Source organism: Streptomyces sp. NPDC059009 (genome assembly GCF_042740175.1).
GTDB lineage: Bacteria > Actinomycetota > Actinomycetes > Streptomycetales > Streptomycetaceae > Streptomyces.
Map to the genome: position 1 here is coordinate 113,251 of NZ_JBHYJB010000001.1, position 57,425 is coordinate 170,675.

At 72.5% G+C, this 57,425-nt stretch carries 50 protein-coding genes and 1 pseudogene (2 of these 51 only partly in view); 24 read left to right on the forward strand and 27 right to left on the reverse strand.

Translation table 11 applies throughout. From position 1 onward, the window contains the following. The 9 genes from ACFWYM_RS00510 to ACFWYM_RS00550 form a co-directional block, all read left to right on the forward strand. A protein-coding gene (locus ACFWYM_RS00510) for a WD40 repeat domain-containing protein (RefSeq protein ID WP_384828324.1) crosses the window boundary here: on the forward strand, positions 1–1,418 show its 3' portion. It extends 790 nt beyond the left edge of the window; only the last 1,418 of its 2,208 coding nucleotides appear in the window; its start codon lies off the left edge, out of view; it ends in the stop codon at positions 1,416–1,418. 92 nt (positions 1,419–1,510) lie between these two features. Continuing rightward, the gene (locus ACFWYM_RS00515; protein ID WP_384828326.1) at positions 1,511–1,939 is read left to right on the forward strand and encodes a DUF2089 domain-containing protein; all 429 of its coding nucleotides are present in this window, start codon (positions 1,511–1,513) and stop codon (positions 1,937–1,939) included. Beyond that, positions 1,936–2,196: a hypothetical protein gene (locus tag ACFWYM_RS00520; protein WP_384828328.1), complete on the forward strand. Its 261-nt coding sequence runs from the start codon at positions 1,936–1,938 to the stop codon at positions 2,194–2,196. The genes ACFWYM_RS00515 and ACFWYM_RS00520 overlap by 4 nt, the downstream gene beginning before the upstream one ends. 114 nt (positions 2,197–2,310) lie before the next feature. Further along, positions 2,311–2,742 carry a hypothetical protein gene (locus ACFWYM_RS00525; RefSeq protein WP_384828329.1) on the forward strand — a complete coding sequence of 144 codons (432 nt, stop codon included), beginning with the start codon at positions 2,311–2,313 and terminating at the stop codon, positions 2,740–2,742. Positions 2,743–3,254: 512 nt separating this feature from the next. Then, the gene (locus tag ACFWYM_RS00530; RefSeq protein WP_384828331.1) at positions 3,255–3,752 is read left to right on the forward strand and encodes a CU044_2847 family protein; all 498 of its coding nucleotides are present in this window, start codon (positions 3,255–3,257) and stop codon (positions 3,750–3,752) included. A 2-nt stretch (positions 3,753–3,754) separates the two neighbouring features. Then, complete coding sequence (locus tag ACFWYM_RS00535; RefSeq protein ID WP_384828333.1) at positions 3,755–6,151, forward strand: trypsin-like peptidase domain-containing protein; 2,397 nt, start codon at positions 3,755–3,757, stop codon at positions 6,149–6,151. Further along, complete coding sequence (locus ACFWYM_RS00540; RefSeq protein WP_384828335.1) at positions 6,148–7,212, forward strand: AAA family ATPase; 1,065 nt, start codon at positions 6,148–6,150, stop codon at positions 7,210–7,212. The genes ACFWYM_RS00535 and ACFWYM_RS00540 overlap by 4 nt, the downstream gene beginning before the upstream one ends. Before the next feature lie 515 nt (positions 7,213–7,727). Beyond that, positions 7,728–11,627 (forward strand): SAV_2336 N-terminal domain-related protein, encoded by a 3,900-nt coding sequence (locus tag ACFWYM_RS00545; protein WP_384828337.1) that lies wholly within the window; start codon positions 7,728–7,730, stop codon positions 11,625–11,627. Between the two features lie 34 nt (positions 11,628–11,661). Beyond that, the gene (locus ACFWYM_RS00550; protein ID WP_384828339.1) at positions 11,662–12,162 is read left to right on the forward strand and encodes an NUDIX domain-containing protein; all 501 of its coding nucleotides are present in this window, start codon (positions 11,662–11,664) and stop codon (positions 12,160–12,162) included. 183 nt (positions 12,163–12,345) lie between these two features. On the opposite strand, the gene ACFWYM_RS00555 is transcribed toward ACFWYM_RS00550, so the two are convergent. Next, entirely contained in the window at positions 12,346–13,281 is a 936-nt protein-coding gene (locus ACFWYM_RS00555) for an aldo/keto reductase (protein WP_384828341.1), read from the reverse strand. Positions 13,282–13,296: 15 nt separating this feature from the next. Beyond that, positions 13,297–14,313: an NAD-dependent epimerase/dehydratase family protein gene (locus ACFWYM_RS00560; protein ID WP_384828343.1), complete on the reverse strand. Its 1,017-nt coding sequence runs from the start codon at positions 14,311–14,313 to the stop codon at positions 13,297–13,299. Positions 14,314–14,384: 71 nt separating this feature from the next. Between ACFWYM_RS00560 and ACFWYM_RS00565 the strand changes: the two genes are divergently transcribed. Further along, complete coding sequence (locus ACFWYM_RS00565) at positions 14,385–15,296, forward strand: LysR family transcriptional regulator (RefSeq protein WP_384828345.1); 912 nt, start codon at positions 14,385–14,387, stop codon at positions 15,294–15,296. A gap of 23 nt (positions 15,297–15,319) precedes the next feature. Here ACFWYM_RS00565 and ACFWYM_RS00570 read toward each other — a convergent pair whose 3' ends face one another. From ACFWYM_RS00570 to ACFWYM_RS00605, 8 genes and pseudogenes are all read right to left on the reverse strand, one after another. Beyond that, the gene (locus ACFWYM_RS00570; RefSeq protein ID WP_384828347.1) at positions 15,320–16,096 is read right to left on the reverse strand and encodes a hypothetical protein; all 777 of its coding nucleotides are present in this window, start codon (positions 16,094–16,096) and stop codon (positions 15,320–15,322) included. A 141-nt stretch (positions 16,097–16,237) separates the two neighbouring features. Further along, on the reverse strand, positions 16,238–16,744 hold the full coding sequence (locus ACFWYM_RS00575; RefSeq protein ID WP_384828349.1) for a methylated-DNA--[protein]-cysteine S-methyltransferase: 507 nt from the start codon (positions 16,742–16,744) through the stop codon (positions 16,238–16,240). A gap of 14 nt (positions 16,745–16,758) precedes the next feature. Further along, on the reverse strand, positions 16,759–18,258 hold the full coding sequence (locus ACFWYM_RS00580; RefSeq protein ID WP_384828819.1) for an AlkA N-terminal domain-containing protein: 1,500 nt from the start codon (positions 18,256–18,258) through the stop codon (positions 16,759–16,761). Between the two features lie 279 nt (positions 18,259–18,537). Next, a pseudogene (locus ACFWYM_RS00585) lies at positions 18,538–18,751 on the reverse strand (hypothetical protein); the annotation flags it as partial. Further along, entirely contained in the window at positions 18,748–20,160 is a 1,413-nt protein-coding gene (locus tag ACFWYM_RS00590) for a phytoene desaturase family protein (protein ID WP_384828351.1), read from the reverse strand. The pseudogene ACFWYM_RS00585 and the gene ACFWYM_RS00590, both read right to left, overlap by 4 nt. Before the next feature lie 172 nt (positions 20,161–20,332). Next, complete coding sequence (locus ACFWYM_RS00595; protein WP_384828353.1) at positions 20,333–21,193, reverse strand: inositol monophosphatase family protein; 861 nt, start codon at positions 21,191–21,193, stop codon at positions 20,333–20,335. Positions 21,194–21,417: 224 nt separating this feature from the next. Further along, positions 21,418–23,268, reverse strand: a complete 1,851-nt coding sequence (locus ACFWYM_RS00600; protein WP_384828355.1) for a gamma-glutamyltransferase family protein — start codon at positions 23,266–23,268, stop codon at positions 21,418–21,420. A 21-nt stretch (positions 23,269–23,289) separates the two neighbouring features. After that, positions 23,290–24,348: an acyltransferase family protein gene (locus ACFWYM_RS00605; protein WP_384828357.1), complete on the reverse strand. Its 1,059-nt coding sequence runs from the start codon at positions 24,346–24,348 to the stop codon at positions 23,290–23,292. A 141-nt stretch (positions 24,349–24,489) separates the two neighbouring features. On the opposite strand from ACFWYM_RS00605, the gene ACFWYM_RS00610 reads away from it, so the two are divergent. Beyond that, complete coding sequence (locus ACFWYM_RS00610) at positions 24,490–25,449, forward strand: SGNH/GDSL hydrolase family protein (RefSeq protein ID WP_384828359.1); 960 nt, start codon at positions 24,490–24,492, stop codon at positions 25,447–25,449. A gap of 17 nt (positions 25,450–25,466) precedes the next feature. Here ACFWYM_RS00610 and ACFWYM_RS00615 read toward each other — a convergent pair whose 3' ends face one another. Further along, entirely contained in the window at positions 25,467–26,081 is a 615-nt protein-coding gene (locus ACFWYM_RS00615; protein ID WP_384828361.1) for a M15 family metallopeptidase, read from the reverse strand. A gap of 281 nt (positions 26,082–26,362) precedes the next feature. On the opposite strand from ACFWYM_RS00615, the gene ACFWYM_RS00620 reads away from it, so the two are divergent. Continuing rightward, the gene (locus ACFWYM_RS00620; protein ID WP_384828363.1) at positions 26,363–26,971 is read left to right on the forward strand and encodes a LuxR C-terminal-related transcriptional regulator; all 609 of its coding nucleotides are present in this window, start codon (positions 26,363–26,365) and stop codon (positions 26,969–26,971) included. Positions 26,972–27,041: 70 nt separating this feature from the next. On the opposite strand, the gene ACFWYM_RS00625 is transcribed toward ACFWYM_RS00620, so the two are convergent. After that, positions 27,042–28,427, reverse strand: a complete 1,386-nt coding sequence (locus ACFWYM_RS00625; RefSeq protein WP_384828365.1) for a cytochrome P450 — start codon at positions 28,425–28,427, stop codon at positions 27,042–27,044. A 240-nt stretch (positions 28,428–28,667) separates the two neighbouring features. On the opposite strand from ACFWYM_RS00625, the gene ACFWYM_RS00630 reads away from it, so the two are divergent. From ACFWYM_RS00630 to ACFWYM_RS00640, 3 genes are all read left to right on the forward strand, one after another. Continuing rightward, positions 28,668–29,693 (forward strand): terpene cyclase, encoded by a 1,026-nt coding sequence (locus tag ACFWYM_RS00630; RefSeq protein ID WP_384828367.1) that lies wholly within the window; start codon positions 28,668–28,670, stop codon positions 29,691–29,693. A gap of 153 nt (positions 29,694–29,846) precedes the next feature. Next, positions 29,847–30,866, forward strand: a complete 1,020-nt coding sequence (sph, locus tag ACFWYM_RS00635) for a sphingomyelin phosphodiesterase (protein ID WP_384828368.1) — start codon at positions 29,847–29,849, stop codon at positions 30,864–30,866. A 95-nt stretch (positions 30,867–30,961) separates the two neighbouring features. After that, positions 30,962–31,612 (forward strand): M23 family metallopeptidase, encoded by a 651-nt coding sequence (locus tag ACFWYM_RS00640; protein WP_384828370.1) that lies wholly within the window; start codon positions 30,962–30,964, stop codon positions 31,610–31,612. 12 nt (positions 31,613–31,624) lie between these two features. Here ACFWYM_RS00640 and ACFWYM_RS00645 read toward each other — a convergent pair whose 3' ends face one another. From ACFWYM_RS00645 to ACFWYM_RS00665, 5 genes are read right to left on the reverse strand one after another with little or no spacing between them, the layout of a single operon-like run. Next, positions 31,625–32,896 carry a cytochrome P450 gene (locus tag ACFWYM_RS00645; RefSeq protein ID WP_384828372.1) on the reverse strand — a complete coding sequence of 424 codons (1,272 nt, stop codon included), beginning with the start codon at positions 32,894–32,896 and terminating at the stop codon, positions 31,625–31,627. Continuing rightward, entirely contained in the window at positions 32,893–33,540 is a 648-nt protein-coding gene (locus ACFWYM_RS00650) for an ATP/GTP-binding protein (protein WP_384828374.1), read from the reverse strand. Before ACFWYM_RS00650 ends, ACFWYM_RS00645 begins: the two co-directional genes overlap by 4 nt. Continuing rightward, complete coding sequence (locus ACFWYM_RS00655) at positions 33,521–33,892, reverse strand: DUF742 domain-containing protein (protein ID WP_384828376.1); 372 nt, start codon at positions 33,890–33,892, stop codon at positions 33,521–33,523. The genes ACFWYM_RS00650 and ACFWYM_RS00655 overlap by 20 nt, the downstream gene beginning before the upstream one ends. After that, on the reverse strand, positions 33,889–34,299 hold the full coding sequence (locus tag ACFWYM_RS00660) for a roadblock/LC7 domain-containing protein (RefSeq protein ID WP_384828378.1): 411 nt from the start codon (positions 34,297–34,299) through the stop codon (positions 33,889–33,891). The genes ACFWYM_RS00655 and ACFWYM_RS00660 overlap by 4 nt, the downstream gene beginning before the upstream one ends. Before the next feature lie 4 nt (positions 34,300–34,303). Then, entirely contained in the window at positions 34,304–36,037 is a 1,734-nt protein-coding gene (locus tag ACFWYM_RS00665) for an ATP-binding protein (protein ID WP_384828380.1), read from the reverse strand. Positions 36,038–36,643: 606 nt separating this feature from the next. Here ACFWYM_RS00665 and ACFWYM_RS00670 point away from each other — a divergent pair. Further along, positions 36,644–37,708, forward strand: a complete 1,065-nt coding sequence (locus ACFWYM_RS00670; protein ID WP_384828382.1) for a lipoate--protein ligase family protein — start codon at positions 36,644–36,646, stop codon at positions 37,706–37,708. A 27-nt stretch (positions 37,709–37,735) separates the two neighbouring features. Here the strand turns inward: ACFWYM_RS00670 and ACFWYM_RS00675 are convergent, their stop codons facing one another. The 4 genes from ACFWYM_RS00675 to ACFWYM_RS00690 all read right to left on the reverse strand — a co-directional run bounded on the left by ACFWYM_RS00675 (position 37,736) and on the right by ACFWYM_RS00690 (position 41,057). After that, complete coding sequence (locus ACFWYM_RS00675) at positions 37,736–38,308, reverse strand: Uma2 family endonuclease (RefSeq protein WP_384828384.1); 573 nt, start codon at positions 38,306–38,308, stop codon at positions 37,736–37,738. A gap of 88 nt (positions 38,309–38,396) precedes the next feature. After that, positions 38,397–39,107, reverse strand: coding sequence for a DUF4232 domain-containing protein (locus ACFWYM_RS00680; protein ID WP_384828386.1), 711 nt, complete (start codon positions 39,105–39,107; stop codon positions 38,397–38,399). Between the two features lie 121 nt (positions 39,108–39,228). Further along, positions 39,229–39,897, reverse strand: coding sequence for a response regulator (locus ACFWYM_RS00685; RefSeq protein WP_384828388.1), 669 nt, complete (start codon positions 39,895–39,897; stop codon positions 39,229–39,231). Further along, positions 39,894–41,057: a sensor histidine kinase gene (locus tag ACFWYM_RS00690; RefSeq protein WP_384828390.1), complete on the reverse strand. Its 1,164-nt coding sequence runs from the start codon at positions 41,055–41,057 to the stop codon at positions 39,894–39,896. Before ACFWYM_RS00690 ends, ACFWYM_RS00685 begins: the two co-directional genes overlap by 4 nt. A 331-nt stretch (positions 41,058–41,388) precedes the next feature. Between ACFWYM_RS00690 and ACFWYM_RS00695 the strand changes: the two genes are divergently transcribed. Further along, a complete protein-coding gene (locus ACFWYM_RS00695; protein ID WP_384828392.1) occupies positions 41,389–42,297 on the forward strand; it encodes a class I SAM-dependent methyltransferase in 909 nt (302 codons plus the stop codon). 53 nt (positions 42,298–42,350) lie between these two features. Here ACFWYM_RS00695 and ACFWYM_RS00700 read toward each other — a convergent pair whose 3' ends face one another. Beyond that, a complete protein-coding gene (locus ACFWYM_RS00700) occupies positions 42,351–43,295 on the reverse strand; it encodes a LysR family transcriptional regulator (protein WP_384828394.1) in 945 nt (314 codons plus the stop codon). A gap of 81 nt (positions 43,296–43,376) precedes the next feature. On the opposite strand from ACFWYM_RS00700, the gene ACFWYM_RS00705 reads away from it, so the two are divergent. The 3 genes from ACFWYM_RS00705 to ACFWYM_RS00715 all read left to right on the forward strand — a co-directional run bounded on the left by ACFWYM_RS00705 (position 43,377) and on the right by ACFWYM_RS00715 (position 46,805). Further along, positions 43,377–44,663: an MFS transporter gene (locus ACFWYM_RS00705; protein WP_384828396.1), complete on the forward strand. Its 1,287-nt coding sequence runs from the start codon at positions 43,377–43,379 to the stop codon at positions 44,661–44,663. A 130-nt stretch (positions 44,664–44,793) separates the two neighbouring features. Further along, a complete protein-coding gene (locus tag ACFWYM_RS00710; RefSeq protein WP_384828398.1) occupies positions 44,794–45,435 on the forward strand; it encodes an NAD(P)-dependent oxidoreductase in 642 nt (213 codons plus the stop codon). A gap of 188 nt (positions 45,436–45,623) precedes the next feature. Continuing rightward, positions 45,624–46,805 (forward strand): glycosyltransferase, encoded by a 1,182-nt coding sequence (locus tag ACFWYM_RS00715; RefSeq protein WP_384828400.1) that lies wholly within the window; start codon positions 45,624–45,626, stop codon positions 46,803–46,805. Between the two features lie 32 nt (positions 46,806–46,837). Here the strand turns inward: ACFWYM_RS00715 and ACFWYM_RS00720 are convergent, their stop codons facing one another. Continuing rightward, positions 46,838–47,431 (reverse strand): hypothetical protein, encoded by a 594-nt coding sequence (locus tag ACFWYM_RS00720; RefSeq protein ID WP_384828402.1) that lies wholly within the window; start codon positions 47,429–47,431, stop codon positions 46,838–46,840. Between the two features lie 80 nt (positions 47,432–47,511). On the opposite strand from ACFWYM_RS00720, the gene ACFWYM_RS00725 reads away from it, so the two are divergent. Next, a complete protein-coding gene (locus ACFWYM_RS00725) occupies positions 47,512–48,390 on the forward strand; it encodes a nucleosidase (protein ID WP_384828404.1) in 879 nt (292 codons plus the stop codon). Between the two features lie 29 nt (positions 48,391–48,419). Here ACFWYM_RS00725 and ACFWYM_RS00730 read toward each other — a convergent pair whose 3' ends face one another. The 4 genes from ACFWYM_RS00730 to ACFWYM_RS00745 all read right to left on the reverse strand — a co-directional run bounded on the left by ACFWYM_RS00730 (position 48,420) and on the right by ACFWYM_RS00745 (position 54,024). Further along, entirely contained in the window at positions 48,420–49,598 is a 1,179-nt protein-coding gene (locus ACFWYM_RS00730; RefSeq protein WP_384828405.1) for a barstar family protein, read from the reverse strand. 136 nt (positions 49,599–49,734) lie between these two features. Continuing rightward, positions 49,735–49,965 (reverse strand): hypothetical protein, encoded by a 231-nt coding sequence (locus tag ACFWYM_RS00735; RefSeq protein WP_384828407.1) that lies wholly within the window; start codon positions 49,963–49,965, stop codon positions 49,735–49,737. Positions 49,966–49,991: 26 nt separating this feature from the next. Then, positions 49,992–50,489 carry a hypothetical protein gene (locus ACFWYM_RS00740; protein WP_384828409.1) on the reverse strand — a complete coding sequence of 166 codons (498 nt, stop codon included), beginning with the start codon at positions 50,487–50,489 and terminating at the stop codon, positions 49,992–49,994. Between the two features lie 7 nt (positions 50,490–50,496). Then, entirely contained in the window at positions 50,497–54,024 is a 3,528-nt protein-coding gene (locus ACFWYM_RS00745) for a chemotaxis protein (protein ID WP_384828411.1), read from the reverse strand. A 419-nt stretch (positions 54,025–54,443) separates the two neighbouring features. Between ACFWYM_RS00745 and ACFWYM_RS00750 the strand changes: the two genes are divergently transcribed. From ACFWYM_RS00750 to ACFWYM_RS00760, 3 genes are all read left to right on the forward strand, one after another. Then, on the forward strand, positions 54,444–54,995 hold the full coding sequence (locus ACFWYM_RS00750) for a hypothetical protein (protein WP_384828413.1): 552 nt from the start codon (positions 54,444–54,446) through the stop codon (positions 54,993–54,995). Positions 54,996–55,113: 118 nt separating this feature from the next. Continuing rightward, a complete protein-coding gene (locus ACFWYM_RS00755) occupies positions 55,114–56,676 on the forward strand; it encodes a S1 family peptidase (protein WP_384828415.1) in 1,563 nt (520 codons plus the stop codon). Between the two features lie 288 nt (positions 56,677–56,964). Then, positions 56,965–57,425, forward strand: the 5' portion of a protein-coding gene (locus ACFWYM_RS00760) for a trypsin-like peptidase domain-containing protein (RefSeq protein WP_384828417.1). Its footprint extends 1,312 nt past the window's final position; the window shows 461 of its 1,773 coding nt (coding positions 1–461); its start codon is at positions 56,965–56,967; its stop codon lies off the right edge, out of view.

A 57,425-nucleotide genomic window follows, 5' to 3' on the forward strand; every position in this document is an offset into this window, starting at 1 on the left:
GGGACCCCGCCACCGGTGAGCTGGTGCGCGCGTTCGACGGTGGTGCGGGGCTGACCTTCGGCGTGTGCCCGGTGGAGGCGGGTGGGCGCACGCTGCTGGCCGCCGTCGGGGGCGGCGACTACGGGCTGCGGCTGTGGGACGTGGGCAGCGGTGAGCCGGTGCGCACCTTGCGGGGGCACACCGGGCCGGTCTGGGGCGGCGTCTGTGCGCTGCCGCTGCCCGGCCGGACCCTGCTCGCCAGCGGGGGCGGGAAGTTCGACGGCATGGTGCGGCTGTGGGATCCGGCGGCGGAGCCGTCGCCCCGGTCCACCGACCTGCGCGAGTCGTTGGACACGGTGTGCGCGGTACCGCTCGGCGGCGACCGGACCCTGGTGGCGACGGGGAGCACCAATGGAGCGGTCCGCCTGTGGGACGCGGAACTCGGCACTCGTACGGACGTGGTGGACCGCAACGAAGTGGATTTCACCCAGCGTTGGGTCAGCGGGGTCTGCGCCGTGCCCGTCGGGGGCCGTCGGCTCCTCGCCGCCGTCAGCCACAACGGCACCATCCGCCTGCACGACCCCGCCACGGGCCAGGACACCCGGCTCATCGGGTACGCGCATACGGATGCGGTCGGGACGTACGCCGTGACGGCCGAAGGGGAGCTCGTCTCCGAGGAGTTCACCGCGGTGTGCCCGGTGCCGGCGGACGGGCGGCACCTGTTGGCCACCTGTGGTGAGCGGTTCGGTGAGCACGTCGCGAACGTACGGCTCTGGGACCCGGCGACCGGCGAACACGTGCGCACCGTCGCCCGGCACAAGGGCAAGCTCCGCACGCTGTGCGCGCTTCCCCTGCCGGGGGACGCACGGCCGGGCAGCGCTCCGCCGGACGGGACTTCGCCGGACGGGACTTCGCCGGGCCGCGCCCTGCTGGCCGGTGCCGGCTGGGACCCGTATGTCTGGCTGTGGGACACCGGGTCGGACGACCGGCCCCGTGAACTGCTGGGCCACCGCGGCTGGGTCAACGCGCTGTGCGCCGTGCCGCCGGGCGGCGACGGGCGGACCCTGCTGGCCAGCGGCAGCCACGATGGCACGGTGCGGCTGTGGGATCCCGGCACCGGAGCGGCCGAGCAGGTGCTGGGAGGCCATCAGGACTGGGTCACGGGGCTGTGCGTCCTCCCGCTCGGCGGCGGGCGCACGCTGCTGGCCAGCGGCAGCAAGGACCGTACGGTGCGCCTGTGGGGCAGAGGAGAACGGGCGACGGGGGCGGAACAGGATGCGCATGCGAATGCGGGCGCGGATGTGGGCGCGGAGACGGAGGCGTTCCGGTGCCTGGCGGTGATCCCCGTCCGCTCCCCCGTGAGCGCGCTCGCGGCCGCGGATCACCGCCTCTTCGTCACCACGTCGGCCGGGCTGCTCAGCCTCGCCCTCGACGACTGATGGAGCCATCATGGCGAGCGAAGAAGACTTTCAAGATCCAATTAATAATCTTGAAGTCTGCGCGTTGACGCCTCAAAAATCTCAAGCTACAAATGAATCGTGAGGGAGTCGCCGAGCGCAGGGAGCCAAGGGTGGAGTGGCAGGAGCTGACAGACCTGACCCAGGGGCAGCCGTTCGTGGTCGAGCGGGTCCGGCTCGTCGACAGCGGCATCGCGGTGGAGGGGCAGTTCGAGCCGCCGCAGCTGGCGCAGCTCGGCGTGGACGACCAGGTGTTCGTCGCCGCGTTCGTACGGTCGCACGGCTCGATCAAGGAGATGGAGCGGATCTTCGGGGTGAGCTACCCGACGATCAAGTCCCGGCTCAAGCGGATCGCCGAGCGCATCGACTTCGCCGACGCCGTCGAGACCATCGAGACCGTCGACACCGGTCCGGCGCCCACGAGCGCCGACGTCATCGACCGTCTGCAGCGCGGCGAGATCAGCGCCCAGGAGGCGCTCACCGAACTGGAGAAGTCCCGGTGATCCCACAGCTGGTGACGGTGCGTTATCGACGCACCGACGGGCGTCGGCGACGCGTGTTCGTCCCGGTCGTGCCGGTGCTGCTGGTGCTGTCGCCGCTGCTGCTGCTCGCCCTGCTGGCCGGACTGGTCGCGTGCGTCGTCTTCCGCATGAGCCCGGTGGGACCGCTGCGGGGTGTGTGGCTCCTGGCGTGGGCGCTGCCCGGCACGCGGTTCGAGATCGAGCAGGGGCCGTGGGCGCTGCTGGTCAGCGTCAGATGAGCCAGTGAGTGAGTCAGCCGGCCAGACGGACCGACGGACCGACGGGCCTACGGGCAGATGGGCCGGCAGCCGGACAGAGACATTCAAGGGAATCAGAAGGGCCAGGGAACATCCATGAGCGAGCAGCGTCGCCAGATCCTGAACATGCTGTCCGAGGGCAAGATCACCGCGGATGAGGCCGAGCGGCTCATCGACGCCGTCGAGCGTGACCAGCCCGGGCCCCAGCCCCCGGCCGGTGCCGCGCCCCGCCCGAAGGGGCGGCCCAAGTACCTGCGGGTGCTGGTGAGTTCGGACGACGATCCCGAAGGGCCGACCCGCATCAACGTCCAGGTGCCGCTGCAGCTGCTGCGCGCCGGTGTCCGCCTCACCACCCTCGTCCCGCCGCAGGCGCTCACCAAGGCCAACGCGGAGCTGAGCAGGTCGGGGATGCCGATCGACCTCACCGAGCTCAAGCCGCAGCACCTGGAGGAGCTCATCGACCACCTCGACGAGGTCACGATCGACGTCGACGACCCCACGAGCAAGGTCAAGATCTTCTGCGAGTGACAGGCGTGACCGGGCATCTCCACCGGCCGGGCGCCGCATCCGTTCCGCGTCGCACGCCACCTCGACCCACGCAACCGGTCCACGCACACGTGGCCCGGAGCCAGACGGGGGAACTGGCTCCGGGCCACAACTGTGAGCGTAGTTGGGGTGAGGGGAGCACGAACCTTCCGGGTGGCCGGTTTTCTTCCCCTGCCGCGGCGGCCGCTCGGCGACGCGCGTGCTGTGCCCGGCACGGGCGGTGACCGGCTCGTGCCCCGTGCTCCTGGGCCGGGGACGACGAACCGCCCCGGCCGCACCCCGGCGACCGCGACCAGGTGAGAGGCTGAATTCCCGTTCCGTGACCGCCTGTCCGGTGAGTGGAGGAAGCGGCGTGATTTCGATTCCGCCGGCGGCGGAGGGCTACCTGCCGTGTGTCCTGAGTGCCGCCGCCGCGGCTCGCGACGAGTGCGAGCGGCGTCGGAGTTGAGGGCAAACCTGTGCGCCCGACCGCATGTGATCGGCACAATGAGGTCATGCCGGAGTACATCGAACTCGACCTGGCCGGAGCCGCGTTGCGGGTGCGGCTCGCGGATGTCGGAGATGCCGCGGACGTCGGGGACACAGCCGTCGACACCGCGGTCGTCGACACCGCGTCCGACGCCGAGTGCGGCTCGGGGCTGCCCGGGGAGTTCGGCTCGCCGGAGCCCGTCTCCACCGGAGGCGGCCGCCGCACCGCCGCCCTCGCCGCGGGCGCCCTGCGCGCGACCCTCGCCCCGCTCGGCCCGCTCCTCGACGAGGTGCACGCGGCCGTCGCGGGCGCCGCGCACCCGCCCGAGGAGTTCACCGTCGGCTTCGGCATCGAGGTCGGCAAGGACCTGAAGCTCGGCATCGTCGGGCTCAAGGGGTCCGCGACGATGACGGTGTCCGCGACCTGGCGCGGTGACGGTACGGGGACCAGTACGGGGACCGGTACGGGCACCCGTACGAGCACAGGCACAGGGACCGGTTCGCAGCGGGGACCGCAGGAGTAGGCATGGGCTGGTTCCACCGGGGCGGCGGGGCGCCTCCGGTCGTCGCCGTCCTCGACCGGGGCGGCCAACAGGCCGTGGGCGCCGCCGCGTTGATCTCCCCGCGGCGCGTCCTCACCTGCGCCCACGTCGTCAACGACGCGCTGGGGTTACCCCTGTTGAGCGAGACACAGCCGGGCCCGGAGAGCGAACCGCTGCACGTCGGCTTCGCGCGGCGCACCGTATGCGTCGGCGCGCGCGTCGAGGTGTGGGTGCCGCCGCAGCGGACCGGGCCCGGGGCCTGGCAGGGCGATCTGTGCGTCCTCTCCCTCGCCGAGCCCGCGCCCGACGGGGCACGGCCCGTCGTGTGGACCGACATGGCCGAGGGGCAGCCGCTGCGGGCCTGGCACGGCTGCGGCGACCCGATCACGTTCGCGGACGCCACCCTGAAGCTGCTGGACGGTCATCTCGGGTACTTGGACGGGGTGTTGGCGGGCGCCGCCATCGGGCCGGGATTCAGCGGCGGCCCCCTGTGGACGCCCTCCGGTGACAGCGTCGCCGGGCTCGTCGTGGGGCAGCTGGGGCAGTCGGCGCGGTCCTCGTCCGGAAGTGCGGGCTTCGCCGGGCATCCGGGGCAGACACTGCGGCGCACCTGGGCGCTGTCCTGGCAGGCGGTGCGGGATCAGTTGTACGCGGCCGGGGCGGGCGCCGTCGTCGCGGACTGCCGGACGGCGCTGCCCCACCCCGGGCCCGGCCCGGGCACAGTCGGCGGCCCGGGCACGAGCGGTGGCCCAGGCACGGTCGGCGGCCCGGGCACGGTCGGCGGCACACACCCCTCGTACGACCCGCTGCGCGCCGAACTCACCCTGCTGCTCGGCGCGTTGCTCGCCAACCCCTTCGAGCGGGCCCGGCACGCGCAGCGGCTCGCCGCGCAGCTGGGCATCGCCGTGCCGCAGGACGGCTCGGCGCCCGCCGTCGAGGAGCTGGCCGACGTGCTGCTCTCCCGGCCGCGCGCACTGCCCACGCTCAGCGAGACCCTGGCCGCCTCCGGCCCGTACGGGGCGCGGCCCGAGCAGCTGACCGCGCTGCTCGGTCTGGGGCGTCGCGTCGAGGGGGCGGGGCTGCTCTCGCATGACGAATACGCCTTCCTGTACGCGCAGTTGGGGCAGGTCGTCGTCGCCGACGCAACGCTGCCGCCGCGCGCCGCCCAGGAGGCGCTGCGCTATCTGCCGCTGCCGTCCGCGCTGTGCACGGCCCGCCTGGAGGAGGCACGGATCGGGCCCGCGATCGAGGGGCTCGAGGCGTACCACCAGGACGGGGGCACGGTTCCGGAGGGAACGCCGTTCGTGCCCGCGATCGTGCACGCCGTCGAGTTCGTCGCCGCCGCTGCCGAGGGGCCCGCCGGGCGGGCGCTGCGTTCCTGGAGCGACCGGGTGTGCGAGCGGCTCGGCGTGCACCCCGTCGCCCGCGACCAGCGGCGTGCCGACGCCGCGCACTGGGCGGGTTCACGTGCGGCGCCGGTGACCCGGCTGCTGGTCCAGCTCACCCGCGTCGGCCCGCACGCCGGTCCCGGCCCGCACACCGGGCCCGACCTACGCACCGGGTCCGACCCACGCACCGGGTCCGCCGCGCGCTTCCGGTGCCGGCTGTGGCAGCGGCACGCCGACGGTTCGGCGCACCGCCTGGAGACCGGCCCCGGAGACACTCCCCTCACCCCGGAGGAGGTGGCCACGGTCATCCGCGAGGGCGCCGAGCGCTCCGTCGGCGACGGCCAAGTCCCTTCCGTGGACGTGCAGGTGGACCGCGACGGGCTGCACCTGCCCATCGACGAGTGGGACGCGGGCAGCCCCAACCCGTTCGTGCCGGGCCTCCCGCTCGGCGTCTCGTTCCCGCTCACGCTGCGCTGCCCGGAGATGACGGGCTACGTGCCCGACCGCACCAAGTGGCAGGAACACCGCTGGTCCGACGGGCACGGGCGGCTCCTCGTCATCGACGAGCACCTCACCGACAAGCGGAAGGTCGCCACGAAGCTCTCGGGCGAGAGCGGCAGCCGCATCAACCAGGTCGTCCTGCACGGGCCACCCGAACTCCGCGCCCAGTTCCTGGAGTTGTGCCTCGCCCTCGGCGTGCCCGTCGTCCTGTGGGACCGCGAGGCCGAGGGCCACGAACACGCGCATCGCCTCACTCCCCTCACCCCTACGGGCGCTCCGCATCAACTGCCGGAGCGAGTACGGGAGTTCAGGGCCCAGTCGCTGGACCGCGCCGACCTCGTGGCGCGCCCCTCCCTCGTATGGGAGGACCCCATGGGGACCGTGGGGGAAGAACTCGGCCGCGTACGGCTGACGGACCCCGACGAAGCGGCCCCCCATGAACCCGAACCCCACCCCCACCCTCACCCTCACCAAGGAGCAGCCCTCTCATGACAGATCAGCGCGGACCCGCACCGGCGGCGGGCGACTGGCGGCTGTTCCGCGGGGACGGCGAGGCCCGGCGCGTGGCGTTCCCCGAGGCGCCGCCCTGGCGCCGCTTCACGCCCGCGGCGGACGGGGTGCGCAGGCCGCGCCCGTATCTCATCGGCAGCGCCGAGTCGGAGGTGGTGAACGCGGCGCTGCTGCTGCGCCGCCCCCTCCTGGTGACCGGCCACCCCGGCACCGGCAAGTCGTCCCTCGCCCACGCCGTCGCCCATGAGCTGACCCTCGGCCGCGTCCTGACCTGGCCGGTCAACAGCCGCTCGACGCTGCGTGAGGCGCTGTACGGGTACGACGCGATCGGGCGGCTGCGGGAGTCGAACCTGGGGCGGGAGCGGGAGGGAGCCGACCCCGCCGTCTCCACCGCCGCCTCCACCGCCGCCTCTCCCTCCACCTCTCTTTCCGCCTCTCCTTCCACCTCCCCCACGCCTGCGGGCGGTGTGGGCGGCGACATCGGCTCGTACGTCCGACTGGGACCGCTCGGCACCGCCCTCGTGCCCGGCGACCGGCCCCGCGTACTGCTCGTCGACGAACTCGACAAGGGGGATGTGGATCTGCCGAACGACCTCCTGACGGTGTTCGAGGAGGGCGAGTTCGAGATTCCCGAGCTGGCGCGGCTGCCGGAGGAGCAGTCCGAGGTGCATGTGCTGACGGCCGATCCGGAGGTGCGGGCGCCGGTCACGCGGGGGCGGGTGCGCTGCTCCGAGTTCCCGGTCGTGGTCATCACCAGCAACGGGGAGCGGGAGTTCCCGCCCGCGTTCCTGCGCCGGTGCGTCCGCCTCGACCTGGCCGAACCGGACGAGGCCCGGCTGCGCGACATCATCGAGGCGCATCTCGGTGACGAGTCCCTGGCCGGCGTCGACGATCTGCTGGCCGCGTTCCTGGGGCGCAGGGCTCCGGGCGAGCTGGCCACCGACCAGCTCCTGAACGCGGTGTTCCTGCGCAAGGGCGGGCTCGACCTGCCCGCGGGGCCGCTGCTGGACGCGGTGCTGCACCGGCTGGGCGGGACGGTCTAGGGGTGGGGGCGCCGCCGCCGGAGGGGCCGGATGCGTCGGAGCCCTCGGAGATGCCTGAGCCGTCGGAGACGCCGGGCTCGCCCGAGGGGGCGAGGGGGACGAGGGGGACGAGGGGCGACGCCGAGGACTCTGAGGACCGGCTCGATCCGCCGGGCGAGGGCTCGCCAGACGAGGCTGCCCGCGAAGACGCGTCCGGCGAGTCCGGTGCGCACCGTACTTCCAGCGCGTCCGGTACATCAAGCGCGTCCGCGATCGACCACGCGCCACCCGGCTGGCACGCGCTGGCAGAGATAGAGAGGGCGACGGAGCAGTACCTGGAGGGGCGGCCGGATCCGGCGGCCGCAGCACAGCTGATCCACGAACTCCTGCAACCACACGACGCAGACCAATCGGACCCAGCGGCCACAGCACAGCTGATCCACGAACTCCTGCAACCGTACGGCGCAGAGCAATCGGATCCGGCGGCCGCGGCGCAGCGGGTCCGCGAGCTCCGGGAACGGCTGACGGGGCTCGGCGTGATCGGGGCCGAGCCGCCTTCGCGTCCCGAGCGGGCCGGCAGCGTCTCGGGCCACCGGCTGCGCGCCGTCCTCGACACCCTCACCGCGAGCGGCGTCGGCCTCTCCGGCGAGGAGCTGCTCGACGCGCTGTGGCTGGCCGGGCGGATGCCGACCGGGGGCGACGCCCCGCTGGCCCGGGCCGGCGGGATCGTCCCGGCGCCCGCCGCGTCCGGCCCGGCGACCCACCAGCCCGGCGCCTTCCTGCCGGACCGGCCCCAACTCCCGTCCCTTCCCCCGCAGTTCGAGCCGACCGGCCGACCCGCCGCCCCTCAACAGCACCAGCCACACCCCACGAGCCCCGCAGCCGACGCCCCCGACCCCCGGGCCCGCACCTCCCCCGGCCCCATCCCCCTGTACGGCGCCGCCCGCCCGCACCCCTCCGGCCGCACCCCCGGACAACGCCCCCAGCCCCTCCCCGCCCGCCCCGTCCGCGCCCCCGCCACCAAGGCGCTCGGCGCCCGCCAGCTCCAACTGGGCCGGTCCCTCCGCCCGTTGAAGCACCGGGTGCCCGACCGGGCGCGCTGGGAGCTGGACGAGGACGCGACCGCGGAGTCCACCGCCGAGAGCGGGCTGACCGACGCGGTGCTGCGTCCGGCGCGGGCCCGCTGGCTCGACCTGGCGCTCCTGGTGGACGACGGCGCGTCCATGCTGCTGTGGCAGCGGCTCGCCACCGAGGTGCGGCTGCTCGTCGAGCGCAGCGGCGCCTTCCGCACCGTGCGCGTGCACGGCCTGGACACCCGTGGCCCCGCCGCCCCGCTCCTCGGCCACCGCCCCTACACGCCGGGCACCGCCGTGCTTCCGCCCTCGACGGTCACCGACCCGAGCGGTCACACCCTGATCCTCGTGGTCAGCGACGGCGTCGGCGCGGCCTGGCGGGACGGCCGGATGCGGGAGTGGTTGAAGCAGTGGGGGCGGTACGGGCCCACTGCCGTGCTGCACGCGCTGCCCGGCCATCTGTGGGACGGCTCCGGGATCCGCGCCGAGCGCTGGCGGGTCACCACGCGGCGGCGGGGCGCGCCCAACGCGACCTGGGACGTGGTGGATCCGGTGCTGCCGCCGGAGGTCGCGCCGTTCGACGGGATGCCGGTGCCGGTGCTCGCGCCGGAGCCGGAGGCGGTGGGGGCGTGGGCGGCGCTGGTGGCGTCGCCGGGGGCGAGCGCGGTGCTGCCGCTGCTCGCACGGCAGCCCGGCCCCGGACCCGCCGGCGAGCCCGCCCCCGTATCGGCAGCAACTCCCGCACCCGCAGCCGCCGGTGAGCCGCCGCAGGACCGGGACGCGGCAAGCCGCTCCGTCCTGCGCTTCCGCGACGCCGCGTCCCCGGAGGCGTACCGTCTCGCCGCTCATCTCGCGGCGGTCGCGCCGCTGTCGGTGCCGGTGATGCGCCTCGTGCAGGGCGCGCTCGGCGACGAGGTCACGACCGGGCACCTGGCGGAGGTGTTCCTGGGCGGACTCATGCGGCGCACGGCGTCCGAGTCCGCCGAACTCCCGCCGCACCACCGCAGTTACGACTTCACCGACGGCGCCCGCGCCATCCTCCTCAGCACGGCCCCGGCGCCCGAACTCCTGCGTACGAGCCGCCGGGTGACCGAGCGGCTCGGCGAACTCGCGGGCCGGTCACCGGACTTCCCCGCGTGGCTGGCGCACCCTGCGGGCACGGAGCGGGTGGACGGGGACGCGCTGCCGTTCGGCTGGGTGGACGACCGGCTGCTGCGCAGGCTCGGCGTGAGCACGGCTCCGGCGCGGACCGAACCGGCCCCGGAGTACGTCGGCGCGCCCCGTTCCGAGTGGCTCCCCCTCTCCTCGTACGGACTCCACCGGGTCGGCCCCTGGCACCTGTTCGCCCGGCACCTCACCGCCGACGGCGACAGCGGGCTGTTCCTGGGGCGCGACGGGCGGGGGCGGACCGCCGCGGTCCGGGTCGCCCCGCCGGGCACCCCGCAGCAGCTGATCCTGCGGGGCGAGGCGGACGTGCTGCGGCACCTGGACGGGCGGGGCGCGCCCCGGATCCTCGGCGTCGACGCGGAGGGCGCACCCCCGTGGCTGGCGACAGAGCCGGCCATGGCGGGCAGCCCTGCGGCCCCGGCGCCCCATCTCGTCGACCACACACGGCAGTTCGGGCGGCTCGAGCGGACGGAGTTCGCCCGGCTCGGCCATCAGGTGGCGAGCACCCTCGCCCTCGCCCACGCCGCCGGGCTCACCCATGGGCGGCTCATCCCCGAGCGGGTGCTGATGACCCCGCACGGGGCGGTGCTCGCCGGCTGGGGCGGCCACGGGAGTCCGCTGGGCGCCACCCAGGACCTGCACGCCCTGGGCGAGACGCTGCTGGGCGCGGCGGGCGAGGACGTGCCCACGGCGCTGCTGGACCTGTTGCGGCGGTGTGTGCGGGGGCTGCCGCACAACAAGCCGAGCGCCGCCGAAGTGGCGGACGGCTTCGGGGAGTTCGTGACGGGGATCAGGGTGGCCGCGCCCGCGCGCGGGCCGCTCACCGACCTCGTCGCCCGCATCGGGTACGACGAGACCGGGGCGGAGGTCCTGCTGGACCTCGCCGAAGCGGGCCAGCACGGCGGCATCACCGGGCCTGCCGACGAGTCGGCCGCGCTGCTGGAGTCGGTCGTCGACGGCCTGGTGCGGCGGTACGCGCCGCAGGACCTGCAGATCTACCTCGCGAGCGACGACGTCCTCGCCGCCGTTCCCCCGGGCGCGACGGCGGGCGTGCCGCACATCGTGCGCGGTCCGGGCGGGCCCCGCTGGCCGGAGACGCTGCTGCCCGAACTCCGCAGGCGGCAGGGGCTCGCGGGGGAGGCGCCGTGGTCGCGGCGGCCGTCGGACCCCGTCCTGGTGGTCCTCTGCTCCGGGCTCCGGACGCCGGTCCTGCACGGGGCGGGGTGGGACGACGCCCTGAGCGGCGAACTCGGCGTCCACGTCCTGGCGCTCGGCCGCCCCCTGACCATGGCGGACGGCGAGTACACCGTCGCGTATCGCACCTACCGCATCAGACTGGGCTCCGGCCACGACCTGTCCACGTTCCACCACCGGGGAGCGCCGCCCTCCGGCACCTTCTTCCACCGCGCCCGCAGGCCGACGCACCCCCTCGGCGGCGGCTCCCCGTTCCCGCCGGGCCCTCCTCCCCCGATCCCCTCGTCCGAACGGCTCTCTCTCGCCCGGCAGTTCCGCGCGGCCGTCGACCGCGGGCGGGCCGGACACCTCGCCGACGCCCATGCCGCACTGGACACCGTCATCGCCGAACAGGCCCAGCTGCTCGGCCAGGACGACCCCGACACGCTGGCCAGCATCTACGAACTCGGCTTCGTCCTCCTCGGCCTGGGCCGGACGGACGAGGCGTACAACGTCTTCGACGTGACCGCGACCAGCCGGGACCGGGCGCTGGGCCCGCGTCACACGGACTCGCTCCTCGCCCATCAGCAGCGCGCGTTCGTCCGCGGCCTCCAAGGGCGCCACATGGAGGCGGAGGAGATCTACCGCGGGCTGCTGACCGCGTGGGAGAAGTCCCCGGGCGCGCTGCACCCCCACACCCTGCTGTGCCGCCACAACCTCGCCGCCACCCTCATCAACCTGGGGCGCCACGAAAAGGCGGCGGCCGAGGCCCGCACCGCATACGCGGGCCGGTCCCTCACGCTCGGCCCCGAGCACCCCGACACGCTCTCCAGCGGTCATGAACTGGCCGTCGCCCTGCGCGAGTTGCCGTCCCGCTCCGTGTTCCGCGCGGTCGCCGAGGAGGTGCACGAGGCCCGCAAGCGGACCCTCGGCGCTCACCACGCGGACACCCTCGCGACCAAGGCCCTCCTGGATCCCCCGCCCCCCTCCTCCTCGAAGCGCGGCCCCCTCGACAAGGGTTGATCCACGCCTCCCCGCCCTCGCTACCCTTCCCCCTGTGACCATCCAGGACTACGCCACGTACATCGCAGGCCTCCCCCGCGTCCTCGCGGGCGCCGCCGCGCTCTTCCGGGACGCCGAGGGGCGGGTGCTGCTCGTCGAGCCCAACTACCGTGAGGGCTGGGCGCTCCCGGGCGGCACCGTCGAGTCCGACCAGGGCGAGACGCCCCGACAGGGGGCCCGGCGCGAGACCGTCGAGGAGATCGGGCTCGATGTGGAGCTCGGCGCGCTGCTGGCGGTGGACTGGGTGCCGGGGCCCGGACGGCCGCCGCTCGTGGCGTACGTGTACGACGGCGGCGTCCTCGGCGAGGAGCAGCTCAAGTCGATCCGGCTCCAGGAGGAAGAGCTGCTGTCCTGGCGGCTCGTGGCCCGCGAGGACATCCCCGAGCACCTGCCGAACGCGCTCGGCCGCCGCGTCCTCGCCGCCCTCGACGTGCTGGCGGCGGGCACCGGGACGGTCGAGTTGGAGGACGGCCGGCGGGTGGGGCGCGCCGGCTAGGGCCTGTCCGGCGGATCAGGCCGCATGATTCCGAGCTGTGCCGTCCGTCGCTGGTGAGCGGGCTGTGGTGCGTCGAGATGCAAGGCGGAGGAGGGCGACAACGCGGAGCGTTGGCAACCGACGACAACGCCGCAGATCGGCGTGGAACAGCCCGCGACCGCGGCAAGATCCGCCGGACAGGTCCTAGGCGAGCTGCGCCAACTCCACTGCGCCGAGGCCGAGTTCAGCGGCGTTCGCCGAGTCCTGGATGGACGCCGGGCGGCTGGCTCCCGGTACCGGGATCACCGCCGGGGAGCGGGACAGGAGCCAGGCCAGGGCGACTTGTTGCGGACTGACGCCGCGCGCGGCCGCGAGGCGGTGGAAGGCGGTGCCCGGCGAGGTCGAGGTCGAGGTCGAGGTCGCGGGCGAGGTCGCGGGCGGGGTCGCGGGCGGGGTCCGCGTCGAGGCCGGGCCCGACGGGCCGTCGAGGGAGCTGCGGGAGATGCCGCCCAGTGGGCTCCAGGGCAGGAAGGCGAGGCCGAGTTCGGTGGCGAGGCGCAGCTCGGGTTCGCTGTCGCGGACGGCGGGCGAGTACTGGTTCTGTACGGAGACAAGCCCGTCGCCGAGGATCGCGTGGGCCTCACGGATCTGCTCGCAGGTCACGTTGGAGATCCCGGCGGCGCGGATCGTGCCCGCGTCGAGGAGTTCGTGCAGCGCGCCCACGGACTCCGCCCAGGGCACGGCCGGGTCCGGCTTGTGCAGCTGGTAGAGGCCGATGGCGTCGCCGCCCAGGCGCCGCAGGGATGCCTCGGCGGCGCGCTTGAGGTGGCCGGGGGTGCCGGTGACCGTCCAACTCCCGTCGCCGGGGCGCCCCCGGCCGCCCTTGGTGGCGACGAGGACGTGGGAGGTGTCGGCGCCGTAGCGGGCGAGGGCGCGGGCGACGAGGAGTTCGTTGTGGCCGGTCTCGTCGGCGTGCCAGTGGTAGCTGTCGGCGGTGTCGATGAGCGTGACGCCGGCGTCGAGGGCGGCGTGGAGGGTGGCGATGGCCCGCGCCTCGTCCGGGCGGTGCTCGATGGACAGCGGCATGGCGCCCAGGCCGACGGCGCTGACGGTGGTGTCTCCAAGAGGGCGGTACTGCATTGGTGGGTCGGCTCCTCAGACGGCGGGGGTGACGGGGGCAGCGGATGCAGCGGATGCAGCGGATGCAGCGGCCAGGGCTTCGGCGACGGCGCCGGGGAGCCAGTCGGCGGTGTGGGAGAAGGCGAAGCCCAGGTGCTTGGCGCGGGCGTTGCTCATGGCGTAGTGCCGGTCGAAGGAGAAGGGAGAGACGGGCTCACGCTCACTGCCCTCGGCACCATTCCCGGACATCCCGTAGGGGCCGTAGGGGCCGCACGTCCGGAACACCGGCTCCCGCCCGACCAGCGCACCGATCGCCCCGCTCAGCTCCCGGGCGTCGAGCGGCCCGTCGGAGCAGGCGTTGACGGCGCCGGTGAAGTCGGTGGCCGTGGCCGCCCACGCGAGCAGGTCCGCCAGCTCCTCGTACTGGATGAAGACCGTGGGCAGCGCGTCGGCGTGCACGGCGATCTCTCTCCCCTGGGTGATGCGTTCGACGTAGTGCGCCAGTCGGCCGGTGAACTCCGCCGCACCGCCGCCGAGCACGTGGGCGCTGCGCACGGCGGCGAAGCCGAACCCGTGCTGCCGCGCGAGGACGGCCTCCGCCTGGCGCTTGCCCTCGGCGTAGTGCGCCTCCAGGTAGGCCGCGTCGTGCCAAGGCAGGTCCGTCCGTACGAGCCATGCGGCCGGGTCCACGGTGTCCTCCGGTACCGGTGTGCCGGGCGGGACGGCGGGGAGGGCGGCGGTCGCCGGGTCGTAGACCTCGAGGGTGGAGGTCATGACGTAGCGCCGGGTGCGGCCGCCGAAGGCGCGGGCGGCGATGGCGGCCTGCACGGGGGTGTAGCAGACCTGGTCGATGACCACGTCGAAGGCGGCCGGACCGAGGGCAGCGATCAGGGCGGCCTCGTCGTCGCGGTCGACGACGAGGTGCTCGACGCCGGGCGGCGGTGCGGTCGAGCCGCGGTTGATGACGGTGACCTGGTGTCCGGCCGCCCGGAGGCGCTGGACCAGGAGCTTTCCGAAGTACCGGCTTCCGCCGATGACGCAGATCCTTTGCATGCCCCTCATCCTGGGCACCTACGATCACCAGCAGAAGTGCCCACCTACTGGATACGCATTAAGGAAAACTGTTGATCGATGTGCAGCGGCTGCGGGTCCTGCGGACGGTGGCGGAACACGGCAGCTTCAACCGGGCGGCGCAGGCCCTCCACCTCACGCCCTCGGCCGTGTCCCAGCACATCGCCGCCCTCGAGCGCAGCCTCGGCGCCCGGGTCGTGGCGCGCAGCACGCGCGGGGTCACCCTCACCGCGGCGGGCAGGATCATGGTGGGTGCGGCCGAGTCGGTCGCCGCGGAGCTCGCGCACGCCAAGCAGCGGGTCGACGGGCTCGGCACCGGTCGCACCTCGCTCACCGTCGCCACCTTCACCAGCGGCGGCAGGCTCCTGCTGCCCGGCGCGCTGGCCCGTCTTGCCGCGACCCATCCGGACACCGTGGTCCACGTCCGGGAGAGCGAGCCGGAGGAGAGCCTGCCGCTGGTCCGCCAGGGCGCCGTGGACGTGGCGCTCGCCTACCACTTCGACGGCCCGCTGCCCGGCGGCCCGGGCTCGACCTCGGCCCTGACCTGGACGGCGCTCATGGACGACCCGCTGCACGTCGTCCTGCCCGAGGCCCATCCCCTGTCCGGCCGCGCGGCGCTCGACATCACCGAACTGGCCGCCGAGCCCTGGGTGTTGGGCTGCCTGAAGACGGAGGCGTTCCTGCGCCGCCATGCCGAGCGCGCGGGCTTCACCCCGGACGTGCGCGGCACGACGACCGACTACTTCTTCGCCCGCTCACTGGTCGCCGCGGGCATGGGCATCTCCCTGATCCCCACCATCGCCCTGACGCCGGCCCTGCCGGGCCTGCGCACCGTCCCGATCACCCCGCCGACCCCGACCCGCCACATCGGCGCCGCCACGATCCGGGGCCGCGACCACGCCCACCTCACGACGCTGATCGAGGCGCTCGGGGAGCAGGCCGACGAAGAGGGGAATCAGAGCTGAGATCCCGGGACGGGAGAGGGCGTTCAGTACTTGCTGATGCAGTAGAGCTCGACGCCCTTGCCTTCGAGCTCTTGCCCCTTCAGATTCTTGGCGTTCCGGGCATTCACGACCCATTTCACCGAGCGCATTTCCGTCGGCGTCCAGCGCACCGTGACGAGATATCCCTGAGAGCCGCCGAAAGCGTGCGTGTGCACCTTCGAACCGCGCTTCAGCGACTTGAACTTGTGCTCCAGGCTGCCGATGCCGGAGTCTTCGATCATGACGGTCTTCCCGGCGGGGCAGCGCTTGACGCCGGACCGCTGCTGGCCGACCTTTCCCGGCTTGGCCCCGACGCGCCAGCCGTTCTTGCTGCAATAGGCGTACGCCTTCACCAGCTTCTTCGGCTTCTTCCCCACGCCATAGATGGACGTCACCTTCCACTTCACGCTCTTGCGCCAGGTGGGGATGGTGCGCACCGAGATGCCGTCAGGAGCGTGCGCCCACTTCCTGGAGACCAGCCTGCCGCCGCCCGGCTTCCACGAGACGCGGGTCCTGCCGATCGCCTCGTCCCAGAGCCAGACGGTCTTGCCCTTACCGCACTTCTTCACACCCGAACGCGAGTGGATTCCCTTCTTGCCCGTGGCGCCGACGCCCTTGGCCGACGCTTCGCCGGTCGCCGGAGCCGGGGCCTCCGCGGAGCGGGAGTCGACGCGGTGTTCGGGTGCGGCCTGGGCCGTCGACTCGAACGCGAGCGGCGTGACGGCCGCGGCCACTGCGACCAGCGCGCCGACCGGCACACCCATGCGGCGGGGGACTGGCATATACGCCTCCTGTTTTCCCTCTCGGACTTCACCGAATTCGAGCCACGCTAGGGCCCGGCGGTGAGCGGCCGCTATTGGCCGAAGGGGCAACTGCCGCGACACGAATCCCCATGCGGGAAGGGACGTGAGGTCTCTCTGCGCTTAGAAGAGCACCGCCTCGGGCGCCGGCGCCGCTGCCCCGCCCTCGAACTCCAACAGCCGCTGCTTGCGGTCGAGTCCGCCGCCGTAGCCGGTGAGGCTGCCGTTCGCGCCGACCACGCGGTGGCAGGGGACGATGACGCCGATGGGGTTCTTGCCGTTGGCGAGGCCCACCGCGCGCGACGCGCCGGGCTTGCCCAGGGCCTCGGCCAGTTCGCCGTACGTGCGGGTCTCCCCGTACGGGATCTGCTGGAGCCGGCGCCACACGCTGCGCTGGAACGGGGTGCCGTCGAGCCGCAGCTCCAGGTCGAAGTCGGTCAACTCCCCCGCGAAGTACGCCTCCAGCTGGCGGATGGCCTCCCCGAAGGGGGCCGGGTCGCGGTCGCCGAAGGTCTCCTCGGGTGGGCGGTGGCGCTGGTCGGTCATGTAGAGGCCGCTGAGCGTGCCGTCGGTGGCGACGAGAGTGAGCGGCCCGTAGGGGCTGTCCATCAGGGTGTGGTGACGATGCATGGCAGTGAAGTCCCTTACGCGGGGAGGTAGTTGATCGGGTGGTCGTCCGTCGCCCACAGGTACTGGACCGCGTACGCCCGCCACGGGCGCCAGGCCGCCGCGCGGGCGGTGAGCGCGGCCGGGGTGTGCGGGAGGCCCAACTCCTGTGCGGCGCGCCGCATTCCGAGGTCGGAGGGGATGAACGCGTCCGGGTCGCCGAGTGCCCGCATCGCGATGACCTCGACCGTCCAGGGGCCGAAGCCGGGCAGTTCGGCGAGGCGGGCGCGGGCCTCGTCCCAGTCGCTCTCGACACCGAGGTTGAGGGAGCCGTCGGCGAGGTGGCGCACGAGGGTCGTGAGGGTGGTGCGGCGGCTGCGCGGGAGCGCGAGGGCCTCGGGGTCGAGGGCGGCGAGCGACTCGGGGGACGGGAAGAGACGGGTCAGGCCGCCCTCGGGGTCGTCGACCTGCTCGCCGTGCGCGGTGACCAGGCGGGCCGCGTGCGTGCGGGCGGCGGCCGTGGAGACCTGCTGTCCGAGGACGGCGCGCACGGCGAACTCGGCCTCGTCCACGGTGCGCGGCACCCGCCGCCCCGGCGCCTTGTCGACGAGCGGCGCGAGCAGCTCGTCCCGGCGCAGCTGGCCGTCCACGGCGGCCGGGTCCGCGTCCAGGTCGAGCATGCGGCGGCAGCGGCTGATCGCGATGGTGAGGTCGCGCAGATCGGTGAGGGTGAGACGGCAGCCGATGTGGTCGGGGGCCGGTGTCAGGGCCACGATGCCGTGCCCGTACGGGAGCCGCAGGGTGCGGCGGTACGCGCCGTCGCGCCACTCCTCGACACCGGGCACGGCCGTGGCGACGAGATGGCCGAAGAGGTTGTCGGGGTTGAGGGGCGTGCGGAACGGCAGCCGGAGGGTGAGCGCGCCGCCGTGTCCGGCGGGAGCCGTGCCACGGCCGCTCTTCTGTGCGCGAGCCGCGCGGGCCGCGCGGGCCCGCAGCTCGCTCGGGGCGAGCGCGAAGACCTCGCGGACCGTGTCGTTGAACGTGCGGATCGAGGAGAAGCCCGCCGCGAAGGCGATCTCCGCCATCGGCAGCGGCGTCGTCTCGATGAGCAGCCGCGCGGTCTGGGCGCGCTGGGCCCGGGCCAGGGCGAGCGGGCCCGCGCCCAGCTCGGCGAGGAGCTGCCGCTCGACCTGGCGGGAGCTGTAGCCGAGGCGGGTGGCGAGTCCGGGGACGCCGTCGCGGTCGACGACGCCGTCGCCGATGAGCCGCATGGCGCGGGCCACCAGGTCGGCGCGCTGGTTCCACTCGGGCGAGCCGGGGCTGCTGTCGGGGCGGCAGCGCTTACAGGCCCGGAACCCGGCCTGCTGGCAGGCGGCCGCGCTCGGGTAGAACGTCATGTTCTCCGGCTTGGGCGGCACGACGGGGCAGCTGGGCCGGCAGTAGATGCGGGTGGTCAGGACGGCGGTGAAGAACCAGCCGTCGAAGCGGGCGTCCTTGGACTGCACGGCCCGCACGCACCGCTCGGCGTCAGTGTGGATGGCGCCGGCGGGGGCCGTGACGGGAGCGGCGAGGGGGGCCGCGGCAGCCCGGCCGTCGGCAGGGGCTGCGGCGCTGTCCTTCGTGGTCGGCATCGGCTTCGGCTTCGGCATGGCTCAAGCATCGGGCATCCCGTGCCCGCCTGGCTGGCGAGAATCCGACATCAACCTCGCACTGCCAGGACGTGGCCCCGGCCCTGGTCGAACGCCCGCTGCCGCTGCCTGCGCCCGGCCGTCGCCGGCGCCCGCTCGAACGCCCCGACCGCGATGCGCGCCGCGCCGTCCGGAACGGTCCACGGAGCTGGAGTACACGGGCCCGACGGTGCGCACGACGTGGGCACCTCCCACACCTTCAGCAGTGGGGGCAGATCGCGCCGTCGGCCCCGCCGCCGCCCAGGAGCGAGGAGTTGGCGGCGTCGACGATCACGTCGGCGGACTGCTGGCTGATGTCGCCCTGGACGAGGGTGCTCCGCACATCGTGTGCCCGTGCCGTCATGACGCCTCCCGCAGCCGTCGCCAGACCGCCTTCGCCGCGTTGTGCCCGGACATTCCGTGGACGCCCGGCCCCGGCGGGGTCGCGGACGAGCAGAGGAAGATCGCCGGATGCGGTGTCCGGTACGGGGACAGGGTGAGCTTGGGGCGCAGCATCAGCTGGAGTCCGCTCGCGGCGCCGCAGGCGATGTCGCCGCCGACATAGTTGGCGTTGCGCTCGGCGAGCTGGGGCGGGCCCGCGGTGGCCCGGGCCAGGACGCGGTCGCGGAACCCGGGTGCGAATCGCTCCAGTTGACGCTCCACGGCGTCGGTGAGGTCGCCCTCCCAGCCGTTGGGCACATGGCCGTACGCCCAGAAGACGTGCTTGCCCTCGGGCGCGCGCGTCGGGTCGACGACGCTCGGCTGGACGGTGATGAGGAACGGCGGATCGGGCGCCTTGCCCTCGCGCGACGCGGCCCGCAGGGCGGTGGCGACCTCCCGGCTGCTCGCGGCCACTTGGACGGTCCCGGCGGCGCGGGCCTCCTTCGCGGTCCAGGGCACGGGGCCGTCCAGGGCGTAGTCGATCTTGAAGACACTGGCCCCGTAGCGGTATCCCTCATAGGCGCGGCCGAGGCCCGCGATCCGGGCGAGGGCGGTGGGCGAGGTGTCGAAGACGTACGCGCGGGCGGGCGGCAGGTCGTCGAGCCGCTTCACCTCGTAGTCGGTGTGGACGGCGCCGCCGAGGTCGCGGAGGTGGGCGGCGAGGGCGTCCGAGATCGACTGGGAGCCGCCGCGGGCGACGGGCCAGCCGCGGGCGTGCGCGGCCAGGGCGAAGACCATGCCGACGGCGCCGGTGGCGAGGCCGCCGAGCGGGGCGATGACGTGGGCGACGAGCCCGGCGAACAGGGCTCGCGCACGGTCGTCGCGGAAGCGGCGCATGAGCCAGGTGGAGGGCGGCAGTCCGGCGAGGCCGAAGCGGGCGAGCGTCACCGGGTCGCGGGGCAGGGCGGTGAGCGGGAGCGCCATGAAGTCCCGCACCAGCGCGTCCCACTTGGGCACGAAGGGCTCGATCAGCCTGCGGTAGGCGCCCGCGTCGCGCGGCCCGAACGAGGCGGCGGTCTCGCCCACGGAGCGGGAAAGCACGGCCGCGCTGCCGTCGAGGAAGGGGTGCGCCATGGGGAGTTCGGCGTGCAGCCACTCCAGGCCGTACCGCTCCAGGGGCAGGGCACGGAACGCCGGGGAGTTGATCCCGAGGGGGTGGGCGGCGGAGCACGGGTCGTGCCGGAAGCCGGGGAGCGTGAGCTCTTCGGTGCGCGCGCCGCCACCGACCGTGGACCGCGCCTCGAAGACGGCGACGGAGTGGCCGCGGCGGGCCAGCTCGACGGCAGCGGTCAGCCCGTTCGGTCCCGCCCCCACGACGACGGCATCAAGCATGGACGGCACCTTCGGACTCCTTCGTCAGCCGGTGGCCTCTGCCGCCAGCATAGGCCGGGGCCCTGACGGCGCTTGCGGCGCGGGGCTCCCGGGTCCCGGGGCTCACCGGAGTGGAGTCGGATCGCCCCCGTCGGATCGCCCCCGTCAGGCCGCCCCCGTCGAATCGCCCCCGTCAGGCCGCTCCGTCCGTGGCACCCGTGAGCAGCCCGACGACGCGGTCGACCGTGGCGCGGTCGCGCGCGGCCGTGAAGGGCAGGGCGTTCCCGCCGGCTATGCGGAAGGGCTCTCCGGCGACCGTCAGGTTCGTGCCGCCCGCCTCGGCGACGAGGAGGAGGCCCGCGGCGTGATCCCACGCGTTCTCCCAGGAGAAGGCGATGGCGTCCAACTCGCCCTTGGCGATGGCGAGATACTCCAGTCCGGCCGAGCCGCAGGGCCGCGGCCGCACCCCGTCCGTGCGCAGGCCGATGAGGGCCTGCTTCTGGTCGTCCGTGGTGAAGTCCGGGTGGGACGTGGCCACTTCGAGGGTCCGGCCGGGCGCGGGCGGGCCGGCCTGCAGCGGCGCGCCGTCGACCGTGGCGCCATGACCGCGCACCGCCACGGCGCAGGTGTCCAGGGCCGGGGCGAACGTCCACGACGCGAGGACCTCGCCGCGCAGGGCGAGGGCGACCAGGGTGCAGAAGCCGGGGTCGCCGTGGACGAACTGGCGGGTGCCGTCGACCGGGTCGACGATCCACACGGGTGCCTCGCCGCCGAGCGCGTCATATATCGCGGGGTCGGCGTGGACGGCCTCCTCGCCGACGACGACGGAGCCGGGCAGCAGGGCCTTCAGCACCGGTGTGAGGTGCTCCTCGGCGCGGCGGTCGGCGACGGTCACCAGGTCGTGCGGGCCGTTCTTCTCCACCACCTCGTCCGCCGCGAGCTGGCGGAAGCGGGGCGTGACCTCGGCTGCGACCGCCTTGCGGACGGCCTCCTCCACGTCGGTCAGGCCCCCGGCCAGCAGAAAGTCTTCGATCACTTCGGTCGCTTCGATCATGACTCCATGAGAGCACGGCCCTCTGACATTCCGTACGCGGCCGGTGTACGCAGGGTGGATTCCGCGTGAATCCGGCGCTTCGCCCCCCGGCCCGGCGCTCCACAACCGCCCGGCGGGCCCCGTACGGTCAGCGGCCCCGCACGCTCAGCGGCTCAGCGGCTCAGCGGCTCAGCGGCTCAGCGGCTCAGCGGCTCAGCGGCTCAGCGGCTCAGCGGCTCAGCGGCTCAGCGGCCGACCGCGTACCCCTGCATCCCTCGCGGATTCGCCCCCGCCGAGAGCACCCCGGTCCGCGGATCCCGCGCCACCGCGCACAGCCGCCCCTCCGACCACTCCTCCCCCACGGTCACGTCATGCCCGCGCCGCCGCAGCTCCTCGACGACGTCCCGGTCCATGCGGGCCTCGACCGTGAGGCTGCCCGGCCGCATGCCGCGCGGGTGGAAGGAGCCGGGGAAGCTGTCGTTGTGCCAGTTCGGGGCGTCGATGGCGCCCTGCAGGTCGAGGCCGCCGCGCACGTGCGCACGGAGCGCGACGGCGAGGAAGAAGTGCACCTGCCACTGGTCCTGCTGGTCCCCGCCCGGCGTCCCGAAGGCCATGACGGGCACGCCGTCCCGCAGAGCGAGCGACGGGGTGAGCGTGGTGCGCGGACGGCGCCCCGGGGTGAGGGAGTTGGGCAGCCCCTCGTCCAGCCAGGCCATCTGGAGGCGGGTGCCGAGCGGGAAGCCGAGCTCGGGCACGACCGGGTTGGACTGGAGCCAGCCGCCGCTGGGCGTGGCCGCGACCATGTTGCCCCAGCGGTCCACGATGTCGAGGTGGCAGGTGTCCCCCCGGGTGGCGCCCGAGCCGTCGACGGTCGGCTCCCCCGCCCCGGCGTGCCGCGCCGCGAGGGTGTCCGCGTCCAGCTCCCCGGAGGCCACCGCCCGCGCGTGGGCGGAGAGTCGGGGCTCCCGACCGCCGGGGCTGCCCGGGCGCAGCTCGTACGAAGCCTTGCTGCCGATCAGTTCACGGCGCCCCGCGTTGTACGCCGTGGACAGGAGCTCGTCGACGGGCACCTGTGCCGCGTCCCCGTACCACGCCTCCCGGTCGGCCATCGCGAGCTTGCAGCCCTCGACGAGCAGGTGGACGTAGTCGGCGGACCCGTACGCCGGAAGTTCCCGCGGGAGCAGGGCGAGCTGCTGCAGGAAGGCGGGGCCCTGGCTCCAGCCGCCCGCCTTGCAGAGGGTCCAGCCGTTCCAGTCGTACGTGACCGGGTCCTCGTAGGTCGCCTGCCACCCGGCGAGGTCGGCGGCCGTGAGGGTGCCGGTGTGGCGGCGGCCGCTGGTGTCCAGGGTGGGGCGCCCGGCCTGGGCGACGAGGGCCTCGGCGATGAAGCCGGTGCGCCAGATCTCCCGGGCCGCGTCGATCTGTTCGGTGCGCGAGCCGGTGCCCGCCTCCGTGACGGTGCCCGCCTCCGTGACGGTGCCCGCCTCCGCGATGGTGGTGGCCTCGGCGATCAGCCGCCGCCAGGTGGCGGCGAGCGCGGGGTTGCGCAGCAGCTCACCCGGCCGCGGAGCCGCACCGTCCACCAGATACACAGCAGCCGAGGAAGGCCACTCCCTCTCGAAGAGCTCCCGCACCGTCTCGACGGTCTCGCCGACGCGCTCCACGGGCGCGTGCCCGTCCTCGGCGTACCCGATGGCGTACTTCAGCACGTCGGCAAGGGACTTGGTGCCGTGGTCGCGCAGGAGCAGCATCCACGCGTCGAAGGCGCCAGGCACGGCGGCGGCGAGCGGCCCGGTGCCGGGGACCAGGTCGAGGCCGAGCGAACGGTAGTGCGCGACGGTGGCACCGGCCGGGGCCACGCCCTGCCCGCACACCACCCGCACCGGCCCGTCGGCGGGCCCGACGATGATCGGCACCTCGCCCGCCGGCCCGTTGAGGTGCGGCTCCACCACATGCAGCACGAAGCCCGCGGCGACGGCGGCGTCATAGGCGTTGCCGCCGTCCTCCAGGACCGCCATCGCGGACTGCGAGGCGAGCCAGTGGGTGGAGGAGACCATGCCGAAGGTGCCCTGGAGCGTGGGTCGCGTGGTGAACATGGCCGCAGGCTAACCGCCGCGTCAACTCACCTGCCGGGCGGGCCTCGCACGCTCGCCCGTGCCCTGACCCGCGTCCAGGCCCGCACGCTGGAAGGCCCAGTCCATGCGCGGCTCCACCACCCATCTGAAGACGCGCCGCACGGGCGCGCTGCAGAGCAGGCTGATGCCGCCCACGGCGACGAGCGTCACGGCGACCTCACCGGCGGGCCCGTGCAGCCACGGGTGGTCGTACCAGCCCCAGAACCGCGCGGACTTGATGAGAAAGCCGTGCAGCAGATACGCGTACAGGGTCCCGGTGCCCAGCGTGCTGAACCACGTGTGGCGCCCCGGCACCCAGGCGAGGAAGCAGGCGCTGAGCACGAGGGCGAGCACGAACAGCGCGGGCGTGGTGAACAGGGCCGCCCACCGCGGAGCGCCCTGGCCGACGATGCTGCCCCGGTGGTACAGCCAGCCGGCGTCGAACCAGGGCGCGGCCCAGTAGGCGGTTCCCAGGAACGCCAGCGCGACGGGCAGGGCGGCGATCCGTACCCGCCGGGTGCGCAGCCGCTCGAAGTGCTCGGAGCGCAGGGTGAGTCCGAGGACGAAGAACGGCAGGAACGCGACGACCCGGTGCAGCGCCAGGTCCCCGCCCGCGTCGGGCATGGCAGCCATCGCCACGGCGCACGCGAGCGCGATGGGCACCGGATGCCTCAGCAGCAGCCAGATCGGGGTGGTGACCCGCCAGATGAACAGCGCGAGCAGGAACCACATGACATACCAGGGATCGAGCAGGCTGATCGGATACCCAGGATCGTCCTGCGCCCACCGGTAGAAGAGCGTGTACGCGACCTCGAAGATCACGTACGGCACGGCGACGGAGGTCACCAGACGTCTGAGCCGCCCCGGCCCCATGTCGAAACTGCGCGAGAAGTACCCGGAGATGAGGGCGAAGGCGGGCATGTGGAACGCGTACACCGTGAGGTAGAGGGCCGTGGTGGCCCGGCTCCCGTAGGTCAGCGGCTCCCAGGCGTGCCCGCACGCCACCAGGACGATGGTCAGGAACTTCACGTTGTCGAAGTAGGGGTCGCGGCGTGCTCCCATGAATCCCCGTTGTCTCCCTTCGTGCCCTACGACTCACTACGGTTCACCTGACCCGGGCCCCTGCCCAAGAAGGCACTTCTCATTCCGCCCCGGCTGTGCTTGCCTGAGTGGCCGTTTCGCTCGCCGGGGCAGGAGTCGCTCATGCGCAAGCAGTGGATCACCGGGGTGTACGGGATGCCGTGCACCGTCGCCGTCCTAGTGCTCGGGTTGCTGCTCGGCGGCTGCGGGGACCCGTCGTCGGGGACGGAGGCGGCGCCGGCGCCGACGGCCGCCCGCAGCGACGACGGGTCGAAGCCCCCGTCGTCGACCTCGCGGGAGAGGCCGGCACCGTCGCACCCGGCGAACAAGGCGACGAACGGGGCATCCCCCACGGTCCTGTACTTGGGCGACTCACTCGCGATGGAGAACCAGAAGGTCCTCGGCGGCCTCCTCAAGAGCCGGCTCGACGCCCGCTACACGAGCGCCCCCTACTCCGGCACGACACTCTGCGACTACTTGACGGGCACGGGCGCGAAGTCCCTCGTACCGGACGGCGACAAGGCGGCGACGCTGGTCCGCAAGCTGCACCCGGACGTCGTGGTCCTCCAGTTCTGGGGCAACGCCTGGGGCTACACGCCGTGCATGGACGGCATCACGTACGACAAGGACAAGGCCACGTATCTGGCGCGGTACGCGGCGGACGCGAAGAAGCTGAGCACGCAGATCACCGAGGCGGGGGCAGGAGCGGGACGGCCGAAGGTGATGTGGGTGCTGCAGGGCCCCGACGCCATGACCCCCGACCGCGTACGCCAGGTCAACGACATCTACCGTGGACAGGCGGCCTCCTCCGGCGACGTGCTCGCCGATGCGGGCCAGGCCGTGAGCCCGGCGTCGGGACGCTACACCTGGACCGAGACGCTCCCCTGCACGGCGTACGAGCGCGCCCACCCCACGTACTGCACGAAGCCCTCCCAGAATCGCACGCAACTGCACCGCGGCGACGACCTCCTCCACTTCTGCCTGGCCCCCACCACGCCCAAGTCCCGCCCGTGTCCGGCGCGTTCGCCGGGGGTGCTGAGGATGGCGCAGGCGATCACGGGGGCGGTGGCGAAGGCGTCGTAGGCCAGCCTCTCCGCGGCTCAGCGCCCGTTGGCGGAGAAGTGCTGGTAATCGGGGTGGGCCCAGCGCCCACCCCAGAGCCAGCCCACCTCGCGCATGGCTGTCCACACCGCATCACCGCGCCGGATCATCCCCTTCACGGGGCGGCTGCGGTCGAGGTAGCGCGCTCCGGCCGCGGGGTGAACGCGCCCGTTGACGTCGACATAGGGATTCTCGACGGTGTTGATGTCGAGGGCGTCTCCGTAGGAGTGCTGGGAGAGCTTGCCCGGATCGCCGGTCACCGGACGGCAGTTGAAGGCGGACGTGTTGTCGTCGGCCATCGCGGCCGGGTCACTTCCGCGATAGGCGGCCATGGGGCGCATGCGACGGATCGGGAACTTCGCGTCGAACGCCTTCTTGAAGACGTACAGCACGGGCTTCACGGCCCGGTCGCGAACGACCAGCTCACCGGAGTGGACGCGCCCGTCGAACCCCCAGTGGTTCATCCGGATCAACCGCAGCCGCCCCGGCGCCACGGGGCAGCCCGGGTGGTAGGTGACGCCGAGGGCGCTGCGTGGCACGGCGGTGACGACGGCGGCGAGGCCGGGGACGGGGGCGGAGCCGAAGCCGGAGCGGGAGTCGGAGTCGGCGGGCACATGGGAGAGCGGCTGTGCCGCTGCGGCGTCAGCGGGCGTGAGGGAGAGGCAGAGCCCCAGAACAACAGAGGGAATTGCACCTTTAAGTCCGTTTTGCACCTGCTCACGCTAAGCGCCCCCCGACCGAATTCACGGCATTCGCGCTCTGTCGCCGCCGGGCAGCGGGTCTGCCACCGCGGCCTCGACGCCCGGTGCGCGGTGCGCGGTGCACTACGAGGCGGAGCAGCCGGACAACATCGCGGGGCTACGGCGAAACCCCCGACCCGGAGAACGAGTTCCGCGTGCACGCGGGAGGGCGCGCGGCGGCGGTGGCGCGGATCCGCGACGCGATGAAGGGCCAGCCGGAGTTCGCCCCGGTGTGGGCCGCGCAGGCCCGGATGACCGAGGCCGAACTCCGCACCGCCGAGGGCGTCGACGCCACCGCCCACTGGACGCAGGCCGTCACCGCCGCCGAACAGGTGGCGGCCCCGGCCCTGCTGGCCACCGCCCGGGCACGGCTCGCGGAGGCCCTGATCACCCAGGGCGGCGACGGGTCGCGCGCGGCCGCGGGCGAGTTGCTGCGGCAGGCCGAGGCGGTGGCGCGCGAACTGGGCGCGGCACCGCTCGAGGCGGAGATCACCACACTGGCCGGGCGGGCCCGGATCCCGCTGCGGCAGACCGGGGGAGAGGAACCCCCGGCGCCCGCGGCGGAGCTGGGGCTGACCGCCCGGGAGCGGGACGTGCTGCGCCTGGTCGCGGCCGGGCGCAGCAACCGGCGGATCGCGGAGGAGCTGTTCATCTCACCGAAGACGGTGAGCGTGCACGTGTCCAACATCCTGGCCAAGGTGGGCGCTTCGGGGCGGGGGGAGGCTGCGGCGATCGCGCATCGGCTGGGGGTTTTCGATTCCTGACCCGGAAGGGGTGGACGGCGCCTACACTCCCCTCCCCTCCCCTCCCCTCCCCTCCCCTCCCCTCCCCGGCTCAGGCGCCGCCCGCCGCCACCCGGCCTCGTGGCGCGCGGCGCGTGGGGGTCATCAGGAGCGTGCTGGGGCGCACCGTGGCCCGGGCGACCGGGCGTACGGACTGGTCGGGTGTCGCACTCAGGCGCCAGGTTCCGGCGAGCGTAGCGATCGCCGTGGTGAGCTCGGTCATCGCGAAGTGGTCGCCGATGCATTTGTGCTTGCCCGCGCCGAACGGCAGGAAGGCTCCGTGCGGCAACGCTGCGACCTGCTCCTCGTCCAGCCAGCGGTCGGGGTCGAACCGCAGCGGGTCCGGGAAGAAGGCGGGGTCGCGGTGCAACGCATGTTGGCAGTACGCGAGTTCGGTGCCTGCCGGGATCTCCCACTCGCCCAGCGTGACCGTGTCGAGCGTGCGACGGGTGACGAGCCAGCCCGTGTGGTGCAGGCGCAGGGCCTCCTTGATGACACGTCCCAGGTAGGTGAGCTTCGGGACGTCCTCGAAGGCGACCGGGCGACCCGCGAGCACCTCGTCCAGTTCCGCCTGGAGGCGCTTGTCGACCTCGGGGTTGCGGGAGAGCTCGTAAAGGACCCAGGAGAGGACGGAGGCCGTGGTCTCGGTGCCCGCCACCGCCAGCGTGATGACTTCGGAGCAGATCTGATGGCCGCTCAGCGGCTGCCCGGTCTCCTCGTCCTCGGCGCGCATCAGCATGGAGAGCATGTCACCGGTGTCGGGGCCGGAGGCGCGCAGTGCGGCGACGGCCTCCGAGATGATGGCGCGCACGGCCTCGCGCGAGGCGTTGAAGCGTCGGTTGGCGGGCAACGGCAGCTTCTCCACCCAGTCGGGGAGCATCACGCGTGAGCCGACACCGTTCATCACCACCGAGAGGTCATTGCGCAGCCGTTCGAAGGCGTGCGCGTCAAGGCTGGAGGAGAAGACGGTGGCGGCGAGCATGTCGAGTGAGAGTTTGACCATCGCCTCGCGGACGTCGATGACTTCGCCGGGCTTCCAGCCCGCGACGGTTCGCTCCACCTCGCCGCGCATCAGCTCGACGTACCGGGCGATCTCGGCCTGCCGGAAGGCGGGCTGCAGCTGCCGCCGCTTGCGGACGTGGTCGGTGCCCGCGGCGGTCACCACACTGTCGCCGCCCAGGACTTGGCCCATCTTCTCGAAGAAGCGCCCCTTGTCCAGACCGGGGGCGAGGTCGACCAGCATCCGGCGGATCAGGGCGGGGTCGTTGACGACGACCGTCGGCTGTTGCGGCTGCAGCTTGATGCGCACGAGCGGGCCTTGGGAGCGCAGCGAGGCGATGAAGGCGAGGTTGTCGCGGAGCAACGGGACGGCGTGCCCGAGCAGCGGGAGCGCTCCGGACGCCATGGGTATGGGGGGTTGGGAGACAGCGGTGGTCACGGTGGTCAGTCGCTCCTAGTCGGGTGGGCACAACGCCCGTAACACTTCCCCACCCCGCGTGACCGGAATCATGCCCTTCACTTCTTCAGAATCACGCCATGCCAAGGGTGTTGAACAGGTCACAGCATAGATCGTTTACGGTCAGGGCAACCTTAGTAGGGCAGTTGAGCGGTAAACCAAACATACGTTCGCACGCGGGGTGCGGGGGGCTCCCCGCGCGTGCAGCACTAGGAGAAATGAATGCCCCAGGACGTCCGGTTCGACCTCCCCTTCACCACCCCCGTCAGCGGCCACCTCCACTCCGCGCGGGAGCAACACCTGCGGTGGGTCTGGGAGATGGGGCTGGTGAGAAGTGAGGCCGCGTTCGAGGAGTATCAGTCCTGGGATCTGCCGCAAGCCGCGATACGCACGTATCCGTACGCCAACGCCGAGGACATGGTCGTCCTCATGAACTGGTTCTCGCTGGCCTTCCTCTTCGACGACCAGTTCGACGCGGCGCGCCCCGACCGTGCCGACCGCGTCGCCGAGGTCGCCCGTGAGCTGATCGCCACGCCCCTGCGGCCCGTGGGCAGCAAGCCCCGCGTCGAGTGCCCGATCACCGTCGCCTGGGCCCAGGTGTGGGAGCGGCTCGCGGAGGGGATGTCGCTGGCCTGGCGCAGCCGGTTCGCCGCGTCGTGGGGACGGTTCCTCGTCGCGCACACCGAGGAGGTCGATCTGGCCGCGCGCGGCGGGCACTTGGGGCTCGAGGAGTACGTGGGGTTCCGGCGGCGCACCGTCGGGATCCATCACAGCATCGACGCGGGCGAGCGTGCCCGGCGCTTCGAGGTGCCCGCGCAGGCGCAGGCGCACCCCGTGCTGATCGGACTGCGGGACGCGGCGGCGGATGCCATCGGGTTCATGAACGACGTGCATTCTTTTGAGAGGGAGAAGCGGCGCGGGGACGGGCACAACCTCATCACCGTCCTGCACCGCGACCGCGGCCACTCCCTCGCCGACGCCGAGGCCGAGGCGATCCGCATGACCAATGAACGGCTCGCCGACTACCTGGAGTTCGAGGCCCGCATACCTGAGATGTGCGAGGAGCTCGGGCTGAGTTATGAGGACCGGCGACGCGTCGACATGGGCGTGGAGGCCGCACAGCACTGGATCAACGGGAACTACGAGTGGGCGCTGACCACGGGGCGGTATGCCGCCGTGAAGGAGAGTGCGGCGGCCACGGCCGAGTTGCAGGGGCGCGGGTCACTCGACGATCTGCTCACTGTCTGAGGCACATCGGTGGCCGGTCCCGCACCGGGTCCGGCCACCACTCTCACTCGCCCACCACCGTCCACATTCACGCCACCCAATCCCTACCCATAGGTAACTCCCGCTGCTTGGATGGCTGCGCTCCATGTCCCCCCCACCACCCCGGGAGTTGCCGTGCCCCGTCCCCCGCTCCGCCGTGCCGCCCGAGGCGCCGCCCTCGCCGCGACCGCGCTGGCCCTCGCGGGCGCCACCCTCACCACCGCGCCCGCGTCCGCCTCCGCCGCGCCCGCCGCCACCCCGGCGCGGGACGCCGCGACGCCGAAGCTGAGCGTCCTCACGTACAACGTCTTCCTGATGAGCAAGAACCTCTACCCCAACTGGGGCCAGGACCACCGCGCCCAGGCGATACCCGCGGCGTCCTTCTTCAGCGGTCACGACGTCGTCGTGCTGCAGGAAGCCTTCGACAACTCCTCCTCCGACGCCCTCAAGCACAACGCCGCCGACCGCTACCCGCACCAGACCCCCGTGGTCGGCCGCTCCAAGAGCGGGTGGGACGCGACGGGCGGGGCCTACTCGGCGACGACGCCGGAGGACGGGGGCGTCACGCTGCTCTCCAAGTGGCCGATCCTGCGCAAGGAGCAGTACGTCTACAAGGACGCCTGCGGCTCCGACTCCTACTCCAACAAGGGCTTCGTGTACGCCGTCCTGGACGTGAACGGCACCAAGGTGCATGTCGTCGGGACCCACACCCAGTCCACCGACTCCGGGTGCGGCAGCGGTGAGGCGGCACGGATCCGCGGCGCCCAGTTCAAGGAGATCGACGCCTTCCTGGACGCCAAGAAGATCCCGGCCGGTGAACAGGTGCTCGTCGCGGGCGACCTGAACGTGGACTCGCACGGGTCCGAGTACTCCTCGATGCTCGCCGACGCGGGGCTCGCGGGCGCGGACTCCCGCACCGGGCACCCGTACTCCTTCGACACGAAGGAGAACTCCATCGCCCGCTACCGCTACCCGGACGACCCGAACGAGGACCTCGACTACGTCCTGCACCGCACCGGGCACGCCAAGCCGTCCGGCTGGACCAACGAGGTCGTCAAGGAGCAGTCGGCGCCCTGGACGGTCTCCAGCTGGGGCAAGGACTACACGTACACGAACCTCTCCGACCACTACCCGCTGACGGCCTCCGCCCGCTGACCGTCCCGGCCGCCGGCCGCCGGCCGCCGCGGCGCGTTACCCCGGACGGCCCTGCCGGGGTGCGCGTCGCGGCCGTCGCCAGTGTGCTGTCACAGATGGGTGACCACATAGACAGCCCGCGTATCGCGGGCAGCACACGACGTGACGCGCTGGGACTGGCCGCGGGCCTCCTGACGGGCGGCGCCCTCGCTCTGGGCGGCGCACCGCCGGCCGCCGCGGCCGAACCCGACGACGACTGCCTCGCCGACTACGACGCGGACTACGAACTGGCGCTCGCCCTCTCGGAGGCCGAGCTGCCGGAGGACTCCGCCGAGCTGGAGCGGTACGGGCCACCGGGACGCTGCGCGATGCCGCTGCGGCGCCGCTTCCGCATCACCACGCGCTACGGGGTGCCCGGCAACTGGATCGCCGGGTACCACACGGGCATCGACCTGGCGGTGCCGCGCGGCACCCCGGTGTACGCGGTCGGCGGCGGCCGCGTCGTCCTGGCCCGCTGGTCCGGGGCGTACGGCAAGGCGGTGACCGTACGGATGCCGGACGGGCACTACGCCGTCTACGCGCATCTGTCCCGCATCTCCGTGCGCCGCGGGGCCCGGCTGCGCACCGGGGCCTACCTGGGCAGCAGCGGCGCTACCGGGCGGGCCACCGGGCCCCATCTGCACCTGGAGATACGGGCCCACCGCGGGTACGGGTCCGACGTCAATCCCGCCCAGTACCTGGCGCGCAGGGGTGCCCGGCTGCGCTGACCGGGCCCCGTGTCATGCCGTCTGCGCCGCCGTGAACTCCACCGGAAGCCGGTCCAGGCGGGACTCCCACGTGGAGGCCGTGGAGGTCAGCTCCACCTGGTCGACCGCGAGGCGCAGTCCCGTCAGGCGGTGCAGCAGGACGTCGACGGCCGTCGCGATGATGGCCTGGCCGACGCCCTGTCCCGGGCACTCGTGGGAGCCGCCGCTGAAGGCCAGATGGGCCTGGTTGCCGTGCAGGTCGGAGGTGGCGTCCGGGCGGATCTCCGGATCGGCGTTGCCCGCTGCGAGGCCGAGCACGAGCAGGTCGCCCGACTTGATGTGACGGCCGCCGATCTCCAGGTCCGAGGTGGCGAACCGGCCCGGACAGACGGCGAGTGGCGGCGTGGTCCACATGACCTCCTCTACCACCGCCGAGACGTCCAGCTGTCCGCTCACCAGGCCCGCCATGTGCGAGGGGTGGGTGAGCACGGACTGCAGCACGCGGGCCAGCAGGTTGCTGGTCGTGGTGTGCGCGGCGATCAGGACCAGGCGCAGATGACCGAGGATCTCGTCTTCGTCGAGGTCCGCGCGGTGGTCGATGAGGCCGGTCGTGAAGTCCGCACCCGGCTCGGCGCGCTTGCGCTTGGCCAGCTCCTGCAGGATCTCCATGATGCGGTCGTTGTGCGCGAGCGCGTCCTCGCCGCCCTTGATGACCTGCGCACAGGACGTGGCGAGGCTGCGCCCTTCGCGCTCGGCGAGCCCGAAGAGCCGGGTGAGGACGAGCATCGGCAGGTACTCGGCGTAGTCGGCCACCAGGTCGGCGCTGCCCTTGTCGGCGAACGCGTCGATCTGCTTGTTGGCGAACCGCGTCACGTGCCGTTTGATGCCGCGGTCGGCGACGGCCTGAAGGTTGTCCGTGACCGCCCCGCGCAGGCGCCGGTGCGGCTCGCCCTCCTGGGAGACGCAGTCGGGACGCCAGCCCACCATCTGCATCAGCGGCGAGGTGTCCTCGACCCGTCCCTCCGTCCACTCCCGCCAGATCCGCGAGTCCCGGGTGAACTGACGCGGGTTCTCCAGGACCCGCCGATTCTCCCGGTACCCGAGGACCAGCCACGCCGGCACGTCCCCTTCGAGGAGGACGGGCGCGACCGCCCCGTACTTCTCCCGCAGCCGGTCGTAGACCCCGTGCGGGTCCGCCGAGACGCCCTCTCCGTAGAGGCGCGTGACGCCTCCCGGGCCTGCCGGGCCGTCGTGCCGCACCGGGCAGCCGCCCGTGGCGGGAGGAGTCTGGGGCTGGTCGTTCACTGGGGCTCCAAGACGGTGGCGGCCGAGCGGTCCTTGAGGTGGCGGATCAGCGCGATGAGGACATCGCGGCTGGAGGCCCGGTCGCGGGCGTCGCAGGCGACGACCGGGGTGGACTCGGGGATGTCCAGGGCCTCCCGTATCTCCTCGACGGGGTGGTTCTGCGAGTCCGGGAAGACGTTCAGGGCGATGACGAAGGGGACGCCCTGGCGCTCCATCTCCTCGATGGCGCGGAAGCTGGAGGCCAGGCGCCGGGTGTCCACGAGGACGACCGCGCCGAGGGCGCCCTTGAACAGGCCGTTCCACAGGAACCAGAAGCGCTCCTGGCCGGGCGTGCCGAACAGGTAGAGCACCAGCTGTTCGTTGATTCCGATGCGGCCGAAGTCGAGGCTGACCGTGGTCTCCTGCTTGTCGGCGATGCCGACCAGGTGGTCCACGTCGACGCTGGCCTGGGTCAGGGTCTCCTCGGTGGTGAGGGGCTTGATGTCGCTCACGGAGCGGACCATGGTGGTCTTGCCCGTGCCGAACCCCCCGGCGATCATCACCTTGACCGAGCGGCTGCCCGCGGCCAGGGAGTCCGCCGACGCCCCGCCCTGACGGGCGGCGTCGCCGGGGTGACCTGGACGGTCAAAGCCTTTCAAGTCCACTGAGTACCTCCTCAAGGAGCGCGAGGTCCGGCCCGCGGCCGGGTGCGGAGACCGGGATCGGGTTACGGGCTTCCACCCGGCCTGCGTCCAGCAGGTCGGCCACGAGCACCGCGAGAATGTTGAACGGCAGCCCCAGGTGGGCGCCCAGCTCGGCCACCGACAGCGGGTCGCGGCAGCGGCGCACGATCTCCTGGTGCTCGTGCTGCATGCCGGGGGCGGGCGCCGACCGGGAGACGATGAGGGTGGCCACGTCGAGCCCGGCGGCGGCCCCGCCCGGCCCGCTGCGCCCGCCGGTCAGGACGTAGTAGCGCTCGAGGCCGGACGGTTCGGTGGACCGGCGGGGGCCGCTCATCCAGGCTGCTCCTCCCGGCGCGGAGTGGTGCCGAGCAGCTCACCCATCCTGCGGGCCAGGTCTCTCATCTGGTGCCCGAGCAGACCCTGGTCGAGGCCCTCCTTGGCGAGGACGCCCAGATAGGTCTCCACCCCGGCCCGCACCACGAACAGGTGCCCGCCGTCGACCTCGATCATCGCGAGGCGCAACTGGCCCCCGTACTTGGGGAATTGCTCGGCCACGGGCTGCGCGAGGGCCTGCAGCCCTGCGACGACGGCGGCGAACCGGTCGACGTCGTCCGGGTCGTCGGCTCCGTACGACGTGATGGCCTTGCCATCACTGGAGGCGACGAGGGCGAAGCGGATCTCCTGGATGCTCTCCGTCAGATCGCGGAGCGCCCAGCTCACGTCGGTCTCGTGTTGCGGCATGTGGCTAGTCGCTCCCTTCGGTTCGGGACGCGTCGCCGGGGGTCTCCGGGGACTCGTCGGTGTCGCGGCCGGCCGTGGCGAACGCCGCGAGGCCGGTGAAGGACGCGTCCGGCGGCACGGCCGACCGCTCCGGGCGGCCCGGCTCCGCGGCCGACTGCGCGATCGGGTCGTGCTCCTGCGGAGCGGTCTCGGTGGCGGCCTCGGCGCGCTTGCTGCGGCGCCGGGGCAGGCCGCCCGCCGTGGTGTCGGCGTCGTTCATGTCGCCCGGCTGCGGCTGTACGGGGACGGAGACGGGAACGGAGGCGGCGGGCTCGGCCGTGGTGGCCGTGGCCGTCGGGGCCTCCGGCGCCGTGGCGGCCGGCAGCGGGCTGAAGTACTTGTGCGGCACGACGACGACCACCGAGGTGCCGAGCCACGGGGAGTCGGCGAAGGTCACCTTGATGCCGTACTTGCGGGCGAGGGTGCCGACGACGCGCAGGCCGAGGTGCGCGTCCTCGGAGAGCCCGCCGAGACCGGCACCGGCGGCCACGCCCTCCAGCGACTGCAGGGCCTGCTGCTTCTTCTCGTCGGTGAGGCCCTTGCCCGCGTCCTGGATCTCGATGCCGACGCCGTTGGGGACCTCCTTGCCGGAGACCACGACGGGCTCGGTGGGCGGCGAGTAGCGGGCCGCGTTGTCGAGGAGGTGGGCGAAGATCAGGGTGAGGTGGTCCACCAGGCCGCCGTCGACGCCGAGTTCGGGGAGCTGGCGTACGTCGATGCGGTCGAAGTCCTTGATGCGGCCGATGCCGCCGCGGACGACGCCGAGCAGCCGCTGCGGCTCCTGCCACTGCCGTCCGGGCCGGACGGTGCCGCCGAGGACGCCGATGCTGGCGGCGAGACAGTCGGCGGGGCCGATCGCCTGGTCGAGCTCCATCAGCCCCTGGGCGACGGCGGGCACGCGCCCGTGTTCGCCCTGCAGTTCATGCAGACGCCCACGGATCTTCCCCGTCAGTACGTGGATGCGGTTGCCGATGCTGATGACGGCCTGCTCGGCGGAGGTGCTGCGGTTGAACTCCTCCTCGACGGCGATGAGGCCCGTGCGCAGGACCCGCCGCACACCGTGCCGGAACTCCGGCGTGACATCGGCCTCTTGCTCGAGCGGGGGCAGTACGTCGTCGATGGCCTCGCCACCGCGCAGACCGGCGATACCGGCGGGCAGGAAGTCGCCGCCGAGCCGGTCGAGCAGCTCCTGCTGGCGGTGCAGGCTGCGCTGATAGGCCGTCACTTCGTGGGCGAGCCGGGCCTCGTGAGCGGCGGCGGCGTCGGCGAGGCGGGCCTCGTGGTCGGCGGACTCGTCGGCGAGCCGGGTCTCGTACGCGGTCGACTCGTCGCTGATGCGGGCCTCGTAGGCCGCGGTCTCGTCGGCCATCCGCGTCTCGTAGGCGATGCGCCGCTCCTCGAACTGCCGCTCAAGGGAGGCCACATGCTGCTGCCACTGCTGGGAGTGGCTGACCTGGGTGGCGCGCGACTCCTCGGCGGCGCGGGCGAGGTCCTCGCGGGTGCGCAGCAGCTGGCGGACACACGCGGCGGCGGCCACGGACGCAAGGACACCGAGTCCTGCGATGGGTATTCGGGCCCCGTCGGACCCGAGGGCGACAGCGGCGACGGCGGCCCCGACAAGGCCGGCCGGCAGCAGCCACCAGCTGTACCAGGCGCCCGGTGCGCGGGCCGCCGCCGACGGCGGAGTGGCAAGTTCCATCTGCATCCTCAAACCAACGCGATCGAACAGTGGACAACCCCCCTGGAGGGAGCCGCACTCATCGCATCGGCCGGTGCCCCGGCCCGGCGGCACACGCCCCGATCACTTCCGTGATCCCCCGTACGACAGCGCGACGACGCCGAGTACACGACTGGTCTCAATCGCGTCAACTCGCAGCGCCGCAAGGGAGCTTATCTGGTTCCGCATATGAAAGATCAAGTGGCCCTGGTCGCGCCGCTGCCGCGTAGGTGATCTTCCAGCCAGGCGGCTGAAAGTCGCGGTGGGCGTGGGGGATGGGGGTGGGTGCAGGGGACAAGCAGTGGACGGGAGGGAGCGGTATCGACTCGAACCAGGCACACCCTTTTGATTCCGCATTATTCCCGTATTGGTTCTGCATTGACTCTGCATTGGCTCTGCATTCATCCCGCATCGATCCCGCATCGCCCCCGCCATGATTCCGCGATGATTCCGTATTCCACGGGCACCGGCCGGACGGGCGGGCCTCCTGGACCCAGTTCGCCCGGCCTGAGCTAGCGTTATGGACGATTCGGACAATCGCCGTGGACCTGGATGGGTGTGCGGTGGGCCTGGAGGCGAGGCGACACAGTGCACGGTGAGTACAAGGTTCCCGGCGGCAAGCTCGTCGTGGTGGACCTGGACGTCGAGGACGGCGTGCTGCGGCGGGTGCGGGTGGCCGGGGACTTCTTCCTCGAACCGGACGACGCCTTCGAGGTGCTCAGCCACGCCCTGGAGGGCGCCCCCGCCGACACCGACACCGCGGGGCTCGCCGCCCGCATCGACGCCGCCCTGCCCGAGGGCACCGTGATGTACGGCCTGACCTCGGAGGGCGTCGGCGTCGCGGTGCGTCGCGCCCTGGCGCACGCCACTGACTGGACCGACTACGACTGGCAGCTCATCCACGAGAGCCCGCAGTCCCCTGCCCTGCACATGGCGCTTGACGAGGTCATCACGACGGAGGTCGCGGCGGGGCTGCGGCCGCCGACGCTGCGGGTCTGGGAGTGGGCCGCGCCCTCCGTGATCATCGGCAGCTTCCAGTCCCTGCGCAACGAGGTCGACCCGGACGGCGCCGCCCGCCACGGCATCGAGGTGGTGCGCCGCATCTCCGGCGGCGGCGCCATGTTCGTGGAGCCCGGCAACACCATCACGTACTCCCTGTCGGTGCCCGAGGCCCTCGTCCAGGGACTCTCCTTCGCGGACAGCTACGCCTACCTCGACGACTGGGTCCTCGGCGCCCTCGGCGACATGGGCATCAAGGCGTGGTACCAGCCCTTGAACGACATCGCGACCGACGCCGGGAAGATCGCGGGCGCCGCGCAGAAGCGCATGGTCGGCCCCGGTGGCGGACCGGGCGCCGTGCTCCATCACGTGACCATGTCGTACGACATCGACGCGGACAAGATGCTCGAAGTGCTGCGCATCGGCCGCGAGAAGCTCTCCGACAAGGGCACCAAGAGCGCCAAGAAGCGGGTGGACCCGCTGCGCCGGCAGACGGGGCTGCCGCGCGAGACGGTCATCGAGAAGATGATCGACTCGTTCCGCGGCCGGTACGGCCTGACGGCGGGCAAGGTCACCGAGGACGAACTGGCCCGCGCGCAGGAGCTGGCGCGGACGAAGTTCGGCTCGGCGGAGTGGACGGGGCGGGTGCCGTAGGGCGCGGGTGCCTTGGAGCGCGACGGGTCAGAACTCCGAGGTGTCGAGGTCCAGCGCGAAGGGCTCGGGCAGCGTCACCGGAGTTCCGAAGGGGAAGGGCCCGGCCACCTGCGTGAAGCCGAGTTCTCCGGGCACGGCGAACAGGGTGCAGGACCGCTCCTGGCGGTCGACGAGGAGGTAGAGCGGGGCGCGGTACTCGGCGTAGCGGCGGCGCTTGACCTTCCGGTCGGTCTCAGCGTTGGACTCCGAGGTGATCTCGACGATCAGCAGGGTCTGGTCAGGAAGCAGGGCTTCACCGCCCTTCGCCAGATCTCGCGGCACTACCGCCAAGTCCGGTACGTACCAGTTGCTGCTTCCTGGCAGATCGAGATTGCCGGAGCCCGCACGACAGCCGAGCTCGCGCAACCTCGGTCCCAGCTGTTCGCGGATCAAATCGCAGACGTTCTCATGGTCCCAACTCGGCATGGTTGGCTCGATGACCCCCTCCACGATCTGCACCCGGTCTCCCTTGATGTGCTGGATCGCGAACTTCAGCGCGGATTCAGGGTCGTCAGCCGTGTACGGGCGGGGCTGGGCGCCCGAGTGCGGTTGTGCGCTCATCGGTCCTCCGTCGGGCATGTGTCTGCAGCATGACGACAACATCTGGTCTAACGCAACGGATGCCCGTTCGTGGCGGTTCCCCCTGGTGTCATCCCTTCCGGTGATCAACACGGCGGTCGTCTGCCGCCTTCTTCCACGCCGTCGCCCCGATCCGCCCCGTCGAGCCAAGGTCGATCCCGCCGTCCACCGCGAGGATGCGCGCGACGCCTCCGGGAGTCGGGACTACCTTCAAGTAGGTGCCCTTGAGCGGAGGTTGGGCGGTGTTGTCGTACGTGTTGCGCCAGACGACGGCCGTTGTGGCCGTCTCGCCGCGTTTGAGGGTCACGGGGTGGGGGCCGGGGTCGTCGAGTTGGGTGATGGGGTCCGTGCCCTGGAGGGCCTGTACGTGGAAGGGTTCGCGCTTGTCGCCGAGGACCTTGAGGGTGGGGTAGCCGTTCAGGCGGTACGGCTCGGTGGCGCAGTTGGTCAGCGTCACCGTCATGGCGCGCAGGCCCATGGCCGCGTCCACCGGGCCGGGTTCGACGAGGACGGCGGACTGGCCGTTCGCGCAGGCCCGTTCATGCACCGACTGCGGCGACGGCGTGGTGCCGGGGCGGGCGTCGGGGCCCGGAGAGGCCGACAGGTCCATGTCGTCGAGGTCGAAGGTGCGCGGGGACGCGGGGGTCTCAGGAGTCTCGGGAGTCTCGCGGGTCTCCCTCTTTTCGGCCACCGGGGTGGACGAGGGGCCGCCGCAGCCAGTGAGGAGCAGGATGACTGCTCCGCACACGACGGCGGCGTGTTTGAGCGGTATGACGGTCACGGGGCGATCATGTCATGGCGTGTCACTGTGCCCCTTTTCCTGCCATATCCCGTACGGGACGTGGATCGTCCCGTACGGGGCCCTGCTCGCCCCGTACGGATCGCTGCTCGTGCCGTACGCGTCACTGCTCCGCACCCCGCGCCGTCACCAGGCCCGACTCGTACGCGAACACCACCAGTTGCGCCCGGTCCCGTGCGCCCAGCTTCGTCATCGCGCGGCTCACATGTGTCTTCGCCGTGAACGGGCTGATCACCATGTGCGCGGCGATCTCCTCGTTGGTCAGGCCGCGTGCGGCGAGGACGGTCACCTCGCGTTCGCGACGGGTGAGGCCCTCCAGGCCGGGTGGGGTGGAGCGGTCCGGTGGGCGGGCGACGAACTCGCCGATCAGGCGGCGCGTCACCGAGGGCGAGAGCAGCGCGTCGCCGCGGGCGACGACCTCGATGGCCTGCAGCAGGTCCGCCGGTTCGGTGTCCTTGAGCAGGAAGCCGCTGGCGCCCGCGCGCAGTGCCTCGAAGACATACTCGTCCAGGCCGTAGTTGGTGAGGATGACGACGCGTACGGCGGCGAGCCGGGGGTCGGCGGCGATGCGGCGGGTCGCCTCGATGCCCGTCATGACCGGCATCTGTACGTCGACGAGCGCGACGTCGGGTATGTGTTCGCGGATCAGCGCCACGCCCTCCTCCCCGTCGGCGGCCTCTCCCACGACCTCGACACCCTCCTCGGCCTCCAGGAGGGCGCGGAATCCGGCCCGCATCAGCGCCTGGTCGTCGACGAGCGCGACCCGGATCACGTGCGCGTCGCCCCCTGCCGGGCAGGCCGGGCGGGGGCGGCCGCCTCCCGTGAGGGAGGGGTCTTAGGCGTGGATGCCGTCGTCGTCGCCTTGTCCTCGCGCTCCTGTCCCTCCGCCGTCAGCGGCAGCGACGCCCGCACCGCGAAGCCGCCCTCCTCCCGCGGCCCGGCGCGCAGCTCGCCGCCGAGTGCCGTGACGCGCTCGCTCATGCCGGTCAGCCCGGTGCCGGGTATCGGGGGATGGTCCGCCCTCGCCGCCCCGTCGTCCGCGACCCTGATCGTCAACTCCCGCTCGCCGTAATGGAGATGGACGTCGACCCGGTCAGGGGCGCCCGCGTGCCGGGCCGCGTTGGTCAGGGCCTCCTGGACGATGCGGTACGCCGCCAGGTCCAGCGGTGGTGACAGCGGGCGCTCGCGGCCGGTGACCGTGAGCTCGACGGGGAGCCCGGCCGAGCGGGCGCGCTCGACGAGGAGCGCGGGGCTGCCGGTGGGCTCGTCCGTGCGCAGCACGTCGAGGGTGGCGCGCAGCTCGCGCATGGCCTCGCCGCTCGCCTCCTGGATGGCGAGGAGTGCCGGGGGTATCTCCTCGCCGCGCTTGCGGGCGAGGTGCACGGCGACGCCCGCCTGGAGCTTGACGATCGAGATGCTGTGCGTGAGCGAGTCGTGCAACTCCCTTGCGATGCGCAGCCGTTCCTCGCCCGCCCGGCGCAGGGCGGCCTCCTCGCGGGTCCGCTCGGCCTCCAGGGCGCGCTGCTCCGTCTGGCGCAGATACGCGTGCCAGTTGCGGCCCGCGACGCCGGTGGCGACCGCGCACACGAACCAGCCCATCAGCAGCAGCGTCCGCTCCACCCCGTCCCCCTCGCCCACCTGTGTGGCGACGAAGACGCCGAGGAAGAGGAGGCTCGCGATCCCGGCGAACGTGCGGTGCCCCAGGCGGGCGGTGGCGAACACGGCCGCGATCATCGGGAAGGCCGCGACCGCGCCCGGTCTGGCGTGGACCACATAGGCGAGGAGGCATACGAGGGTCACGACCAGGACCGCGCGCGGGGCCTCGCGGTGGGCAGCGAGGGCCAGGGATCCCGCGACGATGAGCCCGATGTCGAGCGCCGTCGTCCCGTCCTCCGACGTCAGCGCGGCGAACACCACGGCCGTGGCGATCACGGCGCCAAGTGCCGTGTCGGCAAGCCGACTTCGCCATCGGTTCCCCCGTGTCCCCGATGGTGATGTCGACTCCGTGCGGGATCCCTGATCCCCCGGTTCCCCCTGCATGCTCCGCACCCTAGACCCCGCCACTGACAACGGCGTCGCCCCTGGGGACCGACCCCGCACTACTCCCCCGGTAGTACTCGGCGCGGCGGTCGGCCCACCCGGCGTAGGCCCGACTTCACCCGCCCATACGACGACCGGGGCACCCCGGTCCGGCGAGCATCGTCCCCATCACCACCCACAGCACAGCGCGCCGCCCGCAGCACCCCACGACGAAGGGTCAGCCATGCTCACCGAGGAACTCAGCGCCACGGTCAACTCCCAGCAGGCGCAGGTCTGGAACGGCCCCGTCGGCACGCACTGGGCCGACCACCAGGGCCGCTACGACACCATGCTCTCCGGCGTCAACGACGCCCTGTTCCACGCCGCCGCCGTCCGCGTGGGCGACCGAGTCCTTGACATCGGCTGCGGCGCGGGCGCGACCACCCGGATCGCGGCCCGGCTCGCCGCGCACCGGCACGGGCTCGGCCCCGGGCAGGCGCGCGGGCACGCCGTCGGCGTCGACATCTCGGCGCCGCTCCTGGAGCGGGCCCGGGCGAGCACCGCCGCCGAGGGCATCACCAACGCCACGTACGAACTGGCCGACGCGCAGACCCACCCCTTCCCGGAGGCGGGTTACGACGTCGCGCTGAGCCGTGGCGGGGTGATGTTCTTCGCCGACCACGCGGCGGCGTTCGCCAACATCGCGCGGGCGCTGCGCCCCGGCGGGCGGCTGGCGTTCGTGTGTCCGCGGCCGGCCGACGGGGAGAGCGAGGAGTCGCAGGCGCTCGGCCTGTTCGCGCGGCTGCTCGCGGAGAGCGGTGCCGGTGGCGGTGACGACCACGGGAACGCCCCGGTGACTCCGTCTCCGTCCGCCGTCGCGGCGCACACCGCGATGGCCTCGCTCTCGGACCCGGCCCGCATCCACGAGGTGCTCGACGGGTACCGGGAGGTGACGGTCACGCCCGTGCCGGTGGAGACGGTGTGGGGGCAGAGTCCCGCGGACACCGTCGAGTTCATGCTGTCCCGTACGCCTGGGCGCGCGGTTCCGGCGGCCACGCGCGCCGCACTGGAGGAGGCGTTCGCCCCGTATGCGACCGTGCGGGGCGTGCGGATGCAGGCGGGGGTGTGGCTGGTGACCGCGGTGCGTCCCTGATGCCGCCGCTCCGGCGGAGCGGGCGTGGTGGTTCGCGATGCCTCTCTGGTTGATCAAATGGTGGGGGCCGCTGTCATCGGCGCCGTCATCGGCACCGTCATCGGCACCGTCTCCAGGAACGCTGCCGCCGCCGGTGAGCGCCGCGCCTCGTTCCACACCAGGCGCTCCTCGCGCGTGGGCCCGTCGAGCAGTGGCACCACCGTCACTCCCGGCAGCCGCGACACGAGCCGTGACGGGAGCAGCGTGATGCCGAGGCCGCCGCGCACGAGGTCGACGAGGAAGCCGAGGTCGTTGGCCTCGAAGGCCACCTCGCGGCGGAGCCCCGCGGCCGCGAACGCCTCGTCGGCCTGGGCGCGCGCGGCGAGGCCCGCGGGGAAGTCGACGAACGTCTCGTCGACGATCTCCGCCAGCGGGACCGGGTCGCCCGAGGCCCGTTCGGCGTCCAACGCCCGTTCTGCGAGCGGGTGGTCCGGGGCCACGACGGCGACGTGGCGGTCGACGACGAGGGTGCGGCTCTCCAGGCCGGCGCCGACGTCGCCCCGGTAGGACGGGGGCACGCCGAGGAGGCCGAGGTCGAGGCCACCGTCTCGGACGTCCCGTACGAGGGCCTCGCTCATGCCGTGCTGCAGGCGCATCGTCACCTGCGGATACCGGTCGTGGTACGCGCGCATCAGGCGGGGCACGTCGACCGCCGTCCCCGTCGCGATCGCCCCGACGGCAAGCCGCCCGCGGATCTCTCCGGTCGCCGCCGCCACCTCGGAGCGGGCCCGCTCGGCGGCCTCCAGGGCCTGGCGGGCGGCGGGCAGGAACGCCTCGCCCGCGGCGGTGAGCCGCACCTTCCGGCTCGTGCGCTCGAACAGCCGCGCCCCCAACTCCTTCTCCAGCTTCCCGATCTGGTGGCTGAGCGCCGACTGCACGACCAGGCAGCGCTCGGCGGCCCGCGTGAAGCCGCCCGTCTCGGCGACGGCGATGACATAGCGCAGCTGTTGCAACTCCATGCGATCCATCGTGATGCGCGATCGTTTGGATGACAAGCATGTGTTGGACTCATCAATGATGGTGGCCGCAGGCTTACTTTCATGACCTCAACGGGACAGACACCGACGGGACTTCGCCCCGAACCCACGGCTGCCACGACTGCCGGGACTGCCGGGGCTGCCGGGGCTGCCGGGGCTGCCAGGACTGCCGGGGAGCCCCGCTCCGGCGGACCGCGCCGCGCCCTGCTCCTCCTGATGGCCGTCGCCACCGGCCTGTCCTGCGCGGGCAACTACGTCGCCCAGCCGCTGCTCGACCTCATCTCCCGCGATCTGCACCTCGGCAGCGTCCTCGCGGGACTCGTCGTCACCGCCTCACAGGCCGGGTACGCGCTCGGCCTGATGCTCCTCGTGCCGCTCGGCGACGTCGTCGACCGGCGCCGCCTCGCGGTCACCCTGTTCTCGGCGACGGCGCTCTTCCTCACCGTCTCGGCCCTCGCGCCGACCGGCCCGCTCCTGCTCGCGGGCACCGTCCTCACGGCCCTCACCTCGGTCGGCGCGCAGGTCGTCGTCGCCCACGCCGCCGCGCTCGCCACCGCCGAGACGCGCGGCCGGGCCGTCGCCACCGTCATGGCGGGCGTCCTGCTCGGCGGGCTGCTCGCCCGGACCGCGGCAGGCGGGCTCTCCGAACTGGGCGGCTGGCGCACCGCGTACTGGGTCCTCGCGGTCCTCATGGCGGGCGCCGCCGTGGTCCTGCACCGCGTACTCCCGAACCTCCCGGTCACCGCCGACCTGCGCTACCCGGCCCTGCTCCGCTCCACCCTCGCGCTCCTGCGCGACGAGCCGCTGCTGCGCCGCCGCTCCCTGCTCGGCGCCCTCTCGCTCGCCTCATACAGCGTCCAACTCACCGCGCTCACCTTCCTGTTGGCCGGGTCCCCCTACAACTGGTCGGCGCCCGCCATCGGCCTGTTCGGGCTCGTCGGGGCCGTGGGAGTGCTGTCGATGACGTTCGCGGCGCGGCTCTCCGACCGCGGCCACGTCCAGAAGGTCACCGGCGGCGCGACCGCCCTCCTCGTCGCCGCCTGGCTGATCCTGCTCGCCGGTGAGCACTCCCTGGCCTGGCTCGCGGTCGGCGTCGTCGCCCTCAACATCGGCCAGCAGGCCGTCCTCAACAGCAGCCAGACCGTCCTGTACGCGCTCCGCCCCGAAGCCCGCAGCCGCATCAACTCGGCCTTCATGACGAGCTTCTTCCTCGGCGGCGCCCTGGGCTCCGCGCTGGCCTCCGTGGTCTGGGCGGCCGCGGGGTGGAGCGGGGTCTGCCTGCTGGGAGCGGGGCTTTCGGCGGGGGCGTTCGCGGTGTGGGGGTGGGAGCGGGGGCGGCACGCCCACTGAACTCTCTTCCGCTCTCTTCCACTCCCTGCTCCCTCCCCTCCCTCTCCCCTCCCTCTCCCCTCGCCCTCCCGCACTCGCACTCGCACTCGCACTCGCACTCGCACTCGCACTCGCACTCAAGGAGAACACCATGAAGATCACCGTCTTTGGAGCCGCGGGCACCGCAGGCAGCCGCATCGTCGCCGAGGCCCTGAACCGTGGACACGAGGTCACCGCCGTGGTCCGCGACCCGGCGCGGACGGGCGGGATACCCGCCGCCGCCCGCATCCGTACGGGCGACGCGTCCGACCCGTCCGCCGTCGCGGCGCTCGCCGAGGGCCAGGACCTGGTCATCTCCGCGACCCGCCCCGCCCCGGGCCGGGAGAGCGAACTGGCGGCCGTCACCCGGGCCCTGCTCGCCGGGCTGCACGGCACCGGCGTACGCCTGCTGCTGGTCGGCGGCGCCGCGAGCCTCACCCTCCCCGGCACGGGCGGCACCACCGTCGCCGACGCCCCCGGCTTCCCCGCCTTCCTGCGCCCCATCGCGCTGGCCTGCAACGAGCAGCTCGACGCCGTCCGCACCACCGCCCACGACGTCGACTGGGCCTACCTCAGCCCCGCCGCCGAGCTCGAACCGGGCGAGCGCACGGGCCGGTTCCGGCTCGGCACGGACGAGCTGATCGTCGACGCGGAGGGGGTGTCCGCGCTGTCGATGGAGGACCTGGCGGTGGTGCTGGTCGACGAGGCGGAGCGGCCGAAGCACCACCGGGCGCGGTTCACGGCGGGCTACTGATCGCCTGGTCACTGCCGTTGGCTGCTGTCCCGGTCCGGCGTTCCAACCACCTCGCGTTCCTGCGGGTCCGGGGTGGTTTTCGCGTTCCTGTGTCCCAAACCGTCCGAATTTTGTGGCGGTTGGGACGGAACGTCCCGCAGGCTCACCCCGTTCAAGCAGTCCCCTAGCGGAACCCGGGGAGAGTGTCCGTGCCATTACGTCTGGCCATCACTGCCGAGCCGATTCCTTCGCATGTCTCCGCACTCGATTACGTCACCGTCCCGGCCCGCCGACAGGGCCACCACGTCGTGCTGTACGCCCCACTCATGTTCCGCGGCGAAGCCGGGCGCCGGGGCGTGGAGTTCTACCGGGCCGGGCCCGACTGGACCTGCAATCCCATCGTCCAGCTCGCGGCGAGCGAGATCTGGAAGGAGTACGGGAACGCGCCCTTCAACCGCTACATCTTCGGCCGCCTCTGGCCGGACCAGGCCGGGGCGAAGGCCGCCGAACTGATCACCGCGTGGACCCGGACGCGGCCCGACCTGGTGATCGCCGAGTGCAGCGACCTCGGCGCACACCTCGCGGCGAAGGTCCTGGGACTCCCCGTATACGCGGCGGACAACGGTCTCGGCCCGGTGCTCCGGGACTTATGGGACACCGACGTCGCTCCCGTACTGGCCCCGCTCCACAAGCGCCACGGGCTGGACGCGGCACCGGAGTTGCCGCCGCTGCTCACCCCGGCGCCGGTCCCGTGGTTCTACGGGACGCCGCCGCGGCCTTCGGTGCGCGCGGTGCGGCGCACGGTCGCGCCGTTCCGGAGCACCTTCCCCGACTCACTGGCCCCATCCCCGTCCCCGTCCCCCTCCCCCTCCCCCTCGCCCTCCCGCCCGTTCGTCTACGTGAGTCTCGGCACTCTCACCACCGCGATGACCGGTCTGCGTACGGTCGTGGGGAACGTGTACGAGAAGGTCATGGCCGCGCTCTCCCGCATCGGCGTCGACGCGATCGTGTCCGCGGGCGACCTCGCGCAGGACCTGCGGAGCACGGACCCCCGTATCAAGGTCGTCGAGCAGGTCCGGCAGCCCGCGCTCCTGCACCACGCCGACCTGTTCGTGACGCACGGGGGCCGGGCGTCCCTGCTCGACGCGGTGCAGGCCACAACACCCGTACTGGCCCTGGGTGTTCTCGCCGACCAGCCCGCCAACGCCGAGGCGTTCGCCCGGCGCGGACTCGGCCGCGCGCTGGACCACACGGCGAAGCGCGCCGAGATCACCGACGCCGTCATGGCCCTCCTCGGCGACCCCTCCTACAAGGCCGCCATGACCGCCGCCGACGCCGAGCTGTCGCAGCTCCCGCCGCTCGACATCACGAGCCTGCGGGAGAGGGCGTGACCCGGCGTACCGACTACCTGGCGGACGACGGACTAACTACCTCCTCGCCGTCCCAACGGCCGTGCATACGACACCACTTGCCACCCCAGCACCCCCGTGACCAGCGCCTCGACCACGGACACCGCGAGCAGCAGCCCGCCGCCCTCCCCCTCGCCCGCCACCCAGTACACGCACAGTCCGGCCAGCGGTACGACGCAGAAGGCCAGCAGGTCGACGGCGCACTGGATGGCCTTGCGGGAGCGGCGGCGGACGTCGCGGCGGTGGGCCGTCTCCCAGCCGAAGACCTCCGCGGGCGGCTGCCCGCCCTCGGCGGTGGGAGCGGCGAGGGCGGCGAGGCGGGGTCCGAGGTCGCCTCGGACGTAGGCGCCGATCGCCGAGATCTTCTCGTCGTTGACCAGGTAGGTCCAGCCCAGGATCGTGCACACGGGCGGCAGCGCGAGCAGCATCGGCAGCCGTCCGGTCTGCGCGGCGGCGGCGCTCACCGCCGCGACGGCCGCCAGCGTCACGTACAAGAGGTTGTCGCGGAACCCTATGCGGGCCTTCTGTTCGTCCTTGACGGTCTGGTACTCCGTGAGCAGCAGTTTCCCCATCGTGACGTCCGGTTCGCGCCGCGTCCCGTCCCCCATGTTCCCTCCCGCATCGGCTCCCCCACCGCCCCCGTACGAGCGAGCAACCACGCCCGGGACGATGCCCTACCGTCAACACCGTGACAGACGCGACAGACATCGCAGGCACCAACCGTCCCACCGTCCTGGTCCTCGCGGCGCTCCCGTCGGAGTTTCTCGCGATGCGGCAGCACCTCACGGACGTCGAGGAGCGCGAGGCCGAGGACGGCACGCTCGTCGACTACGGCACGCTCCCCGACTCCCCGTGGAACATCGCCCTCGTCGAGCTCGGCGAGGGCGCCGTCAACGCGGCCGCGCTCACCACGAGCCTGGCCTCCTGGCTGCGGCCCCGCGCGGCCGTGTTCCTGGGCGTCGCGGGCAGCCTCAAGGAGGACGTCGGGATCGGGCACGTCGTGGTGGCCACCAAGGTGTACGGGGTGCACGGCGGCAAGGCGAACCCGGAGGGCTTCGACGCGCGGCCGCAGGCGTGGCCCACCTCGCACCGCCTGGTGCAGGCGGCCCGTGCGGCGCTGCGTGCCTCGGAGTGGCAGGGCCTGGTCCACTTCAAGCCGGTGGCGGCGGGCGACGTGGTGCTCAACTCCCGGGAGAGCACGCTCTCTTCGCAGCTGCGCCACCACTACGGCGACGCGGTGGCCATCGAGATGGAGAGCTCCGGCTTCGCCCAGGCCGCCCACCTCCACGACCAGCTGCACATGCTGACGGTCCGTGGGATCAGCGACCTCGCGGACGGCGCCAAGCACGCGGCGGACGCGGCCGGTTCGCAGCCGTACGCCGCCGCGCAGGCGGCGAAGGCGGTGGCCGCGCTGCTGCGCAAGCTGCGCCCGTTCGGCGACGCGCAGCCCGACTCCGCTTCGGCCTCGCCCGCCGCGCCCGGCAAGCGCGTGTACGGGGGCGACCACATCGACTTCAGTGGCGGCACGTTCCATGGCCCGGTCACGGGCAAGCGCACGGACCACTGACGGGCAACGAGCCGCGCCGACTGCTCAGTTCACCGCAGAATGACCGTGACGCCACGGGCTTCCAGGTACCGCACGATCTCGCCCAGGTACGTGACGTCGTCGCCCAGCGAATCGCGGGCAGCCTCCGCGTCGTGCCAGTGCAAGGTGAAGGGCGCCGCCGCCCCGAAGCCACCGGCGAGACAGTCCTTGAAGGACTGCCAGTCCGAGCCGAAGTACGCACCCGGGCCGCGGAGTGCCTCGGCCAGCGCGCAGTGCAGGCCCTCGGGGTCCGTGACGAAGCGGCCGTCGAGGTGGTAGGTCCCGCCGACCTCGTCCAGGTCCGGGGCGGCGGTGTTGTGGTAGGCGAGCCTGGACCACGCGCGCCTGCCCTCCGCGTCGTACCGGGCCCACAGGTTGGGCTCGCTCGGGGCCCCCTTGTACCAGGCGTCCCAGGCCAGACGCACGCTCGGCGACGGCGGGGCCTCGGCGCCGTGGGCGAGCGTGATGTCGAGGAGGTCCTTCCCCAGTGCGGACGGGCGCGATGACATGAGGCCGAGCGGGTCGAGCGGGTCGAGCACCAGGGTCCGGTTCTCCATGGGGCGGCCGTGTCGGTCGAGCGCCCAGAGTTTCAGCCACTGCACCTGTTGCGGGTCGCGCCCCGCCTCGCGCAGGAGCTCCGTGGGCTCGCAGCCAATGAGCTCCATGGGCGTGCCCGCGGGCTCCGGCCGATCCACGCGCAGGCCCTCAACTCCGGTGCAGGAGCCTAGGGAGAGGTCGCCCGAGGCGAACAGGCCGTAGCGGGAGGACGCGCCCAACTCCGCACGATCCGAGCCGGAGCCGGAGTCCCCGTCCGGGTCCGTCACCGCGGCTTCGACCACGACGTCGACGAGGGAACCGTCGCCGCCGGAGGGCCGATGCCCGCTCACCACGACGTCGGCCAGGTCCCACCACTCCACCGGACGCTCGCCGTTGGAGATCTCGACGCACATGTCACCGAGGCGGGTGACCGCTCCGGCGGGCTGCTGGAGAGCGTCACGCAGGGGGCCGTCCGGACTGCACCCGAGGAAGGTGAGAGTTTCCCTCGGCAACGGGACGGGGTCCACGAACAGCCTCTCGACGTCGGCGCAGCCTCCCCAGGGGTGCTCCTCTCCGTCGCGGTCCTCGGCCACGAGCAGATATCTCAGCGGGATGCCCCGCCGCCACGACCAGTGACCACCCTCGACCCGCATCCCTCTGCACTCCCTGCTCCCTGTTTCCTGTTCCGTACTCCCTGCTCCCTGTTTCCTGTTCCGTGCTTGATCGCCGTATCTCCAACAGCCGCGCGCGGCCCCGCCGAGAGGTGTCCCGGCGGGACCGCGCCGCAGGTCATTCGTCGACGGCCTCCAGGAAGTACTCGTAGGAATCCAGGTCGAGACGCACATCGGCAAGCCGCCCGAGTGCGGCCGCTCGGCTCCCCTCGAGGGGATACACGTCGACGAGCCGGTCGGCCGGGATGCCCATCACGTCGGCTGTGGCCTCCAGGCCGATCCCCGATACGTCCAACTCCCGCTCAGGAAAGTCGGAGTTCTTCCTGTAGACGGTGATCAGGATCTTCACGGGTCACCTCTCGCGACTTGTCCGCGCTAGCACCCGGACCGCCACTTCGGAAACAGGGAGAGCTGCGCGACCTGCGGAGCGACCATCGCCAAAGCTTCGGAGAAGTCACGGGCCAAGTCGCGCATCATCGACATCAGTTGATCCCGCGTCATCTCCTCTTCTTCAGGCGATGGAATCCAATCAGTGCTCGACTCACAGCGGATGGAAACTCTCTCACCCACCGGCGTGAAGACAAGGTTTCGCTCAATCCCCTGGGTGTAGAGCGGCACCTCCACCACCTGGCCGCGTTCCATCCCCGCGATCAGTGTCGGGAGTTCCTCCACGAAGGACGACATGTCGCTCTCCACGTTGAAGGCCCAGTCGTCTTGACCGAACCCGCCCAGGTGGAACGCGCAATCGGTCTCCGCCAGGAGGGAGCACGCGTACATGGCCAGGTATTCGTAGTCCTGCGTGTCCTCGAGCTCGTCCGGCACGAAGCCGTCCGGCAGCCCTCGCGTGGGCTTGACGAGCGAAAAAGCGAACAATTTCTTCTCACTTCACAATCGGGAAAGCCGTCTTGAAGTAGCCGGATCGACTCGGGACGAGACGGGCGTGCGTGGCCGGTATCGAGGTGCCGTCCTTGAAAACGACCCTACCCAGACCCGGAGGGATCTCCACCTCGTAGGCGTCGAGCGGGTTGGTCAGCCCTCGGTGATTGTTCTTCAGAATTTCGGCAGCTGCCTCGTCGTCGAGCCACTGGCCTTGCGGCTTACCCTTTCCGCGCGCGAGGTCAGCCATTCTCTGCGTACTGTTCTTCTTGCCGTGCGTCTTGAAGGTGTGCCCGTACGTCTTGCTGCTGACAGGCTTCCAATTGACCGACCCGCCTGCACTTTGGTTTGCCTCGGCTTCTCGGAGTGCTGCTCCCAGGCCGTCGCTGAACCGGCCGATTCCGTCGGCCGAGGTGTATGCGCCGCCGACGATGAGGGCGGTGCTGGCGGCAATGGCCGGGGCTCCGGCAAAGCAGCCGATCCCGGTGATGCACAGCGCACCGCCACCGATGTCGCCGCCCGTACCGCCGACCATCATCACGACGCCGAGGGCCGATTCCGCGGCCCCGGCCCAGACGTCCGGGTTGCCGAGGATCGACGAGCCGTAGTTGACGACTGTGCTGACAGAGTCCTTCAGCCAGCCGGGGACCCAGCTGTCATCGCTTTCGTCAGGTTCATCTTCGCCGTACTCCGCCTCCCAGGCGTCCCGCGCCTCCAGCCACCGCTGCGTCTCCGCACGCTGTTTGGCGTCCGCGATCTCGTATGCCTCCGCCGCGGCCTTGTCGGCCGCCTGCCTGTCCTTGCCGGCTGAGATCGCCGAAGAGCGTGCCCGGTTGGCCGCGGTCCAGGCCCGGTCGGCGGAACCACGCGCAGCATCGGCCGAAGTCTGCGCAGAGTCCGCGGAGTTCACGGCCCTGGCCACGGCTCGGCGTGCGTCGGCCTCCGCCTGACGAGCAGTCCTCGCCGACTCCCTCGCCTGATCCGCCGACGCCTCCGCGGCCTTCGCCGACTTCTGCGCCTGGGCGGCGTACTCCCTGGCTTCGGCCTCCGAGTCCTTCGCCCGCTTGGCGGCCTTGTCCGCCTCGGCCGCGGCCTTGTCGGCCACGGCGGCGGCGCGTGCGGCCTCGGCGGCGTCCTTGCGGGCCGTGGCCGCGACGCCCGACGCCTCGGCGATGAGCCGTCGTACGTCCGCGACATGGGACGCGGTGAGCTTGTCTCTGCGGGCCGCCTGGTACTGACCCGTCTGCACGAAGGCGTGCATCAGCTGCGGCGGGCCCGCCTGGGCGACCTTCACTGCCGCCTTGACCTCGGGGCCGCCCACACCGGCCAGTTGCACGGCGCGGACCTGCTCGTCGGCCTTGCGGGCCGTGAACCGGCCTTCGTTGAGGAACGCGGCGAGCTTCGCGGGTGCCCCGTCCTTGAGTGCGGCTCGCGCGGCCTCCTTGACCTCGGTGCCGCCGGTGCTCGCGATCTGCACCACGCGTTCGCGGAAGTCGCCGGCCGCGGCCTCGTTCCCGCCGCTCACCAGGAAGGTGTGCACCTTCGCCGCGTCGCCCGCAAGGGCCTGCTGTGCCGCCTTGCGTACGGCCGTCGACCGGGGGTCGTCCGCGAGGCGTTCGACTCGGGCGCGTTCGTCCTGCTCGGCCGCCTTCTTCCAACCGGTGCGCAGATACGCGGAGATGACCTCGTCCGAACCCGCGAGGGCGACCTCGGCCGCGGCGCGGCTCCAGGGTCCGCGGGTCTTCATGGCGATGACGGCGACCCTGCGGCCCTTGGCCGCGACCTCCTTGGTGTCCGCACCGGGCTTCGCGGCCTCCGTCGCGAGGCGGCCGGCCTCGGCGTCGAGGTCCTTGGCCTCCTTGGCGGCGCGGTCCCGGTCGGCGGTCCGGGTGTCGTCGGCCTCCTTGAGGTCCTTGGCCTCCTCGACTCCGGCCGCGGTACGGGTCTTGAGCTCCTCGGCCTCGATGGTGCGCGCCAGGTCGTGGGCCGCGGTGGCCTTCTTCACCGCGTCGGTGGCGGCGTCCGCGGCGCCCTTGGACGCCTTGGCGTGCCGCTTGGACTCCGCGGCCGCCTTGTTCGCGTCGCCCGCGTGCTTGGCGGCCTTGTCCGCCTCGGCCGCTGCCGAATCGGCGTGGTCGGCGGCCGATTCGGCCGCGGTCCTCGCCTCGTCGGCGGCCTTGCTCGCGCGGCCCGCCAGCCTGGCGGCCTCGTTCGCGGCGCGGGTCGCCTCCCGCGCCTGCCGCCGGGCGGAGGCGGCGGCGAGCCGGGCCCGCCGGGCCTCCGCGCCCGCCTGGTCGGCGTGGCCGCTCGCCTCGGTGGCGGCGTCCGCCGCCGCGTCGGCGTTGGCACCGGCGCTGGCCGCCGCACGGGCCGCGTTCCCGGCCTCCTTGGCGGCGGTGCCGGCCTCCTTGGCTGCTCCGGCCGCCGCCCGCGCGCCCTTGGCGGCGCCGCGGGCCTCTTCGGCCGCCTTGCGCGCGGCCGACGCCTTTCCGGCGTCCGACGCGGCGTCCGCCGCCGCGTTGCGCGCCCGGCTCGCCGCCTGGGCCGCACCGGCCGCCGCGGTGGCGGCCTGCGAAGCGGCGCTCGCGGCGATGCGGGCCGCGCTGTTCGCCGCCTGGGCCGCGTTGATGGCCTGCTGGGCGGCCCGGGCCGCGCCACTGGCCGCGGCCGCGGCGCGTCCGGCCGCGTTCGCCGCGCGGACGGAGTCCTTCTTGGCCGCCGCGGTCTCCGCAGCGGCCTTCTTCGCGGCCTCCTTGGCCAGCCCGGACGCCTCCACAGCACGGGCGGAGGCGTTCTTGGCGGCCTGCGTCTCGCGCTTGGCGAGCTGCCCGGCCTCCTTGGCCTGCTGCGCCAACTGCGCGACGGTGGCGCGCTCCTGGTCGCGGGAGCGGGCCGTGTACTGGCCCACGTTCAGGAATTCCCGTACGTCCTCGACGCCGCCCTTGAGCGCGACCCTCGCGGCCTGCTTCGTCGCGGGGCCGCCCATGCTCATGAGCTGGACGATCCGCACCCGCTCGTCGGCCGCGCGCGCGGTGTACTGCCCGTCGTCGAGGAACTTCCTGACGTCGTCGATGGAGCCCTTCAGGGCGGTCCGCCCGGCCTCCTTGACCTCGTTGCCGCCGGTGCTCATGACCTGCGTGACCTGGACCCGCTGGTCCTTCTCCAGCGGGACCTTCCAGCCGTCCTTGAGGAACGCGCGGAGTCCGTCGGGCGATCCGTTCAGGGCCGTGCGCGCCGCGGCGCGGACTTCCTGACCACCGACGGCGGAGGAGATCTGGACGATGGCGACCCGCTCGTCGCTCTGTTCGGCGACCGGCTTCTCGCTGTCCAGAAATCGCCGTACGTCCGTGTCGCTGCCCATGAGGGCGGCTTCCGCCGCGGCCCGGACGCCGGGACCGCCCTGTTTCCATGCCTCGACGACCCGGCCTCGGTCGGTTGCCGGTATGGGGCTGACGATGTCCGGTTCTTCTCCCCCTTCCCGGTCGGCCGCATGGGCCGGACTGGTGCCGATGATTCCGGCCAGGAGAGCCATCGGAAGGATGGCCGTACTCAAAGTTCTCAGGCCGCGCACACTATGCGGCCAGGTTTTCCCCGCCCAGTTCGAGCGGTTACTACGCCTCACGAAGCAGACCCTTCTTGCTTGTTGCGAATTGCCGCGAACGGCGCCGCGAGCATAACGCTCCATATGGATTGCATCGAAGGTGACTTGACGGTGCATCAGAATGTAGATGGCGCATGCACGCGGATGCGTGTACCCGGGGTCACGTTGCCCCTGGCCGTGCGTCGTTCTCGATTTGTTATCCCAACTCCACTGCCCCGTTCCACGATTCACCGGTGTCCGTTAACGGGTGTTACGTTGCTCCGGTCCCTTACGCGATGCTTAGCAGCGCTTCGCGGCTCTCGTCCGCCCCAACACCGCTGCGGCCGCACCCCACTTGGAAGGAGTCACTGGTGATACTTCGCGCGCGCAGAAAGCTGCTCGCCGGCGTCATCGGCATCACGATGGCCGTCGCGGGAGCCGCCACCGCCGCCGTCGCCCAACCAGGAAGCAACCCCGGCAGCCAACCGGCCCAAGCCGCCGCCCAGCAGGGCGGAACGGGGTCGGCGACCCCGCCCTCCGCCGTGGAGGACTTCGCCTACCCGGACGCCGCGCGGCTCCTCAAGGAGAAGGGCATCACCCTGAAGCGAGGGGACGGCCACATCGTCCTGAGCGACTGCGCCGACGCCAACATCCTGGTGCGCACCACGCACACCAACGACGACGGAAACAAGTACTGCTTCAAGGCCACCGGCAAGAAGGGATACCTCAGCCTGGAGGTCCCGAAGGTGTACTCCGTCGATTCCGAGGGGCCCGCATTCCAGGCCACCGTCACTTCCGAGGACGGAAAGAAGACCGTCCAGGTGGACAAGGGCGGCTTTCAGCCCGTCGGCACGGGAGACCTCAGTCCGGGAGCGAGCGGAAAGCCCGCGGTTCTGGTCGAGCTCCGCGTCAACGGTAATTGAGCGGACGGCCCGGGTGAGTCACGGCGTGCACCGCGCATCGCCCTCCCCGACAACCTCCGCTGTTCTTCTGTGATTTAGGAAATGAAACGTGTTTAGCAGACGTCCGCGTACCGCGTGGATGACCGGGCTTCTCGCCACCGCCGTCACGGCCGGTGCCATGACCGCCGCTCCCGCCCAGGCAGTGGGGGGCGGTGCCGCGCAGGACGGCGCCTACGCCTTCACCGCCCAGCTCGACATCGGCGGCGGCCACCGCAGTTGCTCGGGTGCGCTGGTCGACAAGCAATGGGTGATGTCCGCCGCCAGCTGCTTCGCCGCCGACCCCGCCAAGGGCTTCAAGGTCGCCGAGGGCGCGCCGAAGTGGAAGACGACAGCGACCGTCGGCCGGACGAACCTCACCGGCTCGGGCGGCACCGTGGCGAATGTCGTCGAGCTCGTCCCGTACGAGGGCCGCGATCTGGTGATGGCGAAGCTCGACAAGCCGGTCAGCGGCATCACTCCGGTGGCCCTGGCGACCTCCGCGCCCGCCAAGGGCGACCGGCTGCGGGTCGCGGGCTACGGCCGCACCCACACCGAGTGGGTGCCCGACAAGCTGCACAGCACCGGGGTCACGGTGGACTCGGTGCAGGGCGCCACCCTCGGCCTGACCGGCGACGACCCGGCCACGGCCGCCGTCTGCAAGGGTGACACCGGCGGCCCGGCGTTCCAGGAGAGCGACGGCCGCCCGGAGCTCGTCGCCGTCAACAGCTCCTCCTGGCAGGGCGGATGCGTGGGCACCGACCCCGCCGAGACCCGCAGGGGCGCCGTCGACACCCGCGTCGACGACATCAACACCTGGGTGCAGAAGGTCAGTTACCGTACGGCCTTCCCCAACGCCCCGTGGCAGTACGCGGAGCACATCGCCTCCGGGTACTTCACCGGCGGCTCGGCCGGCGGCACCCGCCACATGGACATGATCGTGCGCTGGATCGACGGCGAGGTCACCCTGTACCAGGGCGCCGACGACAAGGACGCCCGCCACCCCTTCTCGGCCGAGTACCGCATCGCCGCCGCGAACAGCGTCTTCAAGCACGCCAAGCAGATCACCGGCGCGAGCTTCGGCGGCGGGTCCGACGGTCTGATCGTGCGCTGGGTCGACGGCGAGCTGACGCAGTACACGCACGTGGACAAGAAGGGCTTCCACGGCGAGAAGAAGCTCGCCCCCGCCAAGAACAAGACATGGCCGTACGCCAAGCAGATCACCGCGGGCAAGTACACGGGCAACGCGCAGCGCGATGACCTCCTCGTGACCTGGGTCGACGGCGAGGTGTCGCTGTACACCGACGTCGACACCAACGGTCTGCGCGGCGAGAAGACCCTGATGAAGCCCAACAAGACCTGGCCGCACGCCGACCAGATCACCGCCGGCGAGTTCACCGGCAAGAAGACCGCGGACCTCCTGGTGCGCTGGTCCGACGGTGAGGCCACCATCTACCCGGGTGTGACCGCCGGCGGCTTCCACGGCGAGACCAAGATCAGGCCGGCCAAGTCCGCCTGGAAGTCGGCCACCGTGGTCAACGCCGGCGCCTTCGTCGCCAACGACCGGCCGAACGACGTCCTCGTGCGCTGGGCCGACCACACGCTCGGCCTGTACCCGGGCGTGGACGCGGCCGGCACGCACGGCGAGGTCAAGCTCGTCGGCTGAGCGCCGCCGCAACTGAACAACAACCACAACGCCCACAACAACCGCGCGGGGCCGGTGTTTTCGACACCGGCCCCGCGCGCTCCTCAAGGAAAGCAAGCAGTGCCTCTCACGAGACGAACACCTTGGATGCGTGCCGCCCTGCTCGGGATGAGCGCGGCGATCGCCTTCACCGCCCCGGCAACGGCGGCACCCGCACGCGCATCGGCCTCCGTCCCCTCATCCGCGTCCTCATCATCCGCGTCCTCATCATCCGTGGACAGCACTGATTCGGATGTCACCCGGGAAGCGATGCGCGAGGCACGGGAGGCGGAGCGCTACTGGACTCCTGAGCGCATTCGCGGTGCCGTAGCGATCGACGCCAAGGGCAACGCGACCAACGAAACCAACGCGACCGACGAGACCAACGAGACGAGCGAGACCGCCGAGGCCAGGGCCCCCGAGGCCAAGCCCGGTGGACGGCAGAAGCGCTCGCTGCGGGCGCCGAGCAGGCCGACGGCCGAGGGGATCGCCACGGTGGGCGTGTTCCTGATCCGGGGCGCCGACGGCGCGGCGACCGCCGACCAGTTCTGCAGCGCGAGTGCGGTGGCTTCACCGACCAAGAGCCTGGTCGTCACGGCGGCGCACTGCCTCAAGGGCGACCGGCGGAACCGCAGCATCGCCTTCGTCCCCGGCTACCGCGCCGGGGCCGCCAAGGCGGGCCAGGTCGGCGAAACCCCGTACGGCGTCTTCCCCGTACAGCCGGGCAAGAT

Coding starts and splice junctions, on each gene's coding strand:
- ACFWYM_RS00515 (WP_384828326.1), top strand. CDS start 1,511: ATGAATCGTGAGGGAGTCGCCGAGCGCAGGGAGCCAAGGGTGGAGTGG.
- ACFWYM_RS00525 (WP_384828329.1), top strand. CDS start 2,311: ATGAGCGAGCAGCGTCGCCAGATCCTGAACATGCTGTCCGAGGGCAAG.
- ACFWYM_RS00530 (WP_384828331.1), top strand. CDS start 3,255: ATGCCGGAGTACATCGAACTCGACCTGGCCGGAGCCGCGTTGCGGGTG.
- ACFWYM_RS00535 (WP_384828333.1), top strand. CDS start 3,755: ATGGGCTGGTTCCACCGGGGCGGCGGGGCGCCTCCGGTCGTCGCCGTC.
- ACFWYM_RS00540 (WP_384828335.1), top strand. CDS start 6,148: ATGACAGATCAGCGCGGACCCGCACCGGCGGCGGGCGACTGGCGGCTG.
- ACFWYM_RS00555 (WP_384828341.1), bottom strand. CDS start 13,281: ATGCAGTACCGCCCTCTTGGAGACACCACCGTCAGCGCCGTCGGCCTG.
- ACFWYM_RS00560 (WP_384828343.1), bottom strand. CDS start 14,313: ATGCAAAGGATCTGCGTCATCGGCGGAAGCCGGTACTTCGGAAAGCTC.
- ACFWYM_RS00570 (WP_384828347.1), bottom strand. CDS start 16,096: ATGCCAGTCCCCCGCCGCATGGGTGTGCCGGTCGGCGCGCTGGTCGCA.
- ACFWYM_RS00575 (WP_384828349.1), bottom strand. CDS start 16,744: ATGCATCGTCACCACACCCTGATGGACAGCCCCTACGGGCCGCTCACT.
- ACFWYM_RS00590 (WP_384828351.1), bottom strand. CDS start 20,160: ATGCTTGATGCCGTCGTCGTGGGGGCGGGACCGAACGGGCTGACCGCT.
- ACFWYM_RS00595 (WP_384828353.1), bottom strand. CDS start 21,193: ATGATCGAAGCGACCGAAGTGATCGAAGACTTTCTGCTGGCCGGGGGC.
- ACFWYM_RS00600 (WP_384828355.1), bottom strand. CDS start 23,268: ATGTTCACCACGCGACCCACGCTCCAGGGCACCTTCGGCATGGTCTCC.
- ACFWYM_RS00605 (WP_384828357.1), bottom strand. CDS start 24,348: ATGGGAGCACGCCGCGACCCCTACTTCGACAACGTGAAGTTCCTGACC.
- ACFWYM_RS00610 (WP_384828359.1), top strand. CDS start 24,490: ATGCGCAAGCAGTGGATCACCGGGGTGTACGGGATGCCGTGCACCGTC.
- ACFWYM_RS00630 (WP_384828367.1), top strand. CDS start 28,668: ATGCCCCAGGACGTCCGGTTCGACCTCCCCTTCACCACCCCCGTCAGC.
- ACFWYM_RS00640 (WP_384828370.1), top strand. CDS start 30,962: ATGGGTGACCACATAGACAGCCCGCGTATCGCGGGCAGCACACGACGT.
- ACFWYM_RS00655 (WP_384828376.1), bottom strand. CDS start 33,892: ATGAGCGGCCCCCGCCGGTCCACCGAACCGTCCGGCCTCGAGCGCTAC.
- ACFWYM_RS00660 (WP_384828378.1), bottom strand. CDS start 34,299: ATGCCGCAACACGAGACCGACGTGAGCTGGGCGCTCCGCGATCTGACG.
- ACFWYM_RS00665 (WP_384828380.1), bottom strand. CDS start 36,037: ATGGAACTTGCCACTCCGCCGTCGGCGGCGGCCCGCGCACCGGGCGCC.
- ACFWYM_RS00675 (WP_384828384.1), bottom strand. CDS start 38,308: ATGAGCGCACAACCGCACTCGGGCGCCCAGCCCCGCCCGTACACGGCT.
- ACFWYM_RS00695 (WP_384828392.1), top strand. CDS start 41,389: ATGCTCACCGAGGAACTCAGCGCCACGGTCAACTCCCAGCAGGCGCAG.
- ACFWYM_RS00700 (WP_384828394.1), bottom strand. CDS start 43,295: ATGGAGTTGCAACAGCTGCGCTATGTCATCGCCGTCGCCGAGACGGGC.
- ACFWYM_RS00705 (WP_384828396.1), top strand. CDS start 43,377: ATGACCTCAACGGGACAGACACCGACGGGACTTCGCCCCGAACCCACG.
- ACFWYM_RS00710 (WP_384828398.1), top strand. CDS start 44,794: ATGAAGATCACCGTCTTTGGAGCCGCGGGCACCGCAGGCAGCCGCATC.
- ACFWYM_RS00720 (WP_384828402.1), bottom strand. CDS start 47,431: ATGGGGGACGGGACGCGGCGCGAACCGGACGTCACGATGGGGAAACTG.
- ACFWYM_RS00730 (WP_384828405.1), bottom strand. CDS start 49,598: ATGCGGGTCGAGGGTGGTCACTGGTCGTGGCGGCGGGGCATCCCGCTG.
- ACFWYM_RS00745 (WP_384828411.1), bottom strand. CDS start 54,024: ATGGCTCTCCTGGCCGGAATCATCGGCACCAGTCCGGCCCATGCGGCC.
- ACFWYM_RS00755 (WP_384828415.1), top strand. CDS start 55,114: ATGACCGGGCTTCTCGCCACCGCCGTCACGGCCGGTGCCATGACCGCC.